Genomic DNA, 40,863 nt, shown 5'->3' on the forward strand with positions numbered 1-40,863 from the left:
GGTCACATTCCGAACCCGGAAGCTAAGCCTCTCAGCGCCGATGGTACTGCAAGGGGGACCTTGTGGGAGAGTAGGACGCCGCCGGACTTCTTTTCAATGATGTGGCCATCGGCCCTCCATCGAGAGCAACAGCTCTCGTGAGGGCCGGTGGCCATTTTCTGTTTCATCTCAGGCGCATGAGGTCGACTCTGCGCCCTGTTCATGATGGACTGGACCAACACGGGCTGCTTCGGCTGCCACAGCACGACACAACGACACAGCGGACGATCGCCGAGACACGAGTCTTCGGCACGCAACGAGGAGCTACGGTGGCGAACGACGACGAACAGCGGCGAGACGGGCGTGACGGAGACCGTCCGGATCGATCTCGACGCGAAGGCGACAGCGGTCGTTGGTCGTCTGGGCCGCGTGACTTCGAACGACGTGAAGGTGGGCGTGCTGGTGGTGGGGCCCCTCGTGGGGATCGTCCTCGCGGCGACAGCACGGACCGACGGCCGTCCGGCCGTGAATTCCGCGAAGGTGGAGCCCGGAACGACCGTCCTTCGTGGCGATCTGACCGGCCCGCAACTGACCGTCCGCGTCGTGATGGTGACCGTCCGTTCCGTGGGAACGATGACCGTCCGCGTCGTGATGGTGACCGTCCGTTCCGTGGGAACGATGACCGTCCGCGTCGTGATGGTGACCGTCCGTCCCGTGGGAACGATGACCGTCCCCGTCGTGATGGTGACCGGCCCTTCCGCAGCAACGACGATCGCCCCCGCCGTGATGGCGACCGGCCCGTTCGCGGTGGCAGCAACGACCGTCCGTTCCGTGGGAACGACGACCGTCCCCGTCGTGACGGTGATCGTCCGTTCCGTGGGAACGATGACCGTCCGCGTCGTGATGGCGACCGGCCCGTTCGCGGTGGCAGCAACGACCGTCCGTTCCGTGGGAACGATGACCGTCCGCGTCGTGATGGTGACCGGCCGTTCCGTGGGAACGATGACCGTCCCCGTCGTGATGGTGACCGGCCGTTCCGTGGGAACGATGACCGTCCCCGTCGTGATGGTGACCGGCCGTTCCGTGGGAACGATGACCGTCCCCGTCGTGATGGCGACCGGCCGTTCCGTGGGAACGACGACCGTCCCCGTCGTGATGGCGACCGGCCGTTCCGTGGGAACGACGACCGTCCCCGCCGTGACGGTGACCGACCCGTTCGCAGCGGCAGCAACGACCGTCCGTTCCGTGGGAACGATGACCGTCCCCGTCGTGATGGTGACCGGCCCTTCCGCAGCAACGATGACCGTCCCCGCCGTGACGGAGATCGGCCCGTTCGCAGTGGTAGCAACGACCGTCCGTTCCGTGGCAATGACGACCGCCCCTCCCGCGACGGTGGAGCCGATCGGAAGCGGTTCGGCGACGGTAACCGCTCGGCCGGCGCCCGCTTCGGCGAGGCCGCTCGGGACGACTGGGAAGACCGGGACCCGTACGGCACCCGTTCGATCCGCCCGCGTCACGACGACCCCGAGATCCCGGACGAGATCGATGCCCGTGACCTCCACCCCGCCGCTCGTGCTGAGCTCAAGACCCTCAGCAAGGACAACGCGGACTGGGTGGCGCGACACCTCATCACCGCGGCGCTCCTCGTCGACTCCGATCCGGAGGAAGCGAACCAGCACGCGCTGAGCGCTGCACGCCGAGCCGGCCGCGTGGCTGTGGTCCGTGAGACCGCCGCGATCACGGCGTACCGTCTCGGTGACTTCGCCACGGCGCTCCGGGAACTCCGCACCTACCGGCGGATCTCCGGCCGCAACGACCAGCTCCCGATGATGGTCGACTGTGAGCGTGGGCTCGGGCGCCCGGAACGTGCCCTCGAGCTCGGACGGTCCGTCGACCGCGCCGCCCTCGAGACGCCGGTGCAGGTCGAACTCGCGATCGCGATGTCCGGAGCACGTCTGGACCTCGGGAATCCCACAGCCGCGCTGGGCGAGCTGGAGATTCCACAGCTCGACCCCTCGACCGCCTACAGCTGGTCTCCGGCGCTCTACAGTGCTTACGCGGCCACGCTCGAGGAGCTCGGTCGCCAGGACGAGGCCGACGAATGGTGGGCCCGCGTCGACCGCGCGGCCGAAGCCCTCGCGGAAGCCGCCGAAGACGATGCTTGGGAGACAGTGGATGTGGTCGAGGAAGCGATCGAAGTCGACGAGTTCGACGAGCCCGAAGACGACGAGTCAGGAGACGACGAGCCCGGAGACGACGAGCCCGTCGGCGACGAGCCCGTCGGCGACGAGCCCGTCAGCGACGAGTCCGTCGAGCTCGACGACGCAGAACTCGGGGACGCCGAGCCGGGCAACGGGTACGTCAGTGCCCTCGGGGACGACGACCTCGACGACGACTCCGACGACGCCGGGGGCCAGCCGGGCGAGATCGACGAAGACAACCCCCGCGACATCGACGGCTCCGCAGTCGGCTGACACTCCGCGTACCCCGGTCGACGGCATCGACGTGGTCATGACCGACCTCGACGGTGTCGTCTACCGGGGACGGAACGCCATCCCACACGCCGTGGAGGCCCTCAACCAGGCCGCCGCGTCGGCTCGCGTCGGCTACATCACCAACAACGCCTCCCGGCGTCCGATGGACGTCGCCGAACACCTCGAGCAGTACGGGCTTGAGGTGACGGCCGACGACGTCGTCACCTCCTCCCAAGCCGGGGCGCGGCTGCTCGAGACCCTCGTTCCGGAAGGATCGACCGTCCTCGTGATCGGCGGACTCGGACTGACGACGATCGTCGAGCAGGCCGGGTTCGTGGTGACCGACAGCGCGGACGACCACCCGGCAGCGGTCATCCAAGGGTTCTCGCCGGACCTGGGGTGGAAGCAGCTCGCCGAAGCCTCCTTCGCGTTGGCGGATGCCTCCGTGCCGTGGGTGGCCACGAACATGGACTGGTCGATCCCGGTGGAGCGTGGCATCGCTCCGGGGAACGGGACCCTCGTGGCAGCGGTGCACCAGGCGGTGAGCCGGATGCCGGTCGTGGCCGGGAAGCCCGAGCGACCGATCTTCGAAGCGGCCCTGGCACGGTTCGGTGGCGAGCGTCCGCTGTTCATCGGGGACCGTCTGGACACGGACATCAAGGGTGCGAACGACGCGGGCATCCCGAGCGTGCTCGTGTTGACCGGCATCGACCAGCCGAAGCAGGTGCTGGCGGCTGACCAGCGCTCGCGGCCGACCTACGTGCTCAAGGACCTCCGCGGACTGCACGAGCCCTACCCGGTCACCATCCGCAGCGAGGACCCGGACGGCACGCGTCGCGTGACCGTCGGGGAGTCGATCGTCTCGATGCGCGGACACGTCGTCCGAGCCGAGCACGTCGGGTCGGACGAGATGGACTTGCTGCGCGCCGGTGCGACCGCGATCTGGGACTCCGGCCTGGCCATCTACGGCCTCGACGTGGACCCGGCGCTGTACGGCGGCGAGTAGCGTGACGGGCGTGGAACCAGCCCGGAGCGATGACGTGACGGGCACTCCCTCCGCTGGTCGGTCGACCGGCGCGCCGACCGAGTCGCGGGCTGTTCCCGGTGCGGCGACGGAGCTGCGAGCTGTTCCTGGCCCGCCGCGCCCGAGGCCCGGCGTTCTGCGCGGAGCCGCGATAGTCCCGGCCGATGCCGATGCCGATGCCGATGCCGATGCCGATGCCGATGCCGATGCCGACGACGCGGACTCGAGCTCGGACGCTCGGAGTGGCGACGACCCAGACGGCAGCGCCGAGGCTTCGATCGAGCCCGGCGCCGACACCGTGGATGGTCGGGCCGCGGCGGTCGAACGACTTCCGCTGGCTGACCGCGCGGACGCGTTCGCGGAGCTGCACGACGAACTCCGGACCCGGCTGGAACACGGCGGGGACACTCGTGGGTGAGCCCGGGGACATCGCCGACCCCATCAGTGAGACGACAGGCGGGTCCGACCTCGCTCCCGGCACGACCTCCACGAACGGAACGTCCCCCACGAACGACACCGAGCACACGGCCAGCCCCGAGCAAGCGACCAGCACCGGCCACGCGGCGAGCACCGGCCACGCGGCGAGCACCGACCCGAGAGGCAGCGCCGACACGAGCGCCGACAACACGGGCAGCGCCGGCACCAGCACCGCGACGCCGTCGACCGCCACGAGGCGCCTCGACGCCGCGATCCCCGCACGTGGTCTCGCTCGCTCCCGGACCGCCGCGGCCGCCCTCATCCTGGCCGGCCGTGTCACGATCGACGGGGTCCCGGTCGTCAAGGCCTCGACCCCGGTCACCGCCTCCTCGCACATCGTGGTGGACGCCGAGGACGAGTGGGTCTCCCGCGCCGCGCTGAAGCTCGTCGGCGCGCTCGACGCGTTCGGAGTCGACCCACGTGGCCGGACGGTCCTGGACGTCGGAGCCTCGACGGGCGGATTCACCCAGGTGCTGCTCGCACGTGGCGCCTCGCGGGTGATCGCCCTCGACGTGGGCCACGGCCAGCTGGCTCCGGCGATCGCGATCGACGACCGGGTCGCCGTCGTCGAGGGGGTCAACGCCCGGAACCTCACGCGCGACGACTACCTGGCCCTCGACCGCGCTGCCGAGCGCACCAGCCTGGTGGTGGGGGACCTGTCGTTCATCAGCCTCCGCATGGTGTTGCCCGCCCTGGTCGCCGCGGTGCCGGCCGACGAGTTCGTCCTGCTGGTGAAGCCGCAGTTCGAGGTCGGTCGGACCGGCATCCGCGAGGGCATCGTCCGTAGTGCGTCGTTGCGGCAGGACGCGCTGATGAACGTCCTCTGGACCGCCTGGGACCTGGGCCTCGGAACGGCGGGCGTGGCGGCGTCCCCGATCGTCGGGACGCACGGCAACCACGAGTACCTCGCGCGTCTCCAGCGAGGTGCCGGGGAGAACCCGACAGAATGGATCCTCCGGGCGACGGAACTGGCGGAGGGAGCTCCATGAGCGACGAACGACACATCCTGCTGGTCTCGCACACCGGACGGCGCGACTCGATCGACGCCGCGGTCGAGGTGTGCGACATCCTGCACGACGCCGGTCTGACCCCGGTGATGCCCTTCGACGAGTACGCCGACATCCGCCGCGCCGAGGCGTCGGTCGGTCAGGTCGACATCCTCGGCGTCGACGTGCGCCCGGACGAGATCGAGATCGTCATCGTCCTCGGCGGGGACGGCACGATCCTCCGTGCAGCCGAACTGGCACGGGGCACGAAGGCGCCGATCGTCGGCGTCAACCTGGGACACGTCGGGTTCCTCGCCGAGAGCGAGCGCGACGGCCTGGCCGAGACGGTCGAGCGCGCCCTGACCGGCGAGTACAAGGTCGAGGAGCGCGTCGCCCTGCAGGTCGACGTGGTCGTCGGCAACGAGATCGTCTACTCCAGTTGGGCGCTCAACGAGGCGACGGTGGAGAAGGCCTCCCGCGAGCGCATGCTCGAGGTCGTCACCGAGGTCGACGGCCGTCCGCTGTCGTCCTTCGGGTGCGACGGTGTGGTGTTCTCGACCCCGACCGGGTCGACCGCCTACTCCTTCTCCGGCGGCGGCCCCGTGGTGTGGCCGGACGTCGACGCGATCCTGATGGTGCCGCTGAGCGCCCACGCCCTGTTCTCCCGACCGATCGTGGTCGGCCCGGACCGGGTCCTGGCCGTGGAGGTCCTCCGGCGCACGAGCGGCGTGGGCGTCCTGTGGTGCGACGGGCGTCGGACGCACGACCTGCCGCCCGGGGCCCGCGTCGAGGTGCGCCGTTCGCCGGAGCCGGTGCGGGTCGCCCGGATCAAGGACGCCGCGTTCGCCGATCGCCTGGTCGCCAAGTTCCGGCTGCCGGTCGCGGGCTGGCGCGGGCCGCAGCGTGACGACGAGGACGTGTGACGCGGACCCTCGGCTGCCTGAAGCCCCGGGCAACACCACCAGTACCCCCACGAGCACGAGCATGAGCACGAGCACCGGCACCACGACGTGAACCAGCAGCAGGAGCACATCCAGTGATCGAGGAAATCCGCATCTCCGACCTCGGCGTGATCGGCGACGCCACGCTCGAGCTCGGCCCCGGCTTCACCGTCGTGACGGGTGAGACCGGCGCCGGCAAGACGATGATCGTCACCGCGCTCGGCCTGCTCCTCGGGGCCCGTGCGGACGCCGGTTCGGTCCGCCGCGGTGCACCGAACGCCGTCGTCGAGGGCCGCTGGGACCTGCCCGACCACGCGGCCGTCGCCGAGCGGGTCGAGGACGCCGGCGGCACGGTCGAGGACGGCGAACTCATCCTGACGCGCACGGTCTCGGCCGAGGGCCGCAGCCGTGCCACGGTGGGCGGCCGGACCGCTCCGGTCGCGGTGCTCGGCGAACTCGCCGACCAGCTCGTCACCGTGCACGGGCAGTCCGACCAGATCCGCCTCACTTCGGCGGCCGCGCAGCGTGCCGCCCTCGACGGGTTCGGCGGCGCAGCGGTCGAGAAGGCCCTGGCGAAGTACGTCGCCGTGTACGACGCCTGGCAGCAGCACACGGGCGACCTCGAGACGCTGACCCGTGACCGCGACGAGCGGCTCGCCGAGGCTGCGCGCCTCCGCGAAGCCTCCGCCGAGATCGAGGCCGCCGACCCGCAGCCGGGCGAGGACACCGAGCTCGCCGAACGTGCGGAGCGGTTGGGGAACCTCGAGGACCTCCGACTGTCCGCCGGCCTGGCGCACGAGGCCGTGTCGAGTGAGTCGCTCGACGGCCCGGACGTGATCGGCCTGGTCGAGTCGGCCCGGCGCGCGATCGAACGCGTCGCGAGCGTCGACCCGGCTCTGCAGCCGGTGCTGGAGCAACTGACCGAGCTGGGCATCCAGGCGAGTGAGGCCTCGGCGTCGCTGTCGAGCTACATCGGCTCGCTCGAACCCGAGGCCGGCCACGACCTCGAACTCATCAACGAACGACGGGCTCTGCTCGCCGGCCTGACCCGGAAGTACGGCGAGAGCGTCGAGGACGTCATCGCCGCCGGACAGCGTGCCTCCGACCGGCTCCTCGAGCTGGACGGCGACGACGACCGCATCGCGCAGCTGCAGCAGTCGGTCGAGTCCGACCGGGCAGCGCTCGAGGCCGCCGGCGCCGCCCTGACCAAGGTGCGGACGAAGGCGGCGACGGAACTGGCCAAGCGGGTCACCGCCGAGCTGAAGAGCCTGGCGATGGCCGGTGCGACCCTGGTGGTCGAGGTCACCGACGCCGGCGAGTTCCGTCGCCACGGGCGTGACCAGGTCGCGATCCTGCTGCAGCCGCACTCGGGCACCGACCCGCGGCCGATCGGCAAGGGTGCGTCCGGTGGTGAGCTCTCGCGTGTGATGCTCGCGATCGAGGTCGTGATGGCTGGCAGCACCACCGTCCCGACCTTCGTCTTCGACGAGGTCGACGCGGGTGTCGGCGGTGCGGCCGCGATCGAGATCGGCCGACGTCTCGCGGCGCTCGCCGAACGGACCCAGGTCATCGTGGTCACGCACCTGGCGCAGGTGGCCGCGTTCGCGAACAACCACCTCAACGTCGTCAAGGACGCCAGCGGCGCGGTGACCTCGTCGAGCGTCCGCCGCCTCGAGGGCGACGACCGCCTGCAGGAGATGGCACGGCTGCTCTCCGGCCTCGGCGACAGCGCCAGCGGCATGGAGCACGCACGCGAGCTCCTCGAGGTCGCCGGCCGCTCCGCCTGACCGGTCCCCGCACCAGCGCGAGCACCGGTCCGAGCACGGGCCGGGAGCACCGCCCGGGAGCACCAGCCCGAGCACCGGTCCTGGCACCGGCCGGGAGACGCGCCCCACCCGGGTGCGCCGGCGCCGGACGCAACGCGCCCGGCGAACGTGGGTCGCGCCTCCCGGCACTTCTGACGTACGATGGAATCCCGTGGCGGACACTCTCAGCGGCGGAACCAATTCTTCGAACACGACCCCGAAGGTGACGAAGCAGATCTTCGTGACCGGCGGGGTCGTCTCGTCTCTCGGCAAGGGCCTGACGGCGGCCAGCCTCGGCAACCTGCTCACGGCACGCGGCCTCAAGGTCGTCATGCAGAAGCTCGACCCGTACCTCAACGTGGACCCGGGCACGATGAACCCGTTCCAGCACGGCGAGGTCTTCGTGACCGACGACGGCGCCGAGACGGACCTGGACATCGGGCACTACGAGCGCTTCCTCGACATCGACCTGGCGCAGTCGGCGAACGTCACGACCGGGCAGGTCTACTCGACGGTCATCGCCAAGGAGCGTCGCGGCGAGTACCTCGGCGACACCGTCCAGGTCATCCCGCACATCACCGATGAGATCAAGCGTCGGATGCGCGAGCAGTCCGAGAACGACCCGCAGCCCGACGTCATCATCACCGAGGTCGGCGGCACGGTCGGTGACATCGAGTCGCAGCCCTTCATCGAGGCGGCACGGCAGGTGCGCCACGAGCTCGGCCGCAACAACGTGTTCTTCGTGCACGTCTCCCTGGTGCCGTTCATGGCGGCCTCGGGTGAGCAGAAGACGAAGCCGACGCAGCACTCGGTCGCGCAGCTCCGCTCGATCGGCATCCAGCCGGACGCCCTCGTGCTCCGCAGCGACCGCCCCGTCTCGGACGCCAACAAGCGCAAGATCGCGCTGATGTGCGACGTCGACGAGGACGCCGTGGTGAACGCCGTGGACGTCCCGTCGATCTACGACATCCCGACGATGCTGCACGACCAGGGCCTCGACCAGGTCATCATCGAGGCCCTCCGCCTCGAGGCGCACGACGTCGACTGGTCGCGCTGGAACGGTGTGCTGACCGCCGTGCACGAGCCGAAGAAGGCCGTGACGATCGCCCTGGTCGGCAAGTACATCGACCTGCCCGACGCCTACCTGTCGGTGACCGAGGCGCTGCGTGCTGGCGGCTTCGCCCACACCGCGAAGGTCACGCTGAAGTGGGTCGCCTCGGACGAGTGCCTCACCCCGGAGGGCGCCGCGAAGAACCTCGGCGACGTCGACGGCATCTGCATCCCCGGGGGGTTCGGGATCCGCGGCATCGAGGGCAAGCTCGGCGCGCTGAAGTTCGCCCGTGAGCAGGCCATCCCGACGCTCGGTCTGTGCCTCGGTCTGCAGTGCATGGTCATCGAGTACGCCCGCCACGAGGCCGGCCTGCTCGACGCCTCGAGCACCGAGTTCGACCCGGAGACCTCCACCCCGGTCATCGCGACCATGGCGGAGCAGGTGGACATCATCGCCGGCGGCGACCTGGGCGGCACGATGCGCCTCGGCATGTACCCGGCACACTTCACCGAGGGCAGCCTCGCCGCCGAGCTGTACGGCTCGGCGGAGGCATCGGAGCGCCACCGTCACCGCTACGAGGTCAACAACCACTACCGCGAGCAGATCGCGGACGCCGGCATGGTCTTCTCCGGCACCTCGCCGGACGGCACCCTGGTCGAGTACGTCGAGCTGGACCGTGCGGAGCACCCGTTCTACATCGGCACGCAGGCGCACCCGGAGCTCCGCTCGCGTCCGAACCGCGCGCACCCGCTCTTCGCGGGCCTCGTCGGTGCGGCGATCGAGCGCAACGAGTCGACCCGCCTGTTCGACCCGGAGACCGAAGCGGTCGCCTGAGTCGGTAGGTCGCGGTCGCGACCACGTGACGGACGGGAGGCTCCCCACCAGCAGGTGGGGAGCCTCCCGTCCGTCGTCCGCCGGTCTGGACGCTCGTCGTCGACGGTGGGGCAGGATGGCGAGGTGACTGACGCACCGATCGCCGACGAACCCGCCTCCTTCGACGTGACCGCCTCCGAGCGGGTGTTCGAGGGTGCGGTCTGGGACATCACCCGTGACACCGTCGACTACAACGGCACGGACATGGTCCGCGAGTACATCGACCACACCGGTGCCGTCGCGGTGTTCGCGGAGGCCGAGGACGGCCGTGTCCTGGTCATCCAGCAGTACCGTCACCCGGTGCAGGTGCGCGACTGGGAGCTGCCGGCCGGGCTGCTCGACCACGAGGCCGAGGACCACCTGACCGCCGCGAAGCGCGAGCTCGCCGAGGAGGCCGACGTCGAGGCCGAGCACTGGGAGCACCTGGTCCGGTACAACACGTCCTCGGGCGGCAGCAACGAGTTCATCGAGGTGTTCCGGGCGACCGGGGTGCGGGCGACCTCGTCGGCGTTCGAGCGGGAGGCCGAGGAGGCCGACATCGTGATCCGCTGGGTGCCGCGGGCCGAACTCGTGGCCGGGATCCTCGAGGGACGGCTGCACAACTCGGCGCTCATCGTGGCGACGCTCGCGGTGGAGGCAGCCGAGCGCCGCTAGCGCGTTCGGCCGGTCCGCCTCGGCGCCCCGGTAGCCTCGTCGGGTGATGCCGTTCGAGCGTGCCGTGCAGGACCACCTGCGGCACATCGCCATCGAGCGGGGGCTGTCGCCGCACACCCTCTCGGCGTACCGGCGCGACCTCGCGACGTTCGGCGAGTGGATCGGCACGCAGCCTGTCGTCGACTCCAGCGGCGCAGACCGTGCCGGCGGGGCCGGGGTGCTCGAGGACGTCGGACGTCTGGCGCGCGCGGACCTCGCCGGGTTCGTGCAGTACCTCACCACCCGTCCGGAGGGCCCGCTGGCGCCGAGGTCGGTCGCGCGGATGCTCAGCTCGGTGCGCTCGTTCTCGGCGTTCGCCGCGGGGGAGGGCTGGCTGCCGCTCGACCCGGGTGCGTCGGTCCGCCCGCCGAAGGCACCGATGCGGCTGCCGAAGGCGATCTCCGTGCACGACATGGAGCGGCTGATCGGCTCCGTCGTGGGCGACGACCCGGTGCAGCTCCGGGATCGGGCGCTCCTCGAACTGCTGTACGCGACCGGCGCCCGGATCTCGGAAGCGGTGGGGCTCTCCGTCGACGACGTGACGACCCTCGCCGACGTGGACGAGGTCTCGGACGAGGACACCGACGTCTCCGTGGTGCGGGTCACCGGCAAGGGGAACAAGCAGCGGATCGTGCCGCTCGGCAGCTACGCCCGGGCTGCGGTCGACGCGTACCTGGTGCGGGCACGGCCGGTGTTCGCCGTCCGGGGGTCCGCGACGCCGGCGCTGTTCCTCGGTGCCCGCGGAGCCCGGTTGTCGCGGCAGAGCGCCTGGCTCGTCATCCAGGCGGCGGCTGAGCGGGCCGAGCTGGCGGCACACGTGTCGCCGCACACCTTCCGGCACTCGTTCGCCACGCACCTGCTCGAGGGCGGCGCGGACGTCCGGGTGGTGCAGGAGCTGCTCGGGCACGCGAGTGTGGCGACGACGCAGATCTACACGCTGGTGACGGCGGACATGCTGCGGGACGTGTACCAGACGGCGCACCCGCGGGCGCGGCGGTAGGCGGAGCGGGGGCCCGCGGCGCCCGGACCGTGGGACCCTTGGCGCATGGACCTCGAGGTGGGGCCGGGGCTGACGATCCCCGAGTCGGAACTGCAGTGGCGGTTCTCGCGGTCGTCCGGCGCCGGGGGACAGCACGTCAACACCTCGGACAGCCGTGTCCAGCTGACATGGGACGCCGCTGGATCGGCGGCCCTCACCGAGGAGCAGCGGACGCGCATCCTCGAGCGGACCGGTCGGCGGACGGCTGCCGGGACGATCACTGTGACGGTGTCCGCGCGGCGGTCCCAGCTCCGCAACCGCGAGGCTGCGCTCGACGCGCTCCGCGAGCTCCTGCGGGAGGCGCTCGCCCCGCCTGCTCCGGCACGGCGTCCGACCCGGCCGACACGGGGCTCACAGCGCCGACGCCTGGCAGGCAAGCAGCAGCGGTCCGCCATGAAGCAGCAGCGTCGGCGGCCGTCGGACGACTGACCGGAGCCTGACGGCCGGTCGGGTGCCGGACTCAGAACAGGTGCAGGTGCCCGTTCGCCACGACGACCCCGGTCGCGACGGCGAGCACGAGCGCGGACGCCCCGATGCTCTGCCCGACGACCCGCCAGGGACCGGTGGCGCCCGGACGGACCAGGGCGACCAGGCCCGCGGCGATGCCGAGCAGACTGGCGAGCCCCCAGGGGTCCACGACGAGGGACACGATCGCGGCCACGACGGCCAGCACCGCGAACAGGCAGACCCGTCGGTCGCTGCTGCCGTACGCCCAGGAGTGGGCCTCGACGACGGGGGTCGACGCCTCGACGGAGAACGCCGGCCCGGGCGGCATCGCGGCGAGGACGGGGACGACGGGAGCCGGTGCCTCGCGGGGGAGCACCCGGGTCGCCTCGCCCCACGCGTGACCGTCCCACCACCGCAGTCGAGCGGTGTCCTGGGGGTCCGGGAACCAGCCGGCGGCCGGCAGCGTCACGGGGAACTCCTGGTGTGTGCGGGGGCCGTCAGTGCGTTCTGACGGTACCCGGCACGTTCCCCGCCCCGCTGCCCCAGAGCGGGTGTCGGCAGAAGGGGGGACCGGGAGCCGGTCCCCCCTCTCAGACCGCTGCGGGAGCGGCGTCGACCTCGGTGAAGACGTCCTTGACGGCGGCGAGCAGCCGGGCGTTGAAGTCCACGCCGAGCTGGTTCGGCACGGTCACCAGGACGGTGTCGGCGTCGCGGACCGCCTGGTCGGCGGCGAGTTCCGCGACGAGCTGTTCCGGCTCGCCGATGTACGACCGACCGAACCGGGCGAGACCGCCGTCGAGGTGTCCGACCTGGTCCTGTCCCTCGACCTGCGCGCGGACGCCGAAGTAGTGGCGCGACTCGTCGTCGATGATCGGGATGATGCTGCGGCTCACGCTGACGCGGGGCTCGCGCTCCCAGCCCATCTCGCGCCAGGTACTGCGGAAACGTTCGATCTGCTCCGCCTGCAGCTGGTCGAAGGGCACGCCGGTGTCCTCGGTGAGCAGGGTCGACGACATCAGGTTCATGCCCTGCTCGGCCGTCCACTCGGCGGTGGCCCGCGTGCCGGCACCCCACCAGATGCGCTCGGACAGGGTGTCGGACTGCGGCGTGATCGCGAGCGAGCCGACCGCGCCGGTCATCTGCGGGTTCGCGTTCGCCATCGGCTCGCCGGCGATCGCCCGCCGGAAGACCGCGGTGTGGTCACGCGCCAGGTCGGCGCCGTTCTCGTCGTCGGACTCGGGCACGTAGCCGAACGAGCGGTAGCCGGCGAGGGCGGTCTCGGGTGATCCCCGGCTCACGCCGAGCTGCAGTCGGCCGCCGGAGATGAGGTCGGTGGCCGCCGCCTCCTCCGCCATGTACAGCGGGTTCTCCTTGTTGCCCAACTGAGCTGCGCTCGCTCCCTGGCGTGCGATACTCCTTGCACTACCAGACGGGGGAACGACAGTGCAGACGAAGGACGTGTTCGGCATCACCACGGAGGTGCGCGAGGGGGCGTACGTGGACCGCGGTGGCTTAGACGAGAAAATCAAGCGCATCTTGGATCGCGATCTCCACGTCGCGTTGCGGGGCTCGTCAAAGGCGGGAAAATCCTGGCTACGCCAACGCGTTCTGCCGGACGCGATCGTCGTTCAATGTCGTTATAACCATACGGTCGTTGACCTCTACCGGCTCGCCCTGAGCGAGCTCGGTATCACGCTGAAAGTCAGCAGTACGAGCACCAGAGGATTCGAGGGCACCGTCAGTGCCGATACGGAATTCGGGGTCGGCCTCATCGCAAAAGTGCGGATAGCACTTGGGCTGAAAGCCTCATCTGCGGAAGCTACTACCTCCGAACCCGCCGTGGCGATGGTGAATGACTTGCAGGTGATCGCGGATCTGATCAAATTGAGTGGCCGCCGATTGGTCATTGAGGATTTTCACTACCTACCGGTTGCGGAACGCCGGTGGCTCGCTTCCGACCTAAAGGCATTGTGGGAGCATGGGCTTTACGTCGTAATCATTGGTATTTGGAGTCAGAACAACATGATTCTGAACTTCAATCCCGACCTGACCGGGCGAGTGAGGGAGATTTCGATTGCTTGGAGCGCGGCGGAGCTTCAGGCCGTAATCGAGCGTGGTGCAGTCATGCTGAACTTTAGGTTCGACTCAACGATCGTCGAACGACTGGTTTTGGATTGCTACGGCAATGTGGGCATTCTGCAATCACTGACGCTGGAGATGCTGGACGAGATGGGCATCTATGAGGGGTCCGATGAGGAGAACCATATAGACGACGGCGATGCGCTCGACTACGCGGCGATGACCTACTCCGATCAGCTCGTGCCCGTCTTCCAGACCTTCGCGGCGAATGTCTCCTCGGGTATCCGCCGCAGGAATAACACGACAGCGATCTACGCGCACGCGATGGCAGCAGTTCTGGAACAGGAAGACGATGCTCTCCTGCGCGGTGTGCCGCTTGACGCTATCTATCAGGCGGCTCACGCCCGACAAGACCGCATCCAAAAGGGGAACTTGAAGCTCGCGTTAGCAAATTTCGAGGCTCTGCAGGTCGACGACGAAGAGCGTGGCCTTGTACTCGCTTACAATCCGACGAATTCCGAGGTAACGGTCGTCAACCGGGATCTCCTATTCTATCGGAAGTATCAGACCGTCGCGTGGCCCTGGGAAGACCTGATCAAGGAATCCGATCGAGAGTCGGAGGGCGTGACTGAGTAGAAGAGGTGCGGTCTTCGTAGGCGTGTAGAGCGTTCTCGTAGCGCATGTCGATCACGCCGGTACCGATCTCGATGCGGCTGGTCCGGGCAGCGATCGCGGACAGCAGCGGGAACGGCGCGGCCTGCTGCGGTGCGAAGTGGTGCACGCGGAAGTACGCGCCGTCGACACCGACTTCTTCCGCCGCAATGGCCAGGTCGATGGCCTGCACGAGGGACTCGCGCGCACTGCGCACCCGGGAGCCGGGCACGTCACGCCAGTGCCCGAAGGAGAGAAACCCGATCTTCGTCATGTGCATACGAACGCATCCGGCTGGGCGGGCATTCCGGCGGACTACGGTCGAGGACATGGACTTCGATCCGCGGACCACCCTGCTGACCGAACGGACCCGTGCGACGAAGCTGCTGGTCGACGTCGAGCGCAGCATGCTGGACGTCAGTGATGCCCGGGACGGGGCGAACACCGACGACGAGCACGACCCGGAGGGCTCGACCCTGGCATGGGAGCGCAGCTCGCTCGGTGCGGTCCGCGACGACGCCCGCCGCCGGGTCGAGCAGGTCGACGCGGCCCTCGGGCGCCTCGACGCCGGGACCTACGGCCGCTGCGCGGTGGGTGGGGAACCGATCCCGGAGGCGCGCCTGGCCGCCGTCCCGTGGGCGGCGACGTGCGTCGCGCACGCGTGACGAGCCTCCCGGCCGGACGGGAGGCGCGGCAGACCCCGGCACGCACGTCGCGGTGCGCGGTCCCCACCCCGCAGCGTCCCCACCACATACGGACCCGTTGCGCCGCGGTTTCCCAGCCGCGTGCCCTAGCGTGCGGACATGCACGGCGACCCGACTGAGCCTCCCCGGAGTGCTGCTCCCGACGCGTCATCCGGTCGGCAGCGCTTCCAGTGGTTCCGTGACCTGCGCACCTGGATCCACGCCCGACCGCACGTGCACCTCTTCTACAAGGTCCTGGTCGGGATCGTCGGCGGCCTCATCGTCGTGATCGGGCTGATCCTCGTGCCGCTGCCCGGTCCGGGCTGGCTCGTCGTCTTCGTCGGTCTGACGGTCCTGGCGAGCGAGTTCCACTTCTTCCACCGCATCATCACCTGGCTGCGCGCGAAGCTGCACCGGTTCTGGGACTGGGCGAAGCACCACGCGCCGTCGAAGCGGATGCGGGCTGCGGCGGACAAGGGCAAGGCGGACGTCGACGCCGCGCACGCCGAGGCGCACCGGAACGTCGGGGTGCAGCGCCCGCGCGGCCAGACCGCGCGGACAGGACACTGACCGCGCGGTCTGGGCACTGACCGCACGGGCCGGGCACTGACCGCGCGGACCGGGCACTGAGCGGCGCTCGGGGCCGCCCGAAGTCTGCACCGCCGCTCGCTGCGCCTCAGACCGTGCGGACCGATCCGGTCGCGGTGCGTTCGACCTCGTCGGACGCGGCCTCTTCCACCTCGGCCGCGTCCTTCGACGTGACCTGCAGGACGAGGGCGACGAGCGCCGCGAGGACGATGAACGCGCCGTATCCGGCGAGCACCGGCACCAGGCCGAGCGACGGCTCGAGGAACCCGCCGATGACGCTCGGCACGCCGAAGGCCAGGTAGCTGACCACGTAGATCGTCGACAGCAGGCCGGCGCGGTGGGTGGGTGCCGCGGTGGCGAGGAGCATCCGGAGCGGCGCCTGGAAGCCCGCGCCGAACCCGACACCGGCGATCGCGCTGCCGACGACCAGTCCGGGCAGCGACGGCATGACCACGAAGGTGACGGTGACGATCGGTCCGAGGACGAGCGCGACGAGGCCGAGCAGGACCGCCTTGCGGGTGTCGACCCGCTGGATCGCCAGGCCGGTCAGGGCGCCGACGCCGGTGACGACGGCGATCAGGGCGCCGGCGGCGAAGTGGTTGTGGATGCCGAAGACCGCGCCGAGGGCGGAGGGCACGAGCGACAGGAACAGTCCGCCGAGCGCCCAGCTGGACACGAGCGACCCGGCGACGCTGCGGAACAGCCGCCGGGAGGCCCGTGGCACCGACACCGTCGGACGGAGCGACCGCAGCGCCCCGGGTCGAGCGACGACCTGCTCGGGGACGACCGCGAGCGCGACGACGAGCAGCACGAGGAGCGTGCCGAACAGCAGGTAGACGAGCTGCTCCGGCGCGGGACCCCACTCGACCAGTGCCCCGCTCGACAGTGCACCGGTGGCGAGGGCGATCGGCGGGATGACGCCGTTGAGGACACCCGCGAGCGCGGGGTGCCGCTCGAGCGAGTTGTCGATGAGCGCCGCTCCGAGGGCGCCGATGAGCAGCCCGACCGAGACACCCTGCACGATGCGGTCGACGATGAGTGCGCCGAGCCCGTCGGCGACGGCGAACAGCCCGAGTGACACGGCGACGCCGAGGCCGCCGACGACCAGGACGGGCTTCCGGCCGACGTGGTCCGACAGCCGACCCGCGATGAGCAGGCTGAGCAGGAGCCCGGCGACGTAGATCGCGAACACCGCGGTGAGCATCAGCGGGGTGAGGTGCCACTCCGCCGCGTAGACCGGGTAGATCGGTGACGGCACGGCCGACGAGGCGACCGAGACGAGGAGCATCGCCGCGAGGATCCAGAACCCTGCGACGGAACGTGGTGACTGCATGGCCGTCCCTTTCGTAGTACGACTGCATTCGTACCGTACTCGCGCTGTACGACGCAAGTCGTACTAGTCGGTGCGGAGTGGTACCGTCCGTGCATGCCCGAGCGCACCGACGGAGCCGCACCACTCCCGCAGCACACCCCGCTTCCGCAGCCGACGCCGGCCGAGATGGACCTGCCGGTCGTCCTGGACGCCCTGTCCGACCCGATCCGGCTGTCGATCCTGCACCGGTACCTGGTCGACGGTGCCGGCGAGGAGCGCTCCTGCGGCTGGGTCGGCATCGACCGGCCGAAGTCGACGCTGACGCACCACTTCCGGGTCCTCCGCGAAGCCGGGTTGCTCGAGCAGCACCTCGAAGGGCTGACCCGCGTCAGCAGAGTCCGGACCGACGAGGTCCAGCAGCGGTTCCCGGGCCTGCTCGACCTGGTCCTCGACTGGCAGGTGCCCGCCGGCCTGGTCCGCGCCGAGGCACTGGCGTGAGCGGCGACACCGGCGTGAGCGCAGTCCGGTTGCCCGACGTCGTCGCCGAGCCGGCCGTCACCTCGGCGCTCGCCGCAGACCTGACCACCGCCGGGTACACGGTCGAGGGCGTCGACGCGCTCTGGGGCACCGAGGCCGCCGCTGCCCTGCACCGCGGCGTCCGGGTCGCCGCCCGCCGGGCACTCGCCGCCCGACCGACGACCCCGCTGTCCACCACCGCCACGCTCTTCGTGCTCGGTCTGCCGGTGTCGCGGGCCGACGCCGAGGCCGCGTTCCCGGCCGCCGGCGTCCCGGCCCTGGTCGCGGCCGGGGTCCTGCGCATCGACGGGGACTCCGTCGCCGCTGCCGTGGACCTCCGCCCGTACGCGTTCGTCGACGACCTGGGTGCCGGCAGCTGGTGGATCGTCTCCGACCTCGGTGAACTCGCCCTCGGCCACGCCATCAGCGAGGAGCACGTCCTCGGCATCGGCGGCGCCACCACCACGCTGAGCGGCCTGCAGCTGCCCGTGCCGGTCCGTCGGGTGCTCGACCTCGGCACCGGGTGCGGGATCCAGGCCATGCACGCCCGACGCTTCGCCGACCAGGTCGTCGCCACCGACATCTCCCGACGGGCGCTCGACATCGCCCGCTTCAACGCGCAGCTGAACGGCATCGACGGCATCGAGTTCCGCCACGGCTCACTGTTCGAGCCGGTGGCGGGGGAGCGGTTCGACCGCATCGTCTCGAACCCGCCGTTCGTGATCACCCCTCGGCGCGAGGGCGTCCCCGCCTACGAGTACCGCGACGGCGGGATGGTCGGCGACGCGCTCGTCGAGACCGTCCTCCGCGGTCTGGCCGAGCACCTGGAGCCCGGCGGGACCGCGCAGCTGCTCGGCAACTGGGAACACCGGTGGGGCGACGACGGCCTGGAGCGGGTCCGCTCCTGGTTCGCCGACACCGACCTGGACGTGTGGGTGGTCGAACGGGAGCGCGAGGACCCGCCCGCCTACGCCGAGACGTGGATCCGCGACGGCGGCACGAAGCCCGGCACGCCCGTCTTCGACGACCTGGTCGACGCCTGGCTCGACGACTTCCGCGACCGCCACGTCACCGGGGTCGGCTTCGGCTACGTCGTCGTCCGGTCGGGAGGCACCTCCGCCCTCCGCCGTTTCGAGCGCCTCCCACAGGTGCTCGGTGCCAACCCGGCAGGCCTGGGCGCGACCATCGCCCGCACCCTCGACGCCGTCTCGTGGCTCGCCGGACGCGACGACGACGCGTTCGCCGCCGCGCACCTCCGGGTCGCCGGTGACGTCACCGAGGAACGGCACTACTGGCCGGGCAACGACGACCCCACCGTGATGACGCTCGTGCAGGGCGGCGGGTTCGGCCGACGGGTCGACGCCGACACCGCGCTGGCCGCGTTCGTCGGCGCGGCCGACGGCGAGCTCACGGTCGGGCAGATCGTCGGCGCGATCGCCCAGCTCACCGGCGTCGACGACCGGGCGCTGTCCGCGGACCTGCTGCCGCGCCTCCGCGACCTGGTGCTCGACGGCCTGCTCCTCCCCGCATAGGGGCCCGCGAGGGGTTCAGGGGCGCCAGGTGTGTTCGGGGGCGTAGCCGAGCAGCTCGCGGGCCTTGTCCGAGGACAGCAGGGAACTCGTGCCGTCGATCTCGGCGCGACGCTCGACGTCCGGCAGGAACCGCTCGACGAGCTCCAGCGTCGGCGTCTCCATCACGGTGTCCGGGCTGGCGATGATGAACGCCTCGAACCCGGTCAACTCGCTCTCCACCGCCTTGCGCACGGCCTGGGCGCCGTCCCGCGAGTCGATGTACGACCACAGGTTGAAGGTCTTCGCCTCCGGCGACGCGTCCCACGGGAACGCCGGGTAGTCCGTCTCGTCCATCACGTTCGAGAAGCGCAGGCCGATCATCTTCAGCTGCGGGTCCCAGCGGGTGAAGTGGCGCGCCATCTCCTCCTCCACCGCCTTGCCGAGCGAGTACGACGACTGCGGCCGGACCGCGAACTCCTCGTCGACGGGCAGGTAGGGCGGGTGGTGCTCGCCCATCGGGATCCCCAGGAGCGTCTCACTGGAGGCCCACACCACGTTCCGGATGCGGGCTGCGCGGGCAGCGTGGAACACGTTGATCGACGCGGTCACGTTGTTCGTGATGAGCGCGACGTCCGGCACCTGGCCCGGCGCGGGCACGGCCGCGAGGTGCACCACCGCGTCGACCGAGTCGTAGCGGTCGTCGACCCCGAGGAACGTGTTGAGCACCTGGCCGTAGTCGGTCAGGTCCGTGCGGACGAACTGCACCCGCTCCGGCTTGTCCGGGGAGGCCACCCGGTCGAGGAGCACGACGTCGTAGCCGTGCTCGTCCAGGTCGCGGACGACCGCCCGTCCGAGCTTGCCGCTGCCACCGGTCACCACTACACGCGTCATCGCGTCACTCCACCTCGTCGTCGAGACCCCGGGTCGGGTCACGCCCATCCTGCCCTGCCGGTGGTGGACGCAACCAGGTACGGGCGGTACCTGCCCGCCGGAGGGTGGGTGAGCCTCCCGGCCGGGTCAGGACCCGACCGAGACCCGAGCCATCGCGAGTCGGGTGACGAGTTCGACGTGCTCCGCCATGTCACGGCTCGGGTCGTAGAGCCACTGGATCTGCAGCCCGTCCGCGACGGCGAGGAGGACGCTCGCGAGTTCCGCCGGGTCGAGGTCGCTCCGGAGGCGCCCGTCCGCCTGCATCGCCTGGAAGTCGGCCGTCATGCGGGCACGACCCGACTCGTAGCGCTCGCGGAAGTACGCGTGTGCCGGGTGTTCCGGGTCGGTCGCCGCCGCCGCCGACAGGTTCACGAACATCTGGACCAGCCCCGGCACCTCGGCGTTGTGGCGGACGACCGACGCCAGGAGCGATGCGAGGTCGGGCGCGTCCCACTGCGCCGCACGGTCCTCCTCGTCACGGCGTCGGAGCACCGCGACCCAGAGGTCGTCCTTCGAGTCGAAGTAGTGCAGCAAGCCGGCCTGGGTGAGGCCGACGGCGGCCGCGATGTCCCGGATGCTCGTCCGCCGGAACCCCTGGGTGGCGACGCGGTCGAGCGCGACGGCGAGGATCTCCTCGCGCTTCGCGATGCCCTTCGCGTACGAACCCCGTCGTGCCATGGCGCGACTGTACCGTCCGGGGGCGGAGTGCCCTCCCGGGCGGCGGCTGCCGGCATGACCCTCGGACTGGAGCGCCTGAGGAGGCTGTACATCCGTCCATTTTCCGCACCACCTCCGACGACGTCGGTACGCTTGCCGGTGCGCCAGTCGGCTGGTTACCGTCGGCGCACGCATCGAAGAAGGACCGCCGAGTGTGTGTCGCGGCCTCCTGATCCGGCCGATGACGCCCCGGTGGTCCTGATGCGTTCCGATGCGCCCCCGCACCTGGTGCGGGGGCGCATCCTCGTTCCCGGGATGCGCACTGTGGCAGCCGGTACCCGTCTTTCTCCAGGTGTGACAAAAAGGTGCGCAGGTGGAACGATGAGTGCACCATCGCGTCCGGATCAGGGACGCCGATGGTCGTCCGGCGGGTGAGCCCACGGGACTCACCGACCCGTGGGCCCCGTCGGATGTCTCCTGGTCGTTCGCGCGTTCGCGCGTTGGCTCGTTGGCTCGTTCGAGTTGGTGCTTGCTCGCTTGCTCAGGCGGTGCGGACCGACGGGGCGATCTCCTCGGCGATGATCCGCAGGATCCGCTCGTGGGAGGCGCCGTCACCGTTGGCGGGCAGGGTCACGACCAGCTCGTCGGTCGCCGCCACTGCCGGGTCGGCGCGCAGGGCGTCGACGATGGCGGCCGGCTCGCCCGAGAGCACCTTGCTGAAGCGGAACGGCGGGCCCGACAGCGGTCGCCCCTCGTCGTCCATGCCCGATGCGTACCCGGTGAGGAACTCCTCGTGCACGGCGCGGTCGTGGTCGTCGAGCAGCGGGACGATGATGCGGCCGACGGCGACCTTCGCCTGCCGGTCCGGGTGCAGCTCGGCGAACCGCTCGCGGTAGGCCTCGATCTGAGCCGCCTGCGCCACCGCGAAGGGCTCGCCGGTGTCCTCGGTGTTCAGGGTCGAGCAGTGCAGCAACAGGCCCTTCTCGGCCGTGCGGACCGCGGTGCCCATGCTGCCGCCGCCCCACCAGACACGGTCGAGCAGGCCGGGGCTCCGGGGCTGCAGGGTGAGTTCGGCGCCGGCGGGGATGCTCTCGTAGCCCTTGCCCGCCGACCCGAGGGCGTCGCCGTGCAGGACCTCGAGCAGTCGGGCGGCGCGGGCTTCGGCCTCGTCGCGGAAGGACCGCTCGGAGGCGCCGAACACCGGGTCGAGGATCGGGCCGTAGCCGGCGATGCCGGTGCTGATGCCGAGCTGTACGCGCCCACCACTGAGCAGGTCGACGGTGCTGGCGTCTTCGGCCAGGCGCACCGGGTCCTCGTAGCGCATGCCGAGCACGGCGGTGCCGAAGCCGATCGTGCTGGTCCGCTGGGCGGCGGCGGCGAAGAACGTCATCGGGCTCGTGAGGAACGGCTCGAAGTGCCGGCCGCGGACCCAGCCGGTGCCGTAGCCCAGGGTCTCCGCGGTCTGTAAGAGCCGGAGTCCGTCCTCCAGGGCGCTCGCGGCACCGTCGGTACCGCCGTGGTTCGGGACGAAGGAGAGGAAGCCGAGTTCGCGCACGGGGCGAGTCTATGCGGCCGTATGGATCTGTGGAAGGTGCGGGGTCTGTCCACGGATGTCGAGCCTCCCGTCCGTCGGTCACGGCCGGGCTGGGAGGATGGGCACATGACCGACGCCACCACTGCTGCCCCGCTCGTCGCCGCGATGCCGGCGGCCCCCGGCGGTGTCGTCGACCCCGACGCCGTCTACCAGGCCTTCGCCGACTGGGCAGAGTCCGGCGGACGGCCGCTGTACCCGGCGCAGGACGAAGCCCTCATCGAGCTGGTGTCCGGCGCCAACGTCGTCCTGAGCACCCCGACCGGCACCGGCAAGTCGCTCGTCGCGGCCGGCGCCCACTTCGCCGCACTCGCGGAGGGCAAGCGCAGCTACTACACCGCGCCGATCAAGGCCCTGGTCTCCGAGAAGTTCTTCCAGCTCGTCGACCTGTTCGGCGCCCAGAACGTCGGCATGGTCACGGGCGACTCGGCAGTGAACGCCGACGCCCCGATCGTCTGCTGCACCGCCGAGATCCTCGCGAACCTGGCGCTACGCCAAGGACCCGACGCCGACGTCGACGTCGTGGTGATGGACGAGTTCCACTTCTACGGCGATGCCGACCGTGGCTGGGCCTGGCAGGTGCCGCTGCTCGTGCTCGAACGGGCACAGTTCCTGCTCATGTCCGCCACCCTCGGCGACGTCACGACCATCGCGGACGACCTCTCCCGCCGGACCGGACGCCCGACCGCACGGGTCACCGGCGTCTCCCGCCCCGTGCCGCTCGAGTACGAGTACGTGATGACCCCGGTGCAGGAGACCGTCGAGCGCCTGCTGGAGGAGGGCAAGGCGCCGGTCTACATCGTGCACTTCGCCCAGGCCGCCGCCCTCGAACGCGCCCAGGCGCTCATGTCGGCCAAGGTCGCCACGCGCGAACGCCGCGACCAGATCGCCGAGGCCATCGCCGGCTTCCGCTTCAGCGCCGGGTTCGGACAGACCCTGTCGCGCCTGATCCGCGCGGGCATCGGCGTCCACCACGCCGGCATGCTGCCGAAGTACCGACGGCTGGTCGAACAACTCGCCCAGCGCGGCCTACTGCCGGTCATCTGCGGCACCGACACCCTGGGCGTCGGCATCAACGTGCCGATCCGCGCCGTGCTGTTCACCGGCCTGACGAAGTTCGACGGCACCAAGATGCGCCAGCTCTCCGCTCGCGAGTTCCACCAGATCGCCGGACGTGCCGGACGTGCCGGGTACGACACCGAGGGCGACGTCGTCGCCGAAGCGCCCGAGCACGACATCGAGAACGCCCGTGCCGTCGCCAAGGCCGGGGACGACCCGAAGAAGAAGAACAAGATCAAGCGGAAGAAGGCACCCGAGGGCTTCGTGTCCTGGGGGCAGGCGTCCTTCGAACGGCTGATCGGCGCCGAGCCCGAGCCGATGGCGTCCCGGATGCGGATCACCCATGCGATGGTGCTGTCCGTCGTCGCCCGCGGTGGGGACGCCTTCGAGGATGTCCGCTCGCTCGTCTACGACAACCACGAACCCCGCGCCCGACAGCTCGCGATGGCCCGCCGGGCCCTGACCATCGCCCGGACCCTCGTCAACGCACGGGTGATCGAGAAGGTCGACGGCACCTACCGGCTCACCGTCGACCTGCAGGCGAACTTCGCGCTCAACCAGCCGCTGTCGCCGTTCGCGCTCGCCGCCTTCGAACTGCTCGACCCCGCGTCACCGACCTTCGCCCTCGACATGGTGTCCATCGTCGAGGCCACCCTCGACGACCCGCGGGCGATCCTGTCGCAGCAGCAGTTCAAGGAACGGGGCGAGGCGGTCGCCCGGATGAAGCAGGAGGGCATCGAGTACGACGAGCGGATGGAGCTCCTCGAAGCGGTGACCTGGCCCAAGCCGCTCGACGAACTGCTCACCGCCGCGTACGAGAGCTACGCCGACGAACAGCCCTGGGTGCTCGACTTCTCGCTGTCCCCGAAGTCCGTCGTCCGCGACATGTACGAGCGGGCGATGACCTTCGGCGACTACGTGCGCTTCTACCAGCTCACCCGCTCCGAAGGGCTGGTCCTGCGGTACCTGTCCGACGCCTACCGCACCATGCGTCAGACCATCGCGGACGAGCACCGCACCCAGGAGCTCGACGACATCATCGAGTGGCTCGGCGAACTCGTGCGCCAGGTCGACTCCTCGCTCGTCGACGAGTGGGAGGCGCTGATGAACGGGGACATCGTGCTCGCCGAGGCCGAACACGAGGAGATCGCGCCGCCGCAGCCCGCCCGACTCACCGGCAACGTCCGGGCCTTCCGGGTCCTGGTCCGCAACGCCCTGTTCCAGCGGGTGCTGCTGGCCGCGCGGGACGACATCGAGGGCCTCGGCGAACTCGACGCCACCGCCGGGTTCGACCAGGACGCGTGGGACGCCGTGCTCGAGGAGTACTACGACGAGCACGACACGATCGGCATCGACGCCGAGGCCCGGTCCATGCAGTACCTCGTGCTCTCCGAGCAGGGGCGGACCTGGCGCGCGCGACAGATATTCGCCGACCCGGCGGGCGACAAGGACTTCGGGTTCTCGGCGACCATCGACCTCGACGCTTCGGACGACGCGGGGGAGGCCGTGGTCCGTGTCACCGAGATCGGCCGTTTCGACGGGTGGGCCGAGGTCGACGTCGACTGAGACGAGCGGGCCGGTCGCCGCGGAACGCACGCGGTGTGTGGCCGGAACACGTGGGCAGCCGACCGGGTACGGTCAGCCGCAGCCCACGGAAGGAACCCCCATGCGAATCGGCTCCAGCATCGCCTTGATCGTGATCGGCGCCATCGTCGCGTTCGCGGTCGACTACCAGGTCGCCGGCATCGACCTGCGGCTCATCGGCTACATCCTGATGGCCGCCGGCGTCGTCCTGCTCATCATCAGCCTGGCGGTCGGCTTCGGCGGACGCCGGACCACCACCACGACGCGCTCCGGCGTCGACCCGGCCTCGGGCGAACAGATCACCCAGCAGGACCGCCGCGACGGCACCTACTGAGTCCAGAGCGACAGACAGCGAGGGCGGGACCGATCGGTCCCGCCCTCGCTGTCTGTCATTCGGCGTCTGGCGTCTGTCGTCTGCCGTGCGGTCTAGAAGAGCGTCGCGGGCGGGGCGACCTCGCGGATCGCCGCCGGCTCCGGGACGTCGACGCCCGGCCAGCCCGGGCCCGTCGGGACCTCGGTGCGGTTCTGGTACGCCGTCGCCGCACCACGGGCACGGACGTCAGCGGCTTCGTTCATCTCGTGGCCCATGTGCCCACGGACCCACTCGAACGTCACCTTGCGGCCCTGCAGCTCGGCGTCGAGCTCCTGGATGATCTCCACGTTGAGGACCGGCTTGCCGTCGGCCTTCCGCCACCCCTTGCGCTTCCACCCGGCGAGCCACTCGGTGCAGGCCTTGATGGCGTACTGGCTGTCGCAGAGGATGTGCAGCGGCTCGCCCGAGTCCTTCGTGGCCTTGAGGAGCTGCAGGACAGCGGTCAGCTCGCCCTGGTTGTTGGTGCCGCGGGGCCAGCCGCCGGCAGCCCAGCGGTCGTCGTCCACGTACCAGGCCCAGCCTGCAGGGCCGGGGTTGCCGAGGGCTGAGCCGTCAGCGGCGGCGACGATCGTCACGGTGGGACCTCCTGGTGGTGGCGAGTGCCCGACGAGCGTAACGGACCTGCGGGGGTGCGGCGTGCCTCCCGGCCGTGGTCAGCGCCCGGACGTCCGGCGGAGTGCGGCGACCAGCCCGTCGCCGTCGATGACGTCGTACATCGCGAAGTCCTCCCGCATGCCGGGCATGCCATCGAGGCCCGTGTTGGCGTACTGCTGTGCCGACGCGCTTCCGCCCAGGAAGAGCGTGTCGAGGTCGCTGACGTCGTCCCACCGCACGGTGACGTGCTCGGCCGTCCGGTCCACGTACCAGTCGGTGCGGCGAGCATCGGTCTCGCGTGTCCTCCGTCCGTTCGTGACGAGTGCCCGCTCCGTCGTCACGGCGTAGACGTCCGTGCGCTTGCGGTGGCGCTTCACGAGGAACCGACCAGCGCAGAGGTGCAGGGCGACCAGGACGAGGGCAGACAGCAGCACCAGGACTCCCGGGTGCGCCTGCGATCGCGCCGCTCCCACGAGGAAGGTCGTCACCACGACCAGGAAGAAGGCGTTGGACGGGATCAGCCACCGGTCGGCGTCGACGAACATCCGCTGCGGGTCGCTCTCGCCGATCCAGAGGAGCTGTTCGCTCCGGCGGAGGTGCTGCTCGACGAGGGCCCGCTGCTCGGGTGTCGCCGAGTCGGTGGGGCAGGAGGCACCTCCCCGGTCTGCACGAGGATCCATCACGCTTCGACGGTACTGGAGCACGCAGCGGGTGGTTGTGCCCCGATCGGCCCGACGGCCTGGGAGTCCGGGGCGCGCTGCCGCCTAGCGTTCGGGGAAACGGGAGGAACCACCATGAGCAACGACATCGCAGGCCCCGAGCACTCCGACGACCGGGACCGCTCCGACGCCCTGGCCTCGGCAGCGCACAGCGACGACGTCGACGGGGTGAGCGGCAGCGAGCAGCGGGCCGCCGACACGTCGTACAGCCCCTCGAGCGAGCGGGAGATGGACGCGTCGCAGACGGAGCAGCGCGACGACGACGACCTGCGCGCGGACGGCATCGACCCCTCGCGGATCGTCGCCGCCCCGGGGACCGGTGGCGCGGACGACGCCGGTGACGTCGAGCCCGAGCCGGGCGACCTGCACCTGCCGTGGCAGTCCGAGGAGGACCGGCAGGGCTGAGCGCCGGGCCGCCCGAGCGGCGCTGGGCCGCCCGAGCGGCGCTGGGCTTTCTCGAAACACCGGTGTTCGCCGGAGACACCGCGTGATTGCGCGGCGCGACTGACGAACACCGGTGTTTTGCGTGCAGCGCGGCGGCGGGCCGCGCGGTCAGGCGACGGAGTCGGGGTGGGAGCCCGTTCGCTGGCCGGACTCCAGGGCCGCGATCGCAGCGAGCTCGTCGTCCGTCAGCACGAAGCCGTCGACATCGAGGTTCGAGCGGATGCGCGACGGCGTCACCGACTTCGGCAGCACGACGACCCCCTGCTGCACGTTCCACCGCACGAGCACCTGCGCCACGCTGACGTCGTGGGCAGCAGCGATGCCGACGAGCACCGGGTCCTCGATGAGCCGTCCGCGACCGAGGGGCGACCACGCCGCGGTGACGATGTCGTGCTGCTCGTGGAACGCCATCAGCTCGCGCTGCGGCAACCACGGGTGCCGCTCGACCTGGTTGACCGCCGGGACCTCACCGGTCTCGTCGATGATCCGTTCGAGGTGGGGCACCTGGAAGTTCGAGACGCCGACACTGCGCGCCCGCCCGGACGCTCGGAGTTCGACGAGCGTCCGCCAGGTCTCGACGTAGCGGTCGTTCGCCGCCGCCGGCCAGTGGATCAGGTACAGGTCGACCACGTCGAGCCCCAACCGCTCGAGACTGGCGTCGAACGCCCGGAGCGTGCCGTCGCGGCCCTGGTGGTCGTTCCACACCTTCGTGGTCACGAACACGTCGTCACGTTCGAGCGCGGAGGCCCGGAGCGCCTGCCCGACGCCCCGCTCGTTGCCGTACATCTCGGCCGTGTCCACGTGGCGGTACCCGGCGTCCAGCGCCAGCCCGACGGCCGTCGCTGCCTCGACGTCGTCGACCTTGTAGACGCCGAAGCCGATGGTGGGGATGCTCCGGCCGTCGCGGAGAGGGATCGAGGTGACCATGCACCCATCCTGCCCGGCATGACGGGGGTGGGGCGGGCCTCCAGTCCGACCTGTGGAGAACGCAGGCCGGACGGATCAGGTGGGGAGGTGGACCGGCTCGGTGTCGGGCAGTGGACTGGCGTCGCGACCGCGCAGGTCGGGCAGCCAGCGGCGCATGACCAGGGGGAACACCACGCCGGCCGCGGCCATGACGGCGCCGACCATCAGGCCGCCGCTCGGACCGTTGCTGTCGATGAGGAAGCCGGCGACCGCGGACCCACCGGCGGCTCCGATGAGCTGGCCGGTCCCCATCCAGCCGTACGCCTCGGCCGTGTCGGAGAACTTGACCGTGGCGGAGACCGAGCCGAACATCACCGTCAGGGCGGGGGCGATGCCGGCGCCCGCGATGACGAGGGAGATGCAGAGCCACCAGAACGTCGGGTTGCCGACCGCGAGCACGAGTCCGACGAACACGATCGTCATGCGCAGCCAGAGGGCGTTCTGCGAGATCGGACGGTGGCCGAGCGCCAACCCGCCCGCGAGCGAGCCGACCGCGAAGACGGCGAGGACGATGCCGGCGTTCGGGCTGCCCTCGCCGAAGACGCTGGTGACGCTGGCCTCCACCGCGGAGCACGCGCCGATGAGCAGCAGGCCCGTGACGGTGGCGACGACGACCGACGGCCGCTTCATGACGACACCGAACGCGCGCTTCGAGCGGGGGATGCGGACGCGGCCGAGCTCGGGGGAGGCGATGAACCACGTGCAGCCGATGAGCAGGAACACCATCGCGACGACGATCGCCTCGACCGTGCCGATCTGCGTCGCGACGAACGTGGTGATGACCGGGCCGGCGACCCAGATCAGCTCCTGCGCACTGGCGTCGAGGGAGAACAGCGGGGTGAGCTGCGAGGACGTGACCATCTTCGGGTAGATGGTGCGGACCGCGGGCTGCACCGGCGGGACCGCCAGGCCTCCGACGAAGCCGATCACGACGTACGCCCAGAGCGGCATCACGAAGAAGGCGATGACGCCCATGGTCAGGAACGCCACGATGCTCGTCAGGATCAGCACGGGGCGCATGCCCCAGCGGCCCATCCAGCGGCTGGTGAGGGGCCCGGCGAGGGCCTGACCGATGCTGGTCGTCGCGAGGACGAGGCCGGCGGCGCCGTACGAGTCGAAGATGTGCTCGACGTGCAGCAGGTACGCCAGCGACAGCATGCCGAACGGGAAGCGCGCGGTGAGTTGCGCGGCGATGACCCGGCCGACCCCGGGCGTCTTCAGAAGGGACCCGTACGCGCTCACGAGACGAGTGTACGGACCGGACGGACCGCGTTGCGGCGGGTGTGGAGAGGGGTGTCACCCGAGCCGGAGAGCGGTGGCCCCCGAGCGGGGGCGCAGCCGTCGGCGGGGTGTCGGACCACTGTCCGCTGGACGTTCTCAGACACGCCGGGCGTGCAGTTTCCACATCCGTGGACAGGTGCCCCCAACAGGGTGTGGGAAGTGTCGGTGGGCGGTGGCAGAGTGGCGGAAAACCGGGCCTCGCGGGAATCCACAGACTGTGGATGACGTTGTGGAAACTACAGGGGTGTAACACTTCCTCTAGTGGTCCATCCGTCCATCGGGCACTACATGTAGTAGCGTCATCGACAACACAGCACCAGAACGACGGGCCTCCAACCGGGCCCAGAACCAGGGGAGATCATGGCCGTCACCGTGTACACCAAGCCGTCTTGCGTCCAGTGCACTGCGACGTACCGCGCCCTCGACAACAAGGGCATCGAGTACGAAGTGCACGACGTCTCCACGGACGAAGCAGCGCTCGAGCACGTCAAGAGCCTCGGCTACATGCAGGCCCCCGTCGTCGTGACCGACGACGACCACTGGTCGGGCTTCCGCCCCGACAAGATCGCCACCCTCAGCGCCGAACTGGCCTGACGCCTCGCGGGCCGTCCGGCCCGCGTCGCCCGGCGGCGGAAGGACAGCCTGGAGGCTCGTCCCGCCCCCGCCGCACCCCTCCGGTCCGCAGTCCGCACCTCGTCAGGGAGCGCACCATGAGCCGCCTCGTCTACTTCTCGAGTGTCTCGGGCAACACTGCCCGGTTCGTGGAGAAGCTCGGCCAGGACGCCGACCGGATCCCGCTGCACGCGAGTGAGGAACCCCTCCGTGTGGACGAGCCTTACGTCCTGGTCCTCCCCACCTACGGTGGCGGCAACGGACACGGAGCGGTCCCCAAGCAGGTCATCAAGTTCCTCAACGACGAACACAACCGGGCTCTGATCCGGGGCGTCGTCGTCGGTGGGAACACCAACTTCGGTGAGGCGTTCGGCCTCGCCGGGGACATCGTCGCGCGCAAGTGCGGAGTCCCCGTTCTCTACCGCTTCGAAGTCTTCGGGACCCCCGACGACGTGGTGGCGGTCAACTCAGGATTGGAAGCATTTTGGACGCAGCAGTTGCAGACGTCGATCTGACGTCGCCGCAGACGGGGATGGACTACCACTCCCTCAACGCGATGCTCAACCTCTACGACGCGGACGGGAACATCCAGTTCGACAAGGATCGTGAGGCGGCCAAGCAGTTCTTCCTGCAGCACGTCAACCAGAACACCGTCTTCTTCCACAACCTGAAGGAGCGGCTGGACTACCTGGTCGAGAACGAGTACTACGAGCAGGCGACCATCGACCAGTACTCGATGGACTTCATCCAGCGGCTCAACGACCTGGCGTACTCGAAGAAGTTCCGCTTCCAGACGTTCCTCGGTGCGTTCAAGTACTACACGAGCTACACGCTCAAGACGTTCGACGGCAAGCGCTACCTCGAGCGCTTCGAGGACCGCGTCGTGATGACGGCCCTCGGCCTGGCGCAGGGCAACGAGCAGCTCGCGATCGACCTCGTCGAGGAGATCATCGCCGGCCGCTTCCAGCCCGCAACCCCGACGTTCCTCAACACCGCGAAGGCCCAGCGCGGCGAACTCGTCTCCTGCTTCCTCCTCCGCATCGAGGACAACATGGAGTCGATCTCGCGCGGGATCAACTCGTCGCTGCAGCTCTCGAAGCGCGGCGGCGGCGTGGCCCTGCTGCTCTCCAACATCCGCGAGGCCGGCGCCCCGATCAAGCAGATCGAGAACCAGTCCTCGGGCATCATCCCCGTGATGAAGCTGCTGGAAGACTCCTTCTCCTACGCGAACCAGCTCGGTGCGCGTCAGGGTGCCGGCGCGGTCTACCTCAGCGCCCACCACCCGGACATCATGAAGTTCCTCGACACCAAGCGCGAGAACGCCGACGAGAAGATCCGCATCAAGACGCTGTCGCTCGGCGTCGTCGTGCCGGACATCACGTTCGAGCTCGCGAAGAACAACGAGGACATGTACCTGTTCTCGCCGTACGACGTCGAGAAGGTCTACGGCGTCCCGTTCGGCGACGTCCCGATCTCCGAGAACTACCGCGCGATGGTCGACGACTCGCGCATCAAGAAGACGAAGATCAAGGCGCGCGAGTTCTTCCAGACCATCGCGGAGATCCAGTTCGAGTCGGGCTACCCGTACATCGTGTTCGAGGACACGGTGAACAAGGCCAACCCGATCAAGGGCCGGATCAACATGTCGAACCTGTGCTCGGAGATCCTGCAGGTCAACACCCCGACCACCTTCAACGAGGACCTCTCGTACAAGGAGATCGGCAAGGACATCTCCTGCAACCTCGGCTCGCTGAACATCGCGCTGACGATGGACTCGCCGGACTTCGGCAAGACCATCGAGACCGCCATCCGCGGCCTGACCTCGGTCTCGCAGATGTCCCACATCACCTCGGTCCGCAGTGTCGAGGACGGCAACGACAAGTCGCACGCCATCGGCCTCGGCCAGATGAACCTGCACGGCTACCTGGCTCGTGAGCGTGTCTACTACGGCTCCGAAGAGGGCATCGACTTCACGAACATCTACTTCTACACGGTGCTGTTCCACGCCCTGCGCGCCTCGAACAACATCGCGATCGAGACCGGGGAGACCTTCGACGGCTTCCGCGACTCGAAGTACGCGTCGGGTGAGTTCTTCGACAAGTACACCGACCAGGTCTGGACGCCGGCCACCGCCCGCGTCGCGTCGCTGTTCGACAACGCGAACATCACCATCCCGACGCAGGACGACTGGAAGGCGCTGAAGGCGTCCATCCAGGAGCACGGCATCTACAACCAGAACCTGCAGGCCGTCCCGCCGACCGGTTCGATCTCGTACATCAACCACTCGACGTCGTCGATCCACCCGATCGCGTCGAAGATCGAGATCCGCAAGGAAGGCAAGCTCGGCCGCGTCTACTACCCGGCGCCGTTCATGACGAACGACAACCTGGACTACTACCAGGACGCGTACGAGATCGGTGCCGAGAAGATCATCGACACGTACGCCGCGGCGACGCAGCACGTGGACCAGGGCCTGTCCCTGACGCTGTTCTTCAAGGACACCGCCACCACGCGTGACATCAACAAGGCGCAGATCTACGCATGGCGCAAGGGCATCAAGACGATCTACTACATCCGTCTGCGCCAGCTCGCCCTCGAGGGCACCGAGGTCGAGGGCTGCGTTTCGTGCATGTTGTGACGCCTCCGGCGTCGTGCATGCTGCGTCGTCTCGGTCGCTGACGCGACCGCCCCCGGCCTGGAGGCGCGGTGCCAGCCCGCACCGCGCCTCCCGGCCTTCGATTCGTCACCATCTCAATTCCGGAAGAAGCAATGACTCTCACCGACCCGGTCCACGCCACCGGCAAAGCCGTCCCGCTGATCCGTTCGGTCAGCGCGATCAACTGGAACCGCATCCAGGACGAGAAGGACGTCGAGGTCTGGAACCGCCTCGTCAACAACTTCTGGCTGCCCGAGAAGGTGCCGCTGTCGAACGACGTGCAGTCGTGGAACACCCTCACGCCCGAGGAGCAGCAGCTCACCATGCGCGTGTTCACGGGTCTGACGCTCCTGGACACCATCCAGGGCACCGTCGGCGCGATCAGCCTGATCCCCGACGCGATCACCCCGCACGAGGAGTCCGTCTACACGAACATCGCGTTCATGGAGTCGGTGCATGCCAAGAGCTACTCGTCGATCTTCTCGACCCTGGCGTCGACGCCCGAGATCGACGACGCCTTCCGCTGGTCCACCGAGAACGTGAACCTGCAGAAGAAGGCACAGATCGTCCTCGACTACTACACCGGCGACGACCCCCTGAAGCGCAAGGTCGCGTCGACCCTGCTCGAGTCGTTCCTGTTCTACTCCGGCTTCTACCTGCCGATGTACTGGTCCTCGCGCGCGAAGCTCACGAACACCGCTGACCTGATCCGCCTGATCATCCGCGACGAAGCCGTCCACGGGTACTACATCGGGTACAAGTTCCAGAAGGGCCTCGAGGGCGCTTCCGAGGAGCGCAAGCAGGAGATCAAGGACTACACGTTCAGCCTGCTGTTCGAGCTGTACGAGAACGAGATCCAGTACACGCAGGACCTCTACGACCAGGTCGGGCTGACCGAGGACGTCAAGAAGTTCCTGCACTACAACGCCAACAAGGCGCTGATGAACCTGGGCTACGAGCCGATGTTCCCCAAGGAGACGACGGACGTGAACCCGGCGATCCTGTCGGCGCTGTCGCCCAACGCGGACGAGAACCACGACTTCTTCTCGGGCTCCGGTTCGTCGTATGTCATCGGCAAGGCGGAGAGCACTGAGGACGAGGACTGGGACTTCTGAGTCCGGTCACTTGTGGGGACGCCCCGCTGGCTTCGGCCGGCGGGGCGTTCTGCTGTCGCGGTGCGTCAGATCGGCCTCGAACAGGATTCCTCGGCCTCCTTCGAAGGACACCCCGCGGAACCGCGCTCCGTGAGCGACGGGTCGGAATCCGTATCGCTCGTGCAACTTGATCGATCCGTCGTTACAGGCATTCGTGAAGAAGAACGCCTTCGTGTCGCGCTCTCCGATCCAGTTCAACCGTGCTTGCACCAGGAGCCCGCCCACGCCCTTGCGACGCCACTCCGGTGCAACGGTCACGCCCGTCAGGTAGTACCCGGCGGGCGCCAGGCCTTCAGACTCGTCGAAGTGGGTGGTCATCGCCCACGCCACAGTCTCGGGGCCGACAGTGGCGATCAGGACGAGTACCGACTCGTCAGCGATCCCCGCGCTGACGTGCTGCCTGAAGTGTGCCGATGCGGACCGTCCCGGTGAGCGGAGCTGAACGTCGAGCACCGCCTCCACGTCGTCACCGGTCGCCGCACGGACGAGGATCCGACCAAGCTCGCCATCCACGTGTCGAGTCTGACGCACTCCGAATGCGCTTCCTCGCGAACGTCCGGACCATGATCCGCTACCGGTCGACGCGGACGAGGTGGTGGTCATCGATTCGCCCCTGCGAGAATCGCCAGATGGCCCTCGACGACCTCGGCAACCAGACCTGCATCCCGGCACGGTCGAACAGCGGCAAGTCGATCCTCGCGGTAGCGAACGGCCGCGCCAGCGAATGATCATCACAATGAGCAACGGCAGTGTCAGCAGCATCTTGCAGGACACCTTCCGGCCGATGCCTGATCAGGTACGCCGCAGGCTGGGGTTGCTCGACAACGACGAGCAGTTCGCGTGGCTGATCTGGTGGTGCCCCGACGACGCCAATTGGATGTTCAACCCTGGACCCGCCGAAGAGCAGTACGGCGACTCGTACCTGCAGGCTGGCGGCACCGCGGAGAAGATGAGCGTCGAGCTCCGCCGTCGTGAGGACGACGGCGAGTACCGCTTCTACATCGTCGGCCGTGACCACGACCTGTCGGAACCGCTCACGGAGACCATCGACGTGCAGGCTGCTCACGAGCCGCGGCACCCGGCGGAGCTGTTCACGGCCGACCAGGCGGCGCCGGTGTTCATGCACTACGTCGAACACCAGACGGTTCCCGACGGTTACACGCTCCGGCTCATCGCGAACATGTGAGTGGTAGCGGCATCGCCGTCGCGTGTTCGCGACCGTGTGCCTGACTGGAGGCGCGGTGCCAGCTGGCACCGCGCCTCCAGGCCGACCAGACGGAGCAGTACCGTCAGCTCCGTCCCGACGGGTCGGGTCACTCGCCGGCGCTGCTCACGCCGGTGGCGTCGTGCCCGCGCCCTCGGTGTCGTCTGCGCCCGCAGGGCCGGTACCAGCCTGGTCGAGGTTCTCGTGCGGGTCGCCCATGTCTCCGATGGCCTTGCCGCTGGGGGACAACCCGAAGTGCTTGCGGGCGGCGTTCGCCTCGGTGGCGGACAGAGCGTTTCCGACTCCGGGGGAGGGTGCTCCCTTGATCGCGCTCTTCGCGTACCCGACGTGCAGGTCCGTGCCGTCGAACGTGGCGTCCTCCACCGGGACGAGCGCGGTGTGACCCCCGAAGAGTCCTGTGGCGACGCTGACGAACGCAGCGCTGCCGTCCGCGGCGGGGAACACCTGCGCGACCTTGCCGACCGAGGCACCGTCGCGGTCTCGGACGGTCGCGCTCTCGACCTCGTGGATCATGCTCTTGGTGATCATGGAGGTAGTCAACGCTCCTGGCCTGACCCGCTTGTGTCAGTGACCGCGAGGCGCGCCCGAGCGCTTCACGAGCCCGCCTGGATCGTCGTGACGCCCGCGGGCTTCGGCCTGCTGGGCCTTCGCTGTTCAACGATGCGTCTCGTCGTGCCCGTTCGGTTGAGCTGCTGACGCTCTGGCGACGGCGGCGGCTGCTCGCTCGATCGAGACTCCGGGATGGTCTTCGCGGTACCTCCGGACGTCTGCGGGATCGATCTCTGTGCCGACAGGGAGCTCGAGCGGCTCGCCGGAGCTCCAGCGCGTCGTCGCCATTCAGAGTGTGGCTGCTCCCATCCAGCCGGTCAGCAGCGGGCTCAGGTACAGGCACCCGTACGCCGTGGCAGCAGCACCGCCGACAACGACGGGGATGCGGATCCACCTCTTCATGGAGAGCAGCTTGCACCAGCTCTTCTTGACATGCAGGATCTGGCCGGTGAAAGATCAGTTGGCGCAGCAGCCGTCTTCACGGCCAGGCGCGCGCTCGGCCGTTCTGGAGAAGGGGTAGACGGTGGTCTTCGTCGAGATGGTTGCGGCGGTGGTGACAGCGGTCTTCGTCGTGCTGCCCGCAGGGGGTGTCATCGGCCGGAACTCGTTCGTCGGTGTTCGTACGCGAGCGACGATGCACGATGCTGCAGCGTGGCGCCGAGGGCACCAGGCTGCTGTGCTGCTGTCCGGGGGGGGGTCGTGGAGCGTCGCCGCTGCGCAACGAGCAGTCCGGAAGGCACCTGATGCTTCATAGTGATGGCATTGTCGTTCCCGGGTCAGTGGCAGCGGAGGTCCGCTGGAAGCCGATCCTGATCTTCACGTTCCTGGCCTGGGGCTTCGGATGGCTCGTCAGCCTGCCGCTGTGGATCGATCCGAAGGGCTTGGCTTCGGTGCACGCGCTGTGGGTCCTGCCGACGATGATGTTCACACCCTGCGCTGCAGCAGCGATCGTCGTGCTGCTGCAGCAACGCGTTCCGGTGCGGCAGGCTGTCCGGCAGCTCGGAATCGTCCCGCTCCGACCGGTCGGAAAGCTCCTGCGCTTCTCACTGGGCGGCATCGTCCTGCTGCCACTCGTCGTCATCGCCGGCATCGCAGTCGCCGCGCTCCTGCATCTCGTCCGCCTCGACCTCGAGACGTTCAGTGGGTTTGCCGCGATGCTTCCCGAAGAAGCGCGGGACCTTCTGCCGATCGGAGTTCTCGTCCTCGTGCAGGTCATCTCGATCCCGATCGCCGCCCCTCTGAACGGGGGTACTCGCATTCGGAGAGGAAGTCGGGTGGCGAGGTCTTCTGCTCCCTGCCCTACGACCTCTCGGCGACTGGCCGGCCGTTCTGATCACCGGCGTCGTGTGGGGCGTCTGGCACGCGCCGATCGTCTTGCTGGGCTACAACTTCGATCGTCCAGACCTGTGGGGGGTCTTCCTGATGATCGTCGGAGCCACCGCCGTCGGCACGTTCCTCGGCTGGCTCCGGATCTGGAGTGGTTCGGTCTGGCCCGCCGTGCTCGGGCACGGCGCGTTCAACGCAGCGTGCGGTCTGGTGCTGCTGTTCTCCTCTGCGAAGTACCCGCCGGACCTCGCCCTCGCGGGGCCGCTCGGCGTCGGGACCTGGATCGCCGCTGCAGTGTTCGCGACGATCATCATCGTTTGCTCGCGTCGATCCACTCGCCGCTCCGACGGCGATCCGGTTCGCGGATGCGGTGAGGGGTGACACCAGTACCAACGCGACCTGTCAGTCGAACGGCAGCCGCGCCTCCAGGCCGGATCGAGAGCCAAGCATCCCGCGGACGCAACGAACAGGGCGGCTCTCCATCTTCCGGAGGGAGCCGCCCTGTGACCGGTAGCGTCTAGCGTCCCGACGGGACGTCGGCGCCGACGAGCTCGTTGCGGACGATGTCCGCGCCGGCTGACAACGCACCGAGCTTGTCCAGCGCCGCACCCCGCGCCAGCGGAGCCATCCCGCAGTTGGAGCTGGGGATGAGCTTGTCCGCATCGACGAACTCCAGCGCACGGCGGAGCACCTCCGCGACCTCCTCCGGGGTCTCGACGGCCTCGGTGGCGACGTCGATCGCGCCGAGCATGACCTTCTTCCCGCGGATGAGCTCGACGAGTTCGAGCGGCACGTGGGAGTGGATGCACTCCAACGACACGATGTCGATCGACGACTGCTGCAGGAGCGGGAACGACCGCTCGTACTGGCGCCACTCGGCCCCGAGCGTCTCCTTCCACCTGTTGTTCGCCTCGATGCCGTAGCCGTAACAGATGTGCACGGCGGTCTCGACGCGAAGGCCCTCGGCTGCGCGTTCGAGTGCGGCGACGCCCCAGTCCTGCACCTCGTCGTGGAAGACGGTGAAAGCGGGCTCATCGAACTGGATGACGTCGACGCCGGCGTCCTGCAGCTCGCGTGCCTCCTGGTTGAGGATCGTGGCGAACTCCCACGCCAGCTTCTCGCGACTCTTGTAGTGCTGGTCGGAGAGGGTGTCGATCATCGTCATCGGGCCGGGGAGCGCCCACTTGATCGGGCGGTCGGTCTGCGCGCGCAGGAAGCGGGCGTCGTCCACGAACACGGGCGCTCGACGGCTGACGGCACCGACGACGGTCGGGACGGCCGCGTCGTACCGGTCGCGGATCCGGACGGTCTCCTTGCGGTCGAGGTCGACACCGTCCAGGTGCTCGATGAACGTCGTGACGAAGTGCTTGCGGGTCTGCTCGCCGTCGCTGACGATGTCGATGCCGCGGCGCTCCTGCTCGTGCACGGCGGAGCGGAGTGCGTCCTGCTTGCCCTCGGTCAGCGCTGCGCCCTCGAGCTCCCACGGGGACCAGAGTCGTTCGGGCTCGGCGAGCCAGGAGGGTTTCGGCAGGCTGCCGACGATCGAGGTGGGGAGGAGAGAGCTCATGGAGGTGATGGTCCAGTCGGTCAGCGGGCGGGTACGGAGTCGGCAGCGAAACGCGAGAGGAGCGCGTGGTGCGGCTTGACGAGGTGCTCCTCGGTCCACCGGCCCTGGGTGATCCCGAGGCGGCTGCGCTCCTCACGGTCGTAGGTGACCGGAGTGGGCGTGAAGTCGGTGTGGTCGAGAGTGGGGCGGTAGGTGCTCCCGGCCGGGGTGTTCGCGGCGTAGATCTCCGGGCGGTAGATCTTCTGGAACGTCTCCATGGTGGCGATCGTGCCGATGAGCTGGAGGTCCGTGTAGTCGCCGGTCAGGTCGCCGCGCGTGTAGAACGCGAGCGGGGCTGACGCTCCGGCGGGCTGGAAGTACCGGACCCGCATGCCCATCCGGCCGAAGTAGTCGTCGGTGAGCGAGGAGTGCTCGTGCTCGTACTCGGCGCCGAGGACGGGGTGGACGTACCCGGTCCGGCGGTAGGTCTGGCTCGTCGAGACGCTGATGCAGACGACGGGCTCGGCACTGAAAGTCGAGTGGAACGCGGATGACTCCAGGAAGCGCTGGAAGAGCGCCCCGTGCAGCGCCCCGAAGTCGGACGGCAAGCCCGCCGATGACGGCAGCAGCACCGAGAAGTCGTAGTCGCGCAGGTACGACGAGAAGTTGTTGCCGAGGATGCCGTGGTGGCGCTCGCCAGTGTGCTGGTCGACGATCGTGACGTCGAGCATCTCGAGCAGCGGGAACTCGGCGTCTGATCCACCGTCGGAGAACGCCAGCGCGGCGGACACGATGTCGAGTTCCAGGCGGTAGCGGTCATGCACCCCGGCGAGGTCGTTCGCGCGCCCGTCGATCATCGCCATCGCAGCACGGAGGTTCTGCTGACGGTGCTCGCCGCGCGCCAGGTTGGCGAAGTTCGTGGTCAGCCGGGAGCTGTCGGCGGGGGAGTAGTCCTCGTCGAACCGCGTCCGCGTGATGCTGAAGGTCAGGTCATTCGCCATCCCATGAGCATGACGGGAGGCCCGGGTCATCAGGTAATACCGAGACGCTATGCGCCGGTATAGCCTGCGCCTATGGCCCGGGTCTCGAACGACATCACCCTGCAGCAGCTCCGCTACTTCATCGAGGTCGCGACCGAGGGCTCGATCAGTGCAGCGGCCGATCTGCTCTACGTCGCCCAGCCGACCCTTTCTGCGGCGATGAAGGACCTGGAGACGCGGATCGGTCGCCCTCTGTTCACCCGCTCGGCCCGTGGGGTCGTGCTCACCGTCGACGGGGTCGAGTTCCTCGGGTACGCCCGGCAGGTCGTCGAACAGGTCTCCCTGCTCGAGCAGCGCTACGTCGGCGGGCAGCCGTCACGTCGGCTGCTCGGGGTGTCGGCGCAGCACTACTCGTTCGCCGTGGAGGCCTTCGTCCGCATGGTCGAGGCGGCGGCCGCGGACGAGTACGAGTTCTCGCTCCGTGAGACCCGCACCTGGGACATCATCGAGGACGTCCGCACGCTGCGCAGCGAGGTCGGCATCCTCTACCGGAACGACTTCAACCGACAGGTCCTCGGCAAGCTGATGCGGGACGCCGGCGTCGTGTTCACCCCGCTGTTCGTCGCCCGGCCGCACATCTTCGTCGCCCGGCGGAACCCGCTCGCGTCGCGCAAGCGCGCGACCCTCGCCGACCTGGCGGACCTGCCCCGACTGACGTTCGACCAGGGTGCGAACAACTCCTTCTACCTGGCGGAGGAGATCCTGTCGACGATGTCGAGCAAACGGGAGATCCGCGTCTCGGACCGGGCGACGATCTTCAACCTCATGATCGGCCTCGGTGGGTACACGATCTCCACCGGGCTCATCAGCGATGACCTGGACCCCGAGATCGTCGCCATCCCGCTCGACGTCGACGAAAGCATCGAGATCGGGTGGATCGCCCACACCTCGGTCCCGCTGACCGTGCAGGCGCAGGCGTACCTGGACGAGCTACGCGCGGTGGTCACCAGCTACGGCGTCGAGCCGCTCGGGTAGGTGGCCGGGAGCCGACGGAGGTGCGCTGACCGTTCCTGCCGGTGACCGGCCTGGAGGCGCGACACGCGTCCGTCACGTCGGCGCGCTCGCACGGGCACATGGTGGGGGAACGCGAGAACGCCGCTCCGGTGTGTGCCGGGGCGGCGTTCTCGTGGTGCGTCAGGTCAGGTGTTACTTGATCTGGGCGGTGATGGTGGCGGTGCCGACGAGCAGGCCGCCCTTGACGGCGTCGGTCTTGAAGGTGCTGTTGAGCAGCTTCGCGGCGTCGTCGGAGATGTGGACGGTGGTGCCGGTGAGGATCGCGTTGTCGCCCTCGAGCTGGAGCGGCTTCAGCGTCCCGCCGTGGAGGGAGAACAGGTAGGCGTTGGCGACGGCGACCTTGCCGTTGACGAGGACGTCACCGGAGAGCTTCGAGGAGCCGGGGTTCACGACGAAGTTCTCGAGGGTGACGGT

At 69.3% G+C, this 40,863-nt stretch carries 39 protein-coding genes, 1 rRNA gene and 4 pseudogenes; 28 read left to right on the forward strand and 16 right to left on the reverse strand.

Annotation, left to right across the window (positions count from 1 at the left end):
• From rrf to arfB, 12 genes and pseudogenes are all read left to right on the forward strand, one after another.
• Positions 1-87 (forward strand): 5S ribosomal RNA (gene rrf / locus SOM35_RS16985); the annotation flags it as partial.
• Positions 88-342: 255 nt separating this feature from the next.
• Positions 343-1,665, forward strand: a complete 1,323-nt coding sequence (locus tag SOM35_RS17420; RefSeq protein ID WP_320516294.1) for a hypothetical protein — start codon at positions 343-345, stop codon at positions 1,663-1,665.
• A 230-nt stretch (positions 1,666-1,895) separates the two neighbouring features.
• Positions 1,896-2,453 carry a hypothetical protein gene (locus tag SOM35_RS16995; protein WP_320516295.1) on the forward strand — a complete coding sequence of 186 codons (558 nt, stop codon included), beginning with the start codon at positions 1,896-1,898 and terminating at the stop codon, positions 2,451-2,453.
• A 37-nt stretch (positions 2,454-2,490) separates the two neighbouring features.
• Positions 2,491-3,459, forward strand: coding sequence for an HAD-IIA family hydrolase (locus tag SOM35_RS17000; RefSeq protein WP_320516296.1), 969 nt, complete (start codon positions 2,491-2,493; stop codon positions 3,457-3,459).
• A 10-nt stretch (positions 3,460-3,469) separates the two neighbouring features.
• Entirely contained in the window at positions 3,470-3,895 is a 426-nt protein-coding gene (locus SOM35_RS17005; protein ID WP_320516297.1) for a hypothetical protein, read from the forward strand.
• Between the two features lie 250 nt (positions 3,896-4,145).
• Positions 4,146-4,943: pseudogene (locus SOM35_RS17010) on the forward strand (TlyA family RNA methyltransferase); the annotation flags it as partial.
• The gene (locus SOM35_RS17015; RefSeq protein WP_111076141.1) at positions 4,940-5,863 is read left to right on the forward strand and encodes an NAD kinase; all 924 of its coding nucleotides are present in this window, start codon (positions 4,940-4,942) and stop codon (positions 5,861-5,863) included. The pseudogene SOM35_RS17010 and the gene SOM35_RS17015, both read left to right, overlap by 4 nt.
• Positions 5,864-5,976: 113 nt before the next feature.
• Positions 5,977-7,668, forward strand: a complete 1,692-nt coding sequence (gene recN / locus SOM35_RS17020) for a DNA repair protein RecN (protein ID WP_290157500.1) — start codon at positions 5,977-5,979, stop codon at positions 7,666-7,668.
• Positions 7,669-7,858: 190 nt separating this feature from the next.
• Complete coding sequence (locus SOM35_RS17025; RefSeq protein WP_320516298.1) at positions 7,859-9,571, forward strand: CTP synthase; 1,713 nt, start codon at positions 7,859-7,861, stop codon at positions 9,569-9,571.
• Positions 9,572-9,694: 123 nt separating this feature from the next.
• Positions 9,695-10,264 (forward strand): NUDIX hydrolase, encoded by a 570-nt coding sequence (locus SOM35_RS17030; protein WP_320516299.1) that lies wholly within the window; start codon positions 9,695-9,697, stop codon positions 10,262-10,264.
• A gap of 46 nt (positions 10,265-10,310) precedes the next feature.
• The gene (locus tag SOM35_RS17035) at positions 10,311-11,303 is read left to right on the forward strand and encodes a site-specific tyrosine recombinase XerD (RefSeq protein WP_320516300.1); all 993 of its coding nucleotides are present in this window, start codon (positions 10,311-10,313) and stop codon (positions 11,301-11,303) included.
• Positions 11,304-11,348: 45 nt separating this feature from the next.
• A complete protein-coding gene (gene arfB / locus SOM35_RS17040; protein ID WP_320516301.1) occupies positions 11,349-11,771 on the forward strand; it encodes an alternative ribosome rescue aminoacyl-tRNA hydrolase ArfB in 423 nt (140 codons plus the stop codon).
• Positions 11,772-11,802: 31 nt separating this feature from the next.
• Here arfB and SOM35_RS17045 read toward each other — a convergent pair whose 3' ends face one another.
• Positions 11,803-12,258, reverse strand: a complete 456-nt coding sequence (locus SOM35_RS17045) for a DUF2510 domain-containing protein (RefSeq protein WP_320516302.1) — start codon at positions 12,256-12,258, stop codon at positions 11,803-11,805.
• Between the two features lie 121 nt (positions 12,259-12,379).
• Positions 12,380-13,159: pseudogene (locus SOM35_RS17050) on the reverse strand (LLM class flavin-dependent oxidoreductase); the annotation flags it as partial.
• Positions 13,160-13,232: 73 nt separating this feature from the next.
• Between SOM35_RS17050 and SOM35_RS17055 the strand changes: the two are divergent.
• The gene (locus SOM35_RS17055) at positions 13,233-14,504 is read left to right on the forward strand and encodes a hypothetical protein (RefSeq protein ID WP_320516303.1); all 1,272 of its coding nucleotides are present in this window, start codon (positions 13,233-13,235) and stop codon (positions 14,502-14,504) included.
• Between the two features lie 10 nt (positions 14,505-14,514).
• On the opposite strand, the pseudogene SOM35_RS17060 reads toward SOM35_RS17055, so the two are convergent.
• Positions 14,515-14,799, reverse strand: a pseudogene (locus SOM35_RS17060) (LLM class flavin-dependent oxidoreductase); the annotation flags it as partial.
• Positions 14,800-14,848: 49 nt separating this feature from the next.
• On the opposite strand from SOM35_RS17060, the gene SOM35_RS17065 reads away from it, so the two are divergent.
• Both SOM35_RS17065 and SOM35_RS17070 read left to right on the forward strand, forming a co-directional pair.
• Positions 14,849-15,184 carry a TraR/DksA family transcriptional regulator gene (locus SOM35_RS17065; protein WP_320516304.1) on the forward strand — a complete coding sequence of 112 codons (336 nt, stop codon included), beginning with the start codon at positions 14,849-14,851 and terminating at the stop codon, positions 15,182-15,184.
• 138 nt (positions 15,185-15,322) lie between these two features.
• Positions 15,323-15,772: a TIGR02611 family protein gene (locus tag SOM35_RS17070; RefSeq protein ID WP_111076164.1), complete on the forward strand. Its 450-nt coding sequence runs from the start codon at positions 15,323-15,325 to the stop codon at positions 15,770-15,772.
• 106 nt (positions 15,773-15,878) lie between these two features.
• Here the strand turns inward: SOM35_RS17070 and SOM35_RS17075 are convergent, their stop codons facing one another.
• On the reverse strand, positions 15,879-17,123 hold the full coding sequence (locus tag SOM35_RS17075) for an MFS transporter (protein ID WP_320516305.1): 1,245 nt from the start codon (positions 17,121-17,123) through the stop codon (positions 15,879-15,881).
• Positions 17,124-17,216: 93 nt separating this feature from the next.
• Here SOM35_RS17075 and SOM35_RS17080 point away from each other — a divergent pair, with 93 nt between their 5' ends.
• Positions 17,217-17,600: an ArsR/SmtB family transcription factor gene (locus SOM35_RS17080; RefSeq protein WP_221850925.1), complete on the forward strand. Its 384-nt coding sequence runs from the start codon at positions 17,217-17,219 to the stop codon at positions 17,598-17,600.
• The gene (locus SOM35_RS17085; RefSeq protein ID WP_320516306.1) at positions 17,597-19,150 is read left to right on the forward strand and encodes a class I SAM-dependent methyltransferase; all 1,554 of its coding nucleotides are present in this window, start codon (positions 17,597-17,599) and stop codon (positions 19,148-19,150) included. The genes SOM35_RS17080 and SOM35_RS17085 overlap by 4 nt, the downstream gene beginning before the upstream one ends.
• Positions 19,151-19,165: 15 nt before the next feature.
• Here the strand turns inward: SOM35_RS17085 and SOM35_RS17090 are convergent, their stop codons facing one another.
• The 3 genes from SOM35_RS17090 to SOM35_RS17100 form a co-directional block, all read right to left on the reverse strand.
• Complete coding sequence (locus SOM35_RS17090; protein ID WP_111076167.1) at positions 19,166-20,020, reverse strand: NAD-dependent epimerase/dehydratase family protein; 855 nt, start codon at positions 20,018-20,020, stop codon at positions 19,166-19,168.
• A gap of 126 nt (positions 20,021-20,146) precedes the next feature.
• Positions 20,147-20,737, reverse strand: a complete 591-nt coding sequence (locus SOM35_RS17095; RefSeq protein WP_320516307.1) for a TetR/AcrR family transcriptional regulator — start codon at positions 20,735-20,737, stop codon at positions 20,147-20,149.
• Between the two features lie 520 nt (positions 20,738-21,257).
• Positions 21,258-22,271 carry an LLM class flavin-dependent oxidoreductase gene (locus SOM35_RS17100; protein ID WP_320516308.1) on the reverse strand — a complete coding sequence of 338 codons (1,014 nt, stop codon included), beginning with the start codon at positions 22,269-22,271 and terminating at the stop codon, positions 21,258-21,260.
• A gap of 105 nt (positions 22,272-22,376) precedes the next feature.
• On the opposite strand from SOM35_RS17100, the gene SOM35_RS17105 reads away from it, so the two are divergent.
• Together SOM35_RS17105 and SOM35_RS17110 are read left to right on the forward strand one after the other, a co-directional pair.
• Positions 22,377-24,932 carry a DEAD/DEAH box helicase gene (locus SOM35_RS17105; protein WP_414648595.1) on the forward strand — a complete coding sequence of 852 codons (2,556 nt, stop codon included), beginning with the start codon at positions 22,377-22,379 and terminating at the stop codon, positions 24,930-24,932.
• Positions 24,933-25,032: 100 nt separating this feature from the next.
• Positions 25,033-25,284 (forward strand): DUF6458 family protein, encoded by a 252-nt coding sequence (locus SOM35_RS17110; RefSeq protein ID WP_111076171.1) that lies wholly within the window; start codon positions 25,033-25,035, stop codon positions 25,282-25,284.
• A 92-nt stretch (positions 25,285-25,376) separates the two neighbouring features.
• Here SOM35_RS17110 and SOM35_RS17115 read toward each other — a convergent pair whose 3' ends face one another.
• Positions 25,377-25,898 carry a ribonuclease H family protein gene (locus tag SOM35_RS17115; protein WP_320516309.1) on the reverse strand — a complete coding sequence of 174 codons (522 nt, stop codon included), beginning with the start codon at positions 25,896-25,898 and terminating at the stop codon, positions 25,377-25,379.
• 78 nt (positions 25,899-25,976) lie between these two features.
• Positions 25,977-26,600 (reverse strand): hypothetical protein, encoded by a 624-nt coding sequence (locus SOM35_RS17120; RefSeq protein WP_320516310.1) that lies wholly within the window; start codon positions 26,598-26,600, stop codon positions 25,977-25,979.
• Between the two features lie 111 nt (positions 26,601-26,711).
• Between SOM35_RS17120 and SOM35_RS17125 the strand changes: the two genes are divergently transcribed.
• Complete coding sequence (locus tag SOM35_RS17125) at positions 26,712-27,041, forward strand: hypothetical protein (RefSeq protein ID WP_111076175.1); 330 nt, start codon at positions 26,712-26,714, stop codon at positions 27,039-27,041.
• A 147-nt stretch (positions 27,042-27,188) separates the two neighbouring features.
• On the opposite strand, the gene SOM35_RS17130 is transcribed toward SOM35_RS17125, so the two are convergent.
• Together SOM35_RS17130 and SOM35_RS17135 are read right to left on the reverse strand one after the other, a co-directional pair.
• Complete coding sequence (locus tag SOM35_RS17130) at positions 27,189-28,007, reverse strand: aldo/keto reductase (protein ID WP_320516311.1); 819 nt, start codon at positions 28,005-28,007, stop codon at positions 27,189-27,191.
• A gap of 75 nt (positions 28,008-28,082) precedes the next feature.
• On the reverse strand, positions 28,083-29,288 hold the full coding sequence (locus tag SOM35_RS17135) for an MFS transporter (protein WP_111076177.1): 1,206 nt from the start codon (positions 29,286-29,288) through the stop codon (positions 28,083-28,085).
• A gap of 399 nt (positions 29,289-29,687) precedes the next feature.
• Between SOM35_RS17135 and nrdH the strand changes: the two genes are divergently transcribed.
• The 4 genes from nrdH (at position 29,688) to nrdF (ending at position 33,710) form a co-directional block, all read left to right on the forward strand.
• Positions 29,688-29,921, forward strand: coding sequence for a glutaredoxin-like protein NrdH (gene nrdH, locus SOM35_RS17140; RefSeq protein ID WP_017886897.1), 234 nt, complete (start codon positions 29,688-29,690; stop codon positions 29,919-29,921).
• Between the two features lie 116 nt (positions 29,922-30,037).
• Positions 30,038-30,454, forward strand: a complete 417-nt coding sequence (gene nrdI, locus SOM35_RS17145; RefSeq protein WP_111076178.1) for a class Ib ribonucleoside-diphosphate reductase assembly flavoprotein NrdI — start codon at positions 30,038-30,040, stop codon at positions 30,452-30,454.
• A gap of 17 nt (positions 30,455-30,471) precedes the next feature.
• On the forward strand, positions 30,472-32,577 hold the full coding sequence (nrdE, locus tag SOM35_RS17150) for a class 1b ribonucleoside-diphosphate reductase subunit alpha (RefSeq protein ID WP_301223153.1): 2,106 nt from the start codon (positions 30,472-30,474) through the stop codon (positions 32,575-32,577).
• A gap of 131 nt (positions 32,578-32,708) precedes the next feature.
• On the forward strand, positions 32,709-33,710 hold the full coding sequence (gene nrdF / locus SOM35_RS17155) for a class 1b ribonucleoside-diphosphate reductase subunit beta (RefSeq protein ID WP_056119980.1): 1,002 nt from the start codon (positions 32,709-32,711) through the stop codon (positions 33,708-33,710).
• A gap of 6 nt (positions 33,711-33,716) precedes the next feature.
• Here the strand turns inward: nrdF and SOM35_RS17160 are convergent, their stop codons facing one another.
• Entirely contained in the window at positions 33,717-34,262 is a 546-nt protein-coding gene (locus SOM35_RS17160; protein WP_181439358.1) for a GNAT family N-acetyltransferase, read from the reverse strand.
• 301 nt (positions 34,263-34,563) lie between these two features.
• On the opposite strand from SOM35_RS17160, the gene SOM35_RS17165 reads away from it, so the two are divergent.
• On the forward strand, positions 34,564-34,935 hold the full coding sequence (locus SOM35_RS17165) for a hypothetical protein (protein WP_320516312.1): 372 nt from the start codon (positions 34,564-34,566) through the stop codon (positions 34,933-34,935).
• A gap of 144 nt (positions 34,936-35,079) precedes the next feature.
• On the opposite strand, the gene SOM35_RS17170 is transcribed toward SOM35_RS17165, so the two are convergent.
• Entirely contained in the window at positions 35,080-35,502 is a 423-nt protein-coding gene (locus SOM35_RS17170) for a PRC-barrel domain-containing protein (protein ID WP_320516313.1), read from the reverse strand.
• Between the two features lie 559 nt (positions 35,503-36,061).
• On the opposite strand from SOM35_RS17170, the gene SOM35_RS17425 reads away from it, so the two are divergent.
• Both SOM35_RS17425 and SOM35_RS17175 read left to right on the forward strand, forming a co-directional pair.
• Positions 36,062-36,277 carry an SdpI family protein gene (locus tag SOM35_RS17425; RefSeq protein ID WP_414648597.1) on the forward strand — a complete coding sequence of 72 codons (216 nt, stop codon included), beginning with the start codon at positions 36,062-36,064 and terminating at the stop codon, positions 36,275-36,277.
• 533 nt (positions 36,278-36,810) lie between these two features.
• A complete protein-coding gene (locus SOM35_RS17175; RefSeq protein ID WP_414648598.1) occupies positions 36,811-37,230 on the forward strand; it encodes a CPBP family intramembrane glutamic endopeptidase in 420 nt (139 codons plus the stop codon).
• Positions 37,231-37,366: 136 nt separating this feature from the next.
• Here SOM35_RS17175 and SOM35_RS17180 read toward each other — a convergent pair whose 3' ends face one another.
• A complete protein-coding gene (locus SOM35_RS17180; RefSeq protein ID WP_320516314.1) occupies positions 37,367-38,416 on the reverse strand; it encodes a methionine synthase in 1,050 nt (349 codons plus the stop codon).
• 20 nt (positions 38,417-38,436) lie between these two features.
• Positions 38,437-39,396: a putative oxygenase MesX gene (locus SOM35_RS17185; RefSeq protein WP_320516315.1), complete on the reverse strand. Its 960-nt coding sequence runs from the start codon at positions 39,394-39,396 to the stop codon at positions 38,437-38,439.
• Positions 39,397-39,468: 72 nt separating this feature from the next.
• Between SOM35_RS17185 and SOM35_RS17190 the strand changes: the two genes are divergently transcribed.
• The gene (locus SOM35_RS17190; RefSeq protein WP_320516316.1) at positions 39,469-40,410 is read left to right on the forward strand and encodes a LysR family transcriptional regulator; all 942 of its coding nucleotides are present in this window, start codon (positions 39,469-39,471) and stop codon (positions 40,408-40,410) included.
• Between the two features lie 171 nt (positions 40,411-40,581).
• Here the strand turns inward: SOM35_RS17190 and SOM35_RS17195 are convergent.
• Positions 40,582-40,863: pseudogene (locus SOM35_RS17195) on the reverse strand (hypothetical protein); the annotation flags it as partial.

The sequence above is a fragment of the Curtobacterium sp. CFBP9011 genome, assembly GCF_034045095.1.
Classification (GTDB): domain Bacteria; phylum Actinomycetota; class Actinomycetes; order Actinomycetales; family Microbacteriaceae; genus Curtobacterium.

Excerpts from the sequence above, each read along its gene's own strand:
- SOM35_RS17000 (WP_320516296.1), top strand. The coding sequence starts at position 2,491 with ATGACCGACCTCGACGGTGTCGTCTACCGGGGACGGAACGCCATCCCA.
- SOM35_RS17015 (WP_111076141.1), top strand. The coding sequence starts at position 4,940 with ATGAGCGACGAACGACACATCCTGCTGGTCTCGCACACCGGACGGCGC.
- SOM35_RS17035 (WP_320516300.1), top strand. The coding sequence starts at position 10,311 with ATGCCGTTCGAGCGTGCCGTGCAGGACCACCTGCGGCACATCGCCATC.
- arfB (WP_320516301.1), top strand. The coding sequence starts at position 11,349 with ATGGACCTCGAGGTGGGGCCGGGGCTGACGATCCCCGAGTCGGAACTG.
- SOM35_RS17065 (WP_320516304.1), top strand. The coding sequence starts at position 14,849 with ATGGACTTCGATCCGCGGACCACCCTGCTGACCGAACGGACCCGTGCG.
- SOM35_RS17070 (WP_111076164.1), top strand. The coding sequence starts at position 15,323 with ATGCACGGCGACCCGACTGAGCCTCCCCGGAGTGCTGCTCCCGACGCG.
- SOM35_RS17075 (WP_320516305.1), bottom strand. The coding sequence starts at position 17,123 with ATGCAGTCACCACGTTCCGTCGCAGGGTTCTGGATCCTCGCGGCGATG.
- SOM35_RS17080 (WP_221850925.1), top strand. The coding sequence starts at position 17,217 with ATGCCCGAGCGCACCGACGGAGCCGCACCACTCCCGCAGCACACCCCG.
- SOM35_RS17090 (WP_111076167.1), bottom strand. The coding sequence starts at position 20,020 with ATGACGCGTGTAGTGGTGACCGGTGGCAGCGGCAAGCTCGGACGGGCG.
- SOM35_RS17095 (WP_320516307.1), bottom strand. The coding sequence starts at position 20,737 with ATGGCACGACGGGGTTCGTACGCGAAGGGCATCGCGAAGCGCGAGGAG.
- SOM35_RS17105 (WP_414648595.1), top strand. The coding sequence starts at position 22,377 with ATGACCGACGCCACCACTGCTGCCCCGCTCGTCGCCGCGATGCCGGCG.
- SOM35_RS17110 (WP_111076171.1), top strand. The coding sequence starts at position 25,033 with ATGCGAATCGGCTCCAGCATCGCCTTGATCGTGATCGGCGCCATCGTC.
- SOM35_RS17125 (WP_111076175.1), top strand. The coding sequence starts at position 26,712 with ATGAGCAACGACATCGCAGGCCCCGAGCACTCCGACGACCGGGACCGC.
- SOM35_RS17130 (WP_320516311.1), bottom strand. The coding sequence starts at position 28,007 with ATGGTCACCTCGATCCCTCTCCGCGACGGCCGGAGCATCCCCACCATC.
- nrdH (WP_017886897.1), top strand. The coding sequence starts at position 29,688 with ATGGCCGTCACCGTGTACACCAAGCCGTCTTGCGTCCAGTGCACTGCG.
- nrdI (WP_111076178.1), top strand. The coding sequence starts at position 30,038 with ATGAGCCGCCTCGTCTACTTCTCGAGTGTCTCGGGCAACACTGCCCGG.
- nrdE (WP_301223153.1), top strand. The coding sequence starts at position 30,472 with ATGGACTACCACTCCCTCAACGCGATGCTCAACCTCTACGACGCGGAC.
- nrdF (WP_056119980.1), top strand. The coding sequence starts at position 32,709 with ATGACTCTCACCGACCCGGTCCACGCCACCGGCAAAGCCGTCCCGCTG.
- SOM35_RS17170 (WP_320516313.1), bottom strand. The coding sequence starts at position 35,502 with ATGATCACCAAGAGCATGATCCACGAGGTCGAGAGCGCGACCGTCCGA.
- SOM35_RS17425 (WP_414648597.1), top strand. The coding sequence starts at position 36,062 with ATGGTTGCGGCGGTGGTGACAGCGGTCTTCGTCGTGCTGCCCGCAGGG.
- SOM35_RS17180 (WP_320516314.1), bottom strand. The coding sequence starts at position 38,416 with ATGAGCTCTCTCCTCCCCACCTCGATCGTCGGCAGCCTGCCGAAACCC.
- SOM35_RS17185 (WP_320516315.1), bottom strand. The coding sequence starts at position 39,396 with ATGGCGAATGACCTGACCTTCAGCATCACGCGGACGCGGTTCGACGAG.
- SOM35_RS17190 (WP_320516316.1), top strand. The coding sequence starts at position 39,469 with ATGGCCCGGGTCTCGAACGACATCACCCTGCAGCAGCTCCGCTACTTC.